At 41.3% G+C, this 42,637-nt stretch carries 36 protein-coding genes and 2 tRNA genes; 28 read left to right on the top strand and 10 right to left on the bottom strand.

All coding sequences use genetic code 11. From position 1 onward, the window contains the following. Positions 1-600: 600 nt before the first annotated feature. The 5 genes from CHX27_RS06535 (at position 601) to CHX27_RS06515 (ending at position 5,111) form a co-directional block, all read left to right on the top strand. Positions 601-798: a cold-shock protein gene (locus CHX27_RS06535; protein ID WP_094485958.1), complete on the top strand. Its 198-nt coding sequence runs from the start codon at positions 601-603 to the stop codon at positions 796-798. 67 nt (positions 799-865) lie between these two features. Beyond that, the gene (locus CHX27_RS06530; protein WP_094485957.1) at positions 866-2,002 is read left to right on the top strand and encodes an aminotransferase class I/II-fold pyridoxal phosphate-dependent enzyme; all 1,137 of its coding nucleotides are present in this window, start codon (positions 866-868) and stop codon (positions 2,000-2,002) included. A 66-nt stretch (positions 2,003-2,068) separates the two neighbouring features. Further along, positions 2,069-2,686, top strand: coding sequence for a dethiobiotin synthase (bioD, locus tag CHX27_RS06525; RefSeq protein WP_094485956.1), 618 nt, complete (start codon positions 2,069-2,071; stop codon positions 2,684-2,686). Continuing rightward, positions 2,683-3,960: an adenosylmethionine--8-amino-7-oxononanoate transaminase gene (gene bioA, locus CHX27_RS06520; RefSeq protein ID WP_094485955.1), complete on the top strand. Its 1,278-nt coding sequence runs from the start codon at positions 2,683-2,685 to the stop codon at positions 3,958-3,960. The genes bioD and bioA overlap by 4 nt, the downstream gene beginning before the upstream one ends. Further along, a complete protein-coding gene (locus CHX27_RS06515) occupies positions 3,960-5,111 on the top strand; it encodes a beta-ketoacyl synthase N-terminal-like domain-containing protein (protein WP_094485954.1) in 1,152 nt (383 codons plus the stop codon). The genes bioA and CHX27_RS06515 overlap by 1 nt, the downstream gene beginning before the upstream one ends. On the opposite strand, the gene CHX27_RS06510 is transcribed toward CHX27_RS06515, so the two are convergent. Beyond that, positions 5,108-5,572, bottom strand: a complete 465-nt coding sequence (locus tag CHX27_RS06510) for a regulatory protein RecX (protein WP_094485953.1) — start codon at positions 5,570-5,572, stop codon at positions 5,108-5,110. The genes CHX27_RS06515 and CHX27_RS06510 overlap by 4 nt on opposite strands. A 215-nt stretch (positions 5,573-5,787) precedes the next feature. Between CHX27_RS06510 and CHX27_RS06505 the strand changes: the two genes are divergently transcribed. After that, positions 5,788-13,152, top strand: a complete 7,365-nt coding sequence (locus CHX27_RS06505; protein ID WP_094485952.1) for a choice-of-anchor D domain-containing protein — start codon at positions 5,788-5,790, stop codon at positions 13,150-13,152. A 120-nt stretch (positions 13,153-13,272) separates the two neighbouring features. On the opposite strand, the gene CHX27_RS06500 is transcribed toward CHX27_RS06505, so the two are convergent. The 4 genes from CHX27_RS06500 to CHX27_RS06485 all read right to left on the bottom strand — a co-directional run bounded on the left by CHX27_RS06500 (position 13,273) and on the right by CHX27_RS06485 (position 17,254). Then, a complete protein-coding gene (locus CHX27_RS06500; RefSeq protein ID WP_094485951.1) occupies positions 13,273-14,169 on the bottom strand; it encodes a cupin-like domain-containing protein in 897 nt (298 codons plus the stop codon). An 82-nt stretch (positions 14,170-14,251) separates the two neighbouring features. Then, positions 14,252-15,343: a biotin synthase BioB gene (gene bioB / locus CHX27_RS06495; RefSeq protein ID WP_094485950.1), complete on the bottom strand. Its 1,092-nt coding sequence runs from the start codon at positions 15,341-15,343 to the stop codon at positions 14,252-14,254. 341 nt (positions 15,344-15,684) lie between these two features. Beyond that, a complete protein-coding gene (locus CHX27_RS06490; RefSeq protein ID WP_094485949.1) occupies positions 15,685-16,137 on the bottom strand; it encodes a hypothetical protein in 453 nt (150 codons plus the stop codon). Between the two features lie 178 nt (positions 16,138-16,315). Then, complete coding sequence (locus CHX27_RS06485) at positions 16,316-17,254, bottom strand: bifunctional riboflavin kinase/FAD synthetase (RefSeq protein WP_094485948.1); 939 nt, start codon at positions 17,252-17,254, stop codon at positions 16,316-16,318. 337 nt (positions 17,255-17,591) lie between these two features. On the opposite strand from CHX27_RS06485, the gene CHX27_RS15525 reads away from it, so the two are divergent. Further along, positions 17,592-17,753, top strand: coding sequence for a hypothetical protein (locus tag CHX27_RS15525; RefSeq protein WP_165764455.1), 162 nt, complete (start codon positions 17,592-17,594; stop codon positions 17,751-17,753). A gap of 78 nt (positions 17,754-17,831) precedes the next feature. After that, positions 17,832-19,802, top strand: coding sequence for a DNA primase (gene dnaG / locus CHX27_RS06480; RefSeq protein WP_094485947.1), 1,971 nt, complete (start codon positions 17,832-17,834; stop codon positions 19,800-19,802). A 289-nt stretch (positions 19,803-20,091) separates the two neighbouring features. On the opposite strand, the gene CHX27_RS06475 is transcribed toward dnaG, so the two are convergent. After that, a complete protein-coding gene (locus tag CHX27_RS06475; RefSeq protein WP_094485946.1) occupies positions 20,092-20,736 on the bottom strand; it encodes a LuxR C-terminal-related transcriptional regulator in 645 nt (214 codons plus the stop codon). Positions 20,737-20,778: 42 nt separating this feature from the next. Further along, positions 20,779-21,588 (bottom strand): NAD(+) synthase, encoded by an 810-nt coding sequence (gene nadE, locus CHX27_RS06470; RefSeq protein ID WP_094485945.1) that lies wholly within the window; start codon positions 21,586-21,588, stop codon positions 20,779-20,781. 94 nt (positions 21,589-21,682) lie between these two features. Here nadE and gldB point away from each other — a divergent pair, with 94 nt between their 5' ends. After that, positions 21,683-22,672 carry a gliding motility lipoprotein GldB gene (gldB, locus tag CHX27_RS06465; protein ID WP_094485944.1) on the top strand — a complete coding sequence of 330 codons (990 nt, stop codon included), beginning with the start codon at positions 21,683-21,685 and terminating at the stop codon, positions 22,670-22,672. Then, positions 22,665-23,006, top strand: coding sequence for a gliding motility protein GldC (gldC, locus tag CHX27_RS06460; protein WP_094485943.1), 342 nt, complete (start codon positions 22,665-22,667; stop codon positions 23,004-23,006). The genes gldB and gldC overlap by 8 nt, the downstream gene beginning before the upstream one ends. 15 nt (positions 23,007-23,021) lie before the next feature. Here gldC and CHX27_RS06455 read toward each other — a convergent pair whose 3' ends face one another. After that, positions 23,022-23,516, bottom strand: a complete 495-nt coding sequence (locus tag CHX27_RS06455) for a hypothetical protein (protein ID WP_094485942.1) — start codon at positions 23,514-23,516, stop codon at positions 23,022-23,024. 632 nt (positions 23,517-24,148) lie between these two features. On the opposite strand from CHX27_RS06455, the gene CHX27_RS15790 reads away from it, so the two are divergent. Then, the gene (locus tag CHX27_RS15790) at positions 24,149-24,298 is read left to right on the top strand and encodes a hypothetical protein (RefSeq protein ID WP_317048272.1); all 150 of its coding nucleotides are present in this window, start codon (positions 24,149-24,151) and stop codon (positions 24,296-24,298) included. 4 nt (positions 24,299-24,302) lie between these two features. On the opposite strand, the gene yihA is transcribed toward CHX27_RS15790, so the two are convergent. Together yihA and CHX27_RS06445 are read right to left on the bottom strand one after the other, a co-directional pair. Then, positions 24,303-24,923, bottom strand: coding sequence for a ribosome biogenesis GTP-binding protein YihA/YsxC (yihA, locus tag CHX27_RS06450; protein ID WP_094485941.1), 621 nt, complete (start codon positions 24,921-24,923; stop codon positions 24,303-24,305). Continuing rightward, a complete protein-coding gene (locus CHX27_RS06445; RefSeq protein ID WP_094485940.1) occupies positions 24,923-25,687 on the bottom strand; it encodes an alpha/beta fold hydrolase in 765 nt (254 codons plus the stop codon). The genes yihA and CHX27_RS06445 overlap by 1 nt, the downstream gene beginning before the upstream one ends. 233 nt (positions 25,688-25,920) lie before the next feature. Here CHX27_RS06445 and CHX27_RS06440 point away from each other — a divergent pair, with 233 nt between their 5' ends. The 17 genes from CHX27_RS06440 to CHX27_RS06360 all read left to right on the top strand — a co-directional run bounded on the left by CHX27_RS06440 (position 25,921) and on the right by CHX27_RS06360 (position 42,441). Then, on the top strand, positions 25,921-26,388 hold the full coding sequence (locus tag CHX27_RS06440; RefSeq protein WP_094485961.1) for a division/cell wall cluster transcriptional repressor MraZ: 468 nt from the start codon (positions 25,921-25,923) through the stop codon (positions 26,386-26,388). Beyond that, complete coding sequence (gene rsmH / locus CHX27_RS06435; protein ID WP_094485960.1) at positions 26,375-27,286, top strand: 16S rRNA (cytosine(1402)-N(4))-methyltransferase RsmH; 912 nt, start codon at positions 26,375-26,377, stop codon at positions 27,284-27,286. The genes CHX27_RS06440 and rsmH overlap by 14 nt, the downstream gene beginning before the upstream one ends. Beyond that, a complete protein-coding gene (locus CHX27_RS06430; RefSeq protein WP_094485939.1) occupies positions 27,283-27,630 on the top strand; it encodes an FtsL-like putative cell division protein in 348 nt (115 codons plus the stop codon). The genes rsmH and CHX27_RS06430 overlap by 4 nt, the downstream gene beginning before the upstream one ends. Further along, positions 27,621-29,618 (top strand): penicillin-binding protein, encoded by a 1,998-nt coding sequence (locus CHX27_RS06425; RefSeq protein ID WP_094485938.1) that lies wholly within the window; start codon positions 27,621-27,623, stop codon positions 29,616-29,618. Before CHX27_RS06430 ends, CHX27_RS06425 begins: the two co-directional genes overlap by 10 nt. Then, a complete protein-coding gene (locus CHX27_RS06420; RefSeq protein WP_094485937.1) occupies positions 29,615-31,078 on the top strand; it encodes a UDP-N-acetylmuramoyl-L-alanyl-D-glutamate--2,6-diaminopimelate ligase in 1,464 nt (487 codons plus the stop codon). The genes CHX27_RS06425 and CHX27_RS06420 overlap by 4 nt, the downstream gene beginning before the upstream one ends. Positions 31,079-31,081: 3 nt before the next feature. Beyond that, positions 31,082-32,308, top strand: coding sequence for a phospho-N-acetylmuramoyl-pentapeptide-transferase (gene mraY / locus CHX27_RS06415; protein WP_094485936.1), 1,227 nt, complete (start codon positions 31,082-31,084; stop codon positions 32,306-32,308). After that, positions 32,308-33,642: a UDP-N-acetylmuramoyl-L-alanine--D-glutamate ligase gene (murD, locus tag CHX27_RS06410; protein WP_094485935.1), complete on the top strand. Its 1,335-nt coding sequence runs from the start codon at positions 32,308-32,310 to the stop codon at positions 33,640-33,642. Before mraY ends, murD begins: the two co-directional genes overlap by 1 nt. 4 nt (positions 33,643-33,646) lie before the next feature. Further along, positions 33,647-34,954, top strand: coding sequence for an FtsW/RodA/SpoVE family cell cycle protein (locus tag CHX27_RS06405; protein WP_094485934.1), 1,308 nt, complete (start codon positions 33,647-33,649; stop codon positions 34,952-34,954). Beyond that, a complete protein-coding gene (murG, locus tag CHX27_RS06400) occupies positions 34,951-36,048 on the top strand; it encodes an undecaprenyldiphospho-muramoylpentapeptide beta-N-acetylglucosaminyltransferase (protein WP_094485933.1) in 1,098 nt (365 codons plus the stop codon). The genes CHX27_RS06405 and murG overlap by 4 nt, the downstream gene beginning before the upstream one ends. Then, the gene (murC, locus tag CHX27_RS06395; RefSeq protein WP_094485932.1) at positions 36,045-37,388 is read left to right on the top strand and encodes a UDP-N-acetylmuramate--L-alanine ligase; all 1,344 of its coding nucleotides are present in this window, start codon (positions 36,045-36,047) and stop codon (positions 37,386-37,388) included. Before murG ends, murC begins: the two co-directional genes overlap by 4 nt. Continuing rightward, complete coding sequence (locus CHX27_RS06390) at positions 37,375-38,109, top strand: cell division protein FtsQ/DivIB (RefSeq protein WP_094485931.1); 735 nt, start codon at positions 37,375-37,377, stop codon at positions 38,107-38,109. Before murC ends, CHX27_RS06390 begins: the two co-directional genes overlap by 14 nt. A 6-nt stretch (positions 38,110-38,115) precedes the next feature. After that, a complete protein-coding gene (gene ftsA / locus CHX27_RS06385) occupies positions 38,116-39,498 on the top strand; it encodes a cell division protein FtsA (RefSeq protein WP_094485930.1) in 1,383 nt (460 codons plus the stop codon). Positions 39,499-39,526: 28 nt separating this feature from the next. Continuing rightward, positions 39,527-41,512, top strand: a complete 1,986-nt coding sequence (ftsZ, locus tag CHX27_RS06380) for a cell division protein FtsZ (RefSeq protein ID WP_094485929.1) — start codon at positions 39,527-39,529, stop codon at positions 41,510-41,512. A gap of 115 nt (positions 41,513-41,627) precedes the next feature. Continuing rightward, positions 41,628-42,080 (top strand): GatB/YqeY domain-containing protein, encoded by a 453-nt coding sequence (locus tag CHX27_RS06375; RefSeq protein ID WP_094485928.1) that lies wholly within the window; start codon positions 41,628-41,630, stop codon positions 42,078-42,080. A gap of 35 nt (positions 42,081-42,115) precedes the next feature. Beyond that, positions 42,116-42,189, top strand: a tRNA-Arg gene (locus CHX27_RS06370). Between the two features lie 38 nt (positions 42,190-42,227). Further along, entirely contained in the window at positions 42,228-42,332 is a 105-nt protein-coding gene (locus CHX27_RS06365) for a GatB/YqeY domain-containing protein (protein ID WP_094485927.1), read from the top strand. A 35-nt stretch (positions 42,333-42,367) separates the two neighbouring features. Continuing rightward, positions 42,368-42,441 (top strand) — tRNA-Arg (locus tag CHX27_RS06360). Positions 42,442-42,637: the final 196 nt, after the last annotated feature.

Genomic DNA, 42,637 nt, shown 5'->3' with positions numbered 1-42,637 from the left:
AAGCTGGAAATTAATTTAATACAATTTTTGTCGTGTACTTAGAAAGATTACAAAACGTTCAATCTTTAACTGCTTTCTAAAATTGAACCTCCAACCATCGATTATGGAAGGAAGTTGTATCTCGATTGATCTTGCATTAAGAATCTTTGCATCCAAAAGCGCTTGATCGGTACTTCTGCGAATTTTTGTTTTTACTGAATCAAAAGACATTGTAAATGTAAGTAAAATTATACATATTGTATAATAAAAAATCTTGTTTTTCCTAAAAAAGCGTCACAGCTAGGAGACAATTTTTGGAATTAAATTGTTTTTTGACACAAAGCTCTTGAGAACTTTTGATTTTCACTTACGGAAAAACCGTATGTTTTTTGAGTAAACTGTATTTTCTGAATTCTTGAATTGGAACATTATCAAATTGCTTCGGTCAAAACCAATATAAAATACACAGTCGTAAAAGTGATAAACATTGATCTCTAAAAACGTTGAAATTCAATTCTAAAGGCGAAAAAATATCGTATTTTTTTACAAATTTTTAACAACTCTTTGCGTTTGCATACCAAATAAGGTTACCTTTGGCGCATAATCTCATATTTTTTTACAATGCGTACAGGTACAGTAAAGTTTTTTAACGAATCAAAAGGTTACGGATTCATTACCGATGAAGAAACAGGACAAGACATTTTTGTTCATGCAACAGGAATTTCAACTGATGGTCTTCAACAAGGTGATCGTGTATCTTACGAGGAAGAAGAAGGACGAAAAGGAAAAGTTGCAGCACAAGTAACTGCAGTTGACTAAACATAAAGTTTACGATTTTTAAAAACGCCTTCGGGCGTTTTTTTATTTTAGCTCAGATTTTAACTGTATGTCATTCCCTAAAAACGCTGCTAATAAACTTCGAAAGCGACAAGACGAAAACGCCTTTCGAACTCTTTCCCATACGCGTTTGCCGATTGATTTCTCCTCAAACGATTACCTCGGCTTTGCCAACAACCAACAACTTTTTACACGCAGTCTCGAGTTTCTTCAAAAAAATAAACTCGAGTTTTCGGGCAGTGGTGGCTCGCGCTTAATTTCGGGCAATCACCAATTGTATCAGTTGGCCGAAAAAGCTTGCTGTGCGTTTTTCGAAGCCGAAACGGCACTTATTTTTAATTCCGGATTCGACGCCAACGCCGGTCTTGTTTCAAGCTTGCCCGGGCGCAACGATCTTATTTTTTACGACGAATTGGTACATGCTTCGATTCGCGACGGCATCCAGCAATCGCTTGCAAAAGCATACAAATTCGAACACAATAACATCGATCAGCTCGAGCTGCTGCTTCAAAAACATCAGGCCGAATCTGTTTTCGTTATTACCGAAACCGTTTTCTCTATGGATGGCGATGTGCCCGATTTACAAAAATTGGTTTCTGTTTGCCAACAATACCAAGCCTTTTTAATTCTCGACGAAGCACATGCCGTTGGCGTCATGAAGTCGGGCAAAGGACTTGCTTGTCCGTCGGAACTAGCCGGACCCGTTTTTGCTCGAATTGTAACTTTCGGAAAAGCTTTTGGCTGCAACGGCGCTGCGGTTTTAGGCAGCGAGCAATTGCGCGATTTTCTCATTAATTTTGCGCGAAGTTTTATTTACACCACCGCACTTCCTCCGATTAATGTAGCGGCTATTGCAGCGTCGATTCAACTTTTTGAGGAAAATAGTAAGCCAATTCAAGAGTTGCAAAACCGAATTCGTTGTTTTCGAACTGCCATACAATTTCACGGAATCGAGTCGCAATTCGGCGAAAGCCAATCGGCCATACAAACCATGAACATTTCTGGCAATACTGCGGTTAAACACGCAGCTGCAACGGTACAGGAAGCCGGCTTTGACGTGAAAGCTATCTTGTCGCCTACCGTTCCCGCCGGACAAGAGCGTTTGCGGATTTGTTTACATGCGTTTAACAGCGAAAGCGAAATTCAGCAACTGGTTTCCCTACTTAAAGACATCAGTTTTATCTAAAAGAAATAGTAATTAACGCGACAATTCAGGATAGGCGACTTAAATTTGCGGCTTAATTAAACGCAGATGGAAATTTTTGTAACCGGAATCGGAACCGACGTTGGAAAAACCGTGGCCGCCGCCGCAATTACTGAAGCTTTGCAAGCCGATTACTGGAAACCGATACAATCAGGTGATTTTGACTTTGGCGATGCCGATCGAGTGAAATCGTACATTTCAAATTCAAAAACCGTTTTTCACGACAACGCTTATAAATTTCACACACCGGCGAGCCCGCATTTCGCAGCCGAGCAAGAAAATAGAACAATCGATATCACTCAAATTAAGCGTCCGAAAACCAAGAATAGTCTTGTCATCGAAGGCGCCGGTGGGATTTTAGTTCCTTTAAACGAGCAACATTTGGTGGTCGATTTAATTGCACCAACCGATTTAGTCGTTGTAGTTTCCCGACATTATTTAGGAAGTATCAATCACACCTTATTAACCGTTGAAAGTTTGCGTGCACGCGGAAAACGCATAGCCGGACTTGTTTTTAATGGTTCGAATCCAGCGTCGGAGTCGATTATTTTAGCAATGACGAATCTACCTGTTATCGGTCGGTTGGAAGAAGAACCGTATATCGACAGTCGAGTTATTTCCGCTTACGCAGAAGAATGGAGTGCGCAATTAAAGACCTTGGCATGAAAAGTTTAGCCGAAAGAGATGCGCAGTTGCTTTGGCATCCGTACACCCAACATCAAACAGCCGATCCGGCGATCGGAATTACGCACGGAAAAGGTTCGTATTTGTTTGACGAAAACGGGAAACGCTACATCGATGCTATTTCCAGTTGGTGGACTTGTCCGTTTGGGCACCGAAATAAAAAAGTAACAAAAGCCATCAGCAAACAGCTCCAAACCTTAGAGCACGTGCTTTTTGGCGGTTTTACACATCAGCCAGCCGTTGAATTAGCCGAAGTACTTACAGAGATTTTACCAGATAACCAGCGTAAGTTTTTCTTTTCGGATAATGGCTCCACGGCGGTGGAAATTGCTTTAAAGGCTGCTTTGCAATTTTATTTTAATAAAGTAGAAATCCGACCTACCATCATCGCCTTCGAAGATGCGTACCACGGCGATACTTTTGGTGCTATGGGCGCGAGCAGCATTTCGATTTTCTCGGAAGCATTTCAAAGTATGTTGATCGATGTGGTGCGAATTCCAGTTCCTGTAAAAGGGCAGGAGGAAGCCAGCGAAAAAGCTTTGAAAGAAATTATTGCGAACAAGAAGGCGGCCGCATTTATCTTCGAACCCTTGGTGCAAGGCGCAGCTGGTATGGTAATGTACGAGCCGGAGATTTTAACACGATTGATCGCGATTTGCAAAAATGCCGGTGTTTTTACGATTGCTGATGAGGTAATGACTGGTTTTTGTAAGACAGGAACGCTCTTTGCTAGTTCGCAATTGGGTGTAGCGCCCGATATGATTTGTTTGTCTAAAGCACTCACATCGGGAACGATTCCGCTGGCAGTTACATCATTTACAGACGAGATCTATAACGGATTTTTGAGTCCTGATAAAAGCAAGGCGCTGTTTCACGGACACACATTTACGGCGAATCCAACGGGTTGTGCCGCAGCTTTAGCGAGTATCAAGCAATTACGTAAGAAGAGTACGTTTAAAAAAGTACAGAAAATCAATGGCTTGCATTTGGCTTTCGCCGAAAGTTTACAACATTCCAAGAAAGTGCGGAACGTTCGAGTCAAAGGAGTGATTATCGCTATTGAATTGGCGGTTCCTCCGCAGGATTATTACTCGGATTTACGGAATCGGCTGTATCGCTTTTTTATTGAAAACGGCGTTTTACTGCGCCCAGTTGGGGGAACAATTTATATTTTACCGCCGTTTAACATTAAGCAAAAAGACTTGGAATACGTGTATTTGATGGTTGAACGAGCTTTAGATAAATTTGTAGATTGATGGAAAAAAAACCTTTTTTTGTCAATCATTTTTCTGCGATTTCGCCGTTGGGAATGGACGTTGATTCGCTATCCGATGCCTGGTTTGATGCGAACACAAGCTTGAAATTAGATACGGACTTGGGTGTGTTTTCCGGAAAACTAGATTCGGCTTGTAGTGAAGTGATTTCAGAAATAATAAAGTCGGAAAAGCGCTATAAACATTTAGATCGTTCGGCTTTGTTGGCAATTGCTGCCAGCCGACAATTGAGGTCTTTTGTAGATGTCAGAGACATTCCAGATACGGGAATTAATATCGCGTCGTCGCGAGGTGCAACTACTGTTTTTGAAGAGTCGTACAAACATTTTTTAAAAACGGGAGAGAGCAGTGCACAAACCTCGCCTTCAACCACTTTAGGGAATATTTCTTCTTGGGTCGCACAAGATTTAGGTTTTCCCGGAATTAATTTTTCACATTCGGTTACCTGTTCCAGTGGTTTACATGCGCTATTAAACGGTATGGCTTGGATTGGTTCTGGAATGAGCAAACAGTTTTTAGTGGGTGCTGCCGAAGCCCCATTAACAGCCTTTACTGTGGCACAAATGCAGGGTATGAATGTGTATTCGAATGAAGATTCAATTTTTCCGTGTCGCGCCATGGACATCTCAAAGCAAAGAAACACGATGGTTTTAGGCGAAGGCGCTGTTTCTTGTTTATTGAGTTCCGAAAAAACTTCGAATGATGCAGTTTGTGTGTCTGGCTATGGTTTTGCAGCCGAGCGATTGGAGAGTCCGACTTCATTAAGTAAATCGGGTTTTTGTTTGGTAGAGTCTATGGAAATGGCATTATGCGGTATCGAAAAGGAAAATATCGATGTCGTAATTACCCACGCGCCTGGAACCTTGCGTGGCGATGCGTCGGAATTGGCCGCTTTAGAAGCAGTTTTTGGAGAAAACAAGCCTTTTTTGGCAAACACAAAATGGAAAATAGGGCATACGTTTGGCGCCAGCGGTTTATTTAATTTGGTATTGGGCATGGAAATGCTTCGCAGGCAACAAGTGCCGTATCAACCCTTCTTAAATCAAGAGCTGCCCACGCAAGTACGTTCGGTATTACTGAATGCGGTTGGTTTTGGTGGAAATGCAGTAAGCGTGGTTTTATCTCGTGCTTAATTTCCTTTTTCTAGTTTGGTAACAAATTCGTAAACCAGATCGCTTTCATATCCGCGCCGCAATAGGTAGTCGCAACATTTTTTTCGTTTTTTGAGGACGTTTTTTTCAGTAGTCTGTTCAAATATCTTTGTGGCGGTTTTCTCGAAATTTTCCCTGTATTCTTGTTCTATTTCAGCTAGCGCCAGATTTATGACGGTGTGTGAAATGCCACGTTGTTTTAGTTCGGCGGAGATTTTATTTTTCCCCCAAGATTTTATTCGGCTTTTTCCCCGGGCAAAGGTTCGCGCAAAGCGTTCTTCGTTGAGGTAATTATCGGCGATGAGTTTTACAAGTATTTCATCTTGAACTTCGGCTGTGGCACCGAGTTCTCGGAGTTTTATTTTCACTTCAAAATGACAACGCTCCTGGTACGCGCAATACCGAGTAATTTTTTGCCATATTTCGCTCGTGATCGGATTCATTTCATGATGAATTTTTAGAGTAATGTCCTCATTTTATGGATTTTCCAACCGCGCATTTCGTCGGACTTTTAACCCTCTTTATCGATTAAATCGATTTCGCAATAATCAATTTAAAATCTGACGAATTTACTTCCTAATTTAAATTCCCTTTTTTTCTAGACAGCCTAAAAACAAAGCGAAAATAAATGATTTTGTATATAAATGCCCGTTGATTTATGATTTTGAAAAAATACGCCCCGATTTTTTTTATACTATTTTTCAGTTCTGTTTTTGGACAGAATATTGTTTGGAATTTTAATACTGCTGCTCCGAGTACCAACACTACCAGTAATTTAACGGTTGGAAATGTAACGCAGGGTAACGTAAACGGTGCAGTAACAATGTTATCCAATACTTCTGTTTCTTCGGGATATGCCGACGCATCAGGAGGAAACAATGCAGGAATAGCAGTACAAAACGGCGCTTTGAATACAGCAACTTCTAGTTATTTCGAGTTTGTTCTAACACCAGCTGCAGGCTTCACAGTTTCCTTGAATTCAATTTCATTTGGAATGCGTAGTACGGGTACAGGACCAGTTAACTTTGTAGTTCGATCAAGTAGTGACTCGTACGCAAGTAATCTAGCAAGCGGAACCGATTCGGCAAATTCAGCTTGGACATTGAAGTCGCCAACAACAACAACAGTAACGTCAGGTAATGGAACAGCAATAACCTTCAGAATTTACGGTTTTGGAGGAACGGGTGCAGAGGCAAATACCGCTCAGTGGAGAATCGACGACCTGCAACTAACAGTAACTGTAAATCAGGTTTTTGCACTTAATGGAAATATCGATGAAGCGGTTTGGGGGACGGCATTGGCAACATCTGCCGGAGGGCCAACACCTAGTTTTGGTGCATCTCACTCGATTAATGCGGTGTATTCCTATGGAGACGCAACGTATCTCTATTTCGCTATTGCCGGAAATGTACAAAGCGGAAATAGAATTTTATTGTTTATCGATTCGGCCACAGGTGGTTTCAACAATGGTTCATTCAACAGAACTAATGCGCCTTCAGGTGTAAATAATTGGAATTCAGGTACAACATTTGATGCGGGATTTAATGCCGACTATTGTGCGGTCATTGGTACGAACGGTTCGGGAACGTATTTTCTCGACTTGTTTACTTTGACCTCCGGAACAGGAAGTAACACCTTTATTGGTTCGGCAGGATCAGAATTTGGGATTAATGTAGACAACACTAGTCTAACCCGTGGATTTGAATTTCGAATACCGAAAACAGCACTAAATTATACAGCAAACCAAGAATTACAACTTTTTGCTGCTTACACCAGCGACGGTGGATTTTTATCGAATCAGTTTTTAACCCGCGCGAATTCTGGTGATGGAAGTTATGGATCAGGTTCCGTAGCTTTTGGTTCGGCAGCACCAAATCCGATCACGGTGCCTTACGTTTCACGTCAGACAGGTAACTGGGCCGACGCGGCTACTTGGCGATTGGGAACGGGTAATCCAACCAATGTGGGTATTTCCATCTTGAATAGTCATAACGTAACTGTAGCCGCTGCAGCTGGAAACATTAACGCATTGAACGTCAACACGGGAGGTACATTAACGATTGGTGGAACAAATACGCTTTCCTTCAACAACACCCAAACATTTACCAACGCTGGAACCACAACCTTTTCGGGCAGCGGTTTTATTACCATGGGTACCAACTCAACGCTGGCAAACAGCGGAACTTTAACAATGGGATCTGGTTCCCTCACGTTTGGAAACGCAGGTATTCTAAATCAAACAGGAACTTTCACGGCAGGCACTTCAACGGTAACTTTTAATGGTCAAGGTACCATTTCTGGAACTGTAGTAGCAAACAATATTACTGCCAACGGTCAGTTAACACTGAGCAACGCCGTTACTGTAAATGGCACATTACGTTTAAACTTAAATAGTTTTGTGGACGGTGCAAATTCTCCTACTTACGGAAGTGCATCGACTTTATTGTACAATCATGGCGGTGCATTTGCCATAAATCGCGGCAATGAATGGACGAGTGCAACCTCAGGCGCAGGTTTTCCAAATAATGTAACCTTATCAAACAACACCACTTTCAATATGAATTTGGGTACGAGTGCGTCTATAGGAGGCATCCTAACCGTTGATTCAGGAAGTATATTTAATTCCTTAGCAGGAACTTTAAATATTGCAGGAAGCGTTTTAAACAACGGTACTTTAAATACGGGAGCTGGCGGAGTTGTTTCTACCGGCACTGTTACCAACAACGGAAGCTTGGTGTTAAACGGAGATTTTACAACAGCTGCGAACTGGATTCAAGGAGCGTCGGCTACGCAAACCAATAATAGTCGTGCCGTGTTTTTCACAGGAACTGGGACATCTTTAATCACAAAGACAGGTGGTGGTACGGTTACCTTTGATTATTTGGTTTTGAATAAAACCGCAGGCAGTGTTCAACAAAGTACAGGAACCAATGTAATAGTGGGAGGTACAACTGGCGATGTACTGCAGTTAATTAATGCAAATACATACGATATTAATGGAAATTCCTTGACGATAAATGGTACGGGAACGGCCATAGGAATTTCAACAAACGCAACCGGACGTACAATTACTTCAACAGCAGCAAACGGCCAGTTGTTGATTAGCAACAGCAACAAAGCTGTAACGGGTACAGGCACTCTGATATTAGGTGCAAATGTTACCACTGTTCTAGCAACAGGTTTCGATTTTGGAGCTTCAAAAACGACAATAAACGGAAACCTACAATTAAATCCGGGTGGTTTTGTTAATAATACAAATGCTCCTATCTATACAAATACTTCTACTCTTATTTATAACAACAACTACAACGTGTTTGATGAATGGAGAGCAACGGGAACGACAGCTGGTTTGGGCGTACCTCAGAATGTAGTTATTAATTCGGGTTTTACCGTAAATATGCCAAATGCCGATAGAGGTTTAGCAGGTAACCTAACCGCTACGGCGGCGAATGCGGTTTTATCCATGAATGCAACTTCTGGGAATTTATTCGTTGGTGGGAATTTGAATTTTAATTCGGGAAACAGTTTTGTTGGAAACGGCCGTTCTGTAATTTTCCAAGGTTCTGCCAATCAAAATATCAACGTGGCCGCTGCGCCGGTACTTACGATTCCATCATTTACGATACAAAATGCTATTGCTGTAACCAGTAATGCTTCTCTAAATGTTTCTGCACCGACGGCAGGCGCTGCCATAACAATAACAAACGCAGGCGGAACTTTTACCTGGGGAGCCAATACATTAACTATTGGTACTTCTGGTGTTGCAAGTACGCTTGCCGGCGCGGGTTCTCTGGTTGGAAATGCCGCTGCAACACTTGTTTTACAAGGTTCAGGAAGTATTGGAACTTTGCGGTTTACAGAAACAACCCAGTTAGGGACTTTAACCATAAATAGAACGGCAGGAGCTGTTGCCGCTGTTTTGGGTAGCGCTTTGACGGTTAACACCGCTATGAATTTAACTGCTGGAATTCTTGATTTAAATACGAGCACGCTCACGTTAGGTGCAGCTGTAACTGCTGTTACCGGTGCTTCTTCTAATAACTTTATGATTACAGATGTATCAATAGGAGGAGCACTTCGCAAGAATTTCACTAACGGAACAGCCGTTTCGCGAAGTTTTACCTTTCCAATCGGAACTACTACAACACAATACACACCAGCATCATTTTCTTGTACAACCGGCGATTTTGCAACGGCAAATCTTACCATGTCGGTTGATAATGTTATCGATCCCAACAATGAATCAGATAGTTATATTACCCGTTACTGGCAAACTTCGGCTACTGGAATTACCAACGCTACCTTCGATTTTTCGGGAACTTATCTAGCTGGGGATGTTGTAGGTACACACACAAACATGTATTCGGGTAGATATATTGGCAGTACCGGCAATTGGATTATTGGCAATTTAGTTTGTAACCCAACTTGTACCAATACAGTATCGTTTACCGGATTAACCACTGCTGCGGGCGCGCTTTCAGGGACTACAAATACGTACACAGCAGGCGATATTTTCAGACGTGCGGAAATCAATGTATTGAATGCTTCTAATACATCAATAGCAACGGGGGCTACTTTTGCTTTCGGTTCTCAAAGTGCCGGAAACGCAGTGGACCAGACTTTTACCATCCAAAATTTAGGTTTGCAAACACTAAATCTATCGGCTGCAACGGTTACGGGAGCTGGTTTTAGCTTGTTCCTAAATTACAGCAGTACAGTTACCGGAGGCAGTTCAACGACCTTTACCATTCGATTGCTTGGAGATACTGTTGGATCTGTAAGTGGCTCTATAAGTATACCTAATAACGATATAACAGGCAGTGAAAATCCGTTTGTAATTAATTTTTCAGGAACCATAACTTGCTACCGAGCTACCAGTGAGAGTGCGGCAAAAGGTTCTTATGCTGCAGATGAAGTTTTAATTGATGGAAGAAGTTGGTTTTTGTCTGAAGCACTTATCGGAGATCAAACCAACGATTACAAAATTGGTACTAAATCGATTCGATTCCGCGCAGACGTAAATAGCGTTGCTGAAATGCTGGAAGATCAGTTGCTTGGAATTAATGCAGTTAGTTTTAATTACAGAAGATTTGGGACCGATGCCATTACGGCTACTTTTGTTGTTGAGTACAGCAAAGATTCGGGAAATTCTTGGATACAGTTAGGTGCGGCAATAACACCAACCGGTACTGTTCAAACGTTTAACCAAAGTTTACAACAGTCGGGTCCCGTACGTTTGCGCATCAAGTATAATTCGGGAACAACCAATCCCAACCATCAATTCAATATTGATGATCTAGAAATTTGCCCATTTAATCTTCCGGCAGAAATTGAGGTGTTTGGTAACCAAGCGAGTATTCAAGACGAATCAACTACTACAAGCTTACAAAATAATACAAAATTTAGTAATAGCTATTTTACGAGCGATGGTGTTATAACCAAAACATTTATCATTACAAACACGGGTACAGGAACATTAAGTTTGTCGCAACCTACTTTAACGGGAGCAAGTGAGTTTAGCATTTCAGCTTCACTCCCAGTAACCTCTTTAAACGCGGGACAAAGCACTAGCTTCTCCATCGCATTTTCAAGTACCACCGCAGGAGCAAAAATTGCTACAGTTTCAATTGTAAACAACGATAGCAATGAGAATCCGTTTAATTTCGATATTTCTGCTGATGCAAATAATTACAAACGGTGCGCGTTAACAGCCGTAACCACTATTGCACAGCAAACCTTTGAGACCTCACCGGCAAGTCCGGTTGTAAATTACACAGGCTCTGGTGGAACATTTGCTGTAACTGGTGGCACTGCATATGGCGATAACCGCATTACCACTACAAACAAATTCATTGGTGCTCAGAGCTATCAAGTAACTGGAGCCACGGCGGCCACAAACGTTTTGAGTTTTGATAATGTGGTCACAACGAATTATAAGAACATTAGCCTAACGTTTAATCTAGGTTTTTACGGAATAAGCAGCACACAAGGACTAGAAACGAGTGATGAGGTTCGGGTAGCTATAAGTACTGATGGAGGTACTACCTATGTTGACCAGATTTTAATTAGAGGAAACAACAATGCCTTGTTAGACATTAATACCTCGACAGTGGCAACTGGAACGAAAATTTATACTTTGGTTGGCAACCTAACTACTTTTGGGGCTCGTTCAAATTCAGTAAATGGATTGCCGCGAACGTATTCAATAACAAATATTGATGCGCCAACGAATCAAGTTCGCGTTCGATTTACAATCAAGACCAATACAAATAGTGGAAATGAAGTGATCGCTATTGATAATGTTGTAATTCAAGGACAACAAGAAAGTACGAAAACATGGATTGCAGGCGCCTGGGATACATCTGCGCCGAGCGATACAGATAAGATTATTATTGATGATGATTTTAATACGGGCGTTAGTGGAAGCTTGCAGGGCTGTGAATGTCAGATTAGTTCAGGACGAACGCTTACAATAGCTTCTAATACATATGCAGAAATTCAGAGTAATATTGTCAATAACGGGAACGCGATAATAATAGAAGATAGTGGTTCACTTATTCAGTACAATGATAACGCCGTTAATGTGGGCAATATTGAGATGACGAGAATTACATCTCCATATGAAGAATATGACTATGTGTACTGGTCGAGCCCAGTTACTTCAACTACATTTCAAGTGCCTTTTGATGGATGGCGATCAGACTATACTTTCGCATTCAATACAGCAGCATATGAAGATGTAAATGGGGATAGTTACGACGACAATGGCAATGCGTGGGTTAATGTTGCGTTTACCAGCCAAATGACTCCTGGGGTTGGATATGCTATTATGGCTCCAACCGATCTGGGAACCTATCCAACAACGGACGCAGTTGTTTTTTCAGGAAGTCCGAATAATGGACAAATTAGCTATACGCTGATGGAAAGTAATAATGTCGCGGATCTTTCGGATGATTACAATTTAGTCGGTAATCCCTACCCAAGTGCAATTTCAGCGGATTCCTTTATCAATGATAATTTAGCGAATTTCGAAGGCACCATTTATCTGTGGACGCATGTTGGAGATATTCAACCTAGTACAACCAATCCTGGTCCAGGTGGTTATAATTTTTCTTCGGATGATTATGCTATGTATAATTTAACAGGCGGAATAGGTGTTGGTACGGGTTCAGTTTCAGGTAGTACTACACCAAACGGATTCATTGCTGCAGGACAAGCCTTTTTTATTGAAGGTTCGAATGCTGGATCAATTGTTTTTCGAAATTCAATGCGTGGATTGGGATACAACAACCAGCAATTTTTTAGACCTGCCGAGTTGCCGCCAATGCCTTTAGGCGATTCCAATCAGGGAAAAATTTGGTTGAAACTGCATAATTCAGATGGTATGAGCTCACAACAATTAGTGGCTTTTTTACCTGGTGCCACAGACGATTTCGATAAAGGTTACGACGGGAAGTTTAATCCTGCAGGAGCGGCCTTGAATTTTTACTCTAGGATTAATTCAGAGTTCTATAGAATACAAGCTCTTGGAAACTTTACCGGCGATCATGTTGTTCCTTTAGGCTTTACCTCGGGAGTTTCAGGTCAAACGTACATTTCAATCGATCAATTTGAAGGTGTGTTTGTCGATGTTTCTATACCCATTTTACTATACGACGCTCTCTTAGATATACATCACGACTTACGTCTAGCACCGTACGGATTCATTGCAGAAATAGGAGCACAGAACAATAGATTTTATCTGAAATTTAATCAAGCTCCTCTGAGCATTTCTACTCCAGAACCTCACCAAGCTCAAGTCGATGTAGTTGCCACCAACAACCATTTACTTATAAAATCTGTACAAGATGTTATAAAAAACGTACAACTTTTTGACTTAAACGGACGGTTGTTATACGATATATACGATGTTGCTTCTGCTGAAGCTCAAATTGAAACTGCAAAATTTCAAACCAAGATTCTATTAGTAAAGATTGAATTAGAGTCTGGAATTGTTTCGACGCGAAAAGTAATAAAGCAGTAAGGTGTTTTTGTAACGGTTGAAACAATTAGATATCGGCTGCTTTGTAGTGTTTTTTTAAATTCTATTTTATTGACTTTCAATAAGTTAATTAACTAGTGAGCGAGGTTAACGGAGCTGTTTTTAAATAGTTTTCCCTTCTCGAATCAATTTTCTATGCGTATCCGTTAATGCACGCAAGTTTTTGTAATCAATCCATTTCTGACCTTGAACTTTGCGCATTAACGTATCGTAAAATCGCATGATGGTTACGTTGTACAAGGCTTTTGCCAAATGGTTTATTCCACGCGGAAATGCTCGCAAACTCATTGAAAAACCCGCCGTTTCGTATTTCATGTAATGCCAGTAACCTTCCGGCATATACAGCATTTCTCCGTGATTGAGTTCGCAAATATATCCCTCAGCATGCCTTAGCGCGGGGAATTTCTCAAAATCAGGATTATCAAAATCAATGTCTTCGCGCGAGATCAACGCATGCGGAACTTTATACAAGTATTTACTTTCAGACGGTGGGAAAATGATACATTTCTTTTTTCCATGAAAATGGAAGTGTAAAATATTGGCATAATCGATATCAAAATGCATAAAAACTTTTGCGCCAGCTCCACCAAAAAACAGCATTGGAAGTTGCTTCACTAAACGCAATCCGATATTTGGCCACTTAAAATCGTTTTGAAGTACCGGAACTTCTCTCATTAAGTTGTAAAGAAATATCCGGTAGTTAGTTGGTTTGGATTCCAGAAGCTGAATGTATTCCGACATTAACATGGTTGTGTGAGCTTCGTTGAAACCCTCCTCGTGAGACACCGGACGGTCGTCGTATAACGGGACCGTTTTAGAACCTGCCACGGAATTGATGTAGTTTAAACGCCACTTCTTGTATGCCGGCCAATCCTCTGTAAGTTTGGTCAAAACAACAGGTTTTTGGGCTTTGACGTAATTTTCGTAAAAGTCTCGCTTCGAAAGCGTCTCAAATCTTGGAATTTCTTTAAGTAAAATTCCGCGCGTAGTAACAGTCATCAATATAGTAACATACAAATCAGAACGACAAAAATAAAATCATCCTAATTTGTTCGAAGCAATTTTAACAAAAACTAAACGCTTACGCCTCCGATTTTCGTTTTGAAGCGGCTTCAATATTGCGCTCTATTTTATGCTCTGGTCGAGTCCATTTGGGTTTTTCTCCTAATGCAACGTATTCAGAGTCAGAAGCCTCAACTGTTTTAGGCTGACTTTTCTTTGCAAAAGGTTTCATCGGAATCAAACCTAATGCGTCGAACATTTTCATATCCTCGTTCACATCCGGATTTGGCGTTGTAAGTAACTTGTCGCCTGCAAAAATCGAGTTAGCTCCAGCGAAGAAACACAAAGCCTGACCTTCGCGCGACATTTCTGTTCGACCTGCCGACAAACGTACCTGTGTTAGTGGCATTACAATTCGTGTCGTAGCAACCATTCGAATCATTTCCCAAATTTCAACTGTCTTCTGATCTTCCAAAGGCGTTCCTTCCACAGCAACTAGTGCATTAATTGGTACCGATTCCGGTTGCGGATTTAAGCGCGCCAAAGCCAGTAACATTCCGGCTCGGTCGTCGACACTTTCTCCCATACCAATAATACCACCGCTACATACGGTTACATTGGTTTTGCGAACATTGTCGATTGTTGCCAAACGATCCTTAAAATCGCGTGTGGAAATAATTTCTTTATAGTATTCTTCCGAAGAATCTAAATTGTGATTGTATGCATATAAACCAGCTTCGGCTAATCGCAAGGCCTGATTTTCAGTAATCATACCCAAGGTGCAACAAACTTCCATGTCGAGCTTGTTGATGGTACGTACCATTTCCAAAACCTGATCGAACTCTGGTCCGTCTTTAACATTACGCCAAGCTGCGCCCATACAAACACGCGAAGAACCCGATGCTTTGGCGCGTAATGCCTGTGCTTTTACTTGGTTAACCGACATTAAATCGTTACCTTCGATATCGGTATGGTATCGTGCGGCCTGCGGACAATACCCACAATCTTCAGGACATCCGCCCGTTTTGATCGATAACAAGGTACTAACCTGAACTTTGTTGGGATCGTGAAATTCACGGTGAATGGTTGCCGCTTCGTACAGCAAATCCATCATCGGTTTGTTGTAAATCTCTAAAATCTCCTCTTTAGTCCAATCGTGTCTTAACTGCATAGCTCGGTAATATTAGCGTTCAAAAATACACAATACTTTTTACTAGAACGCAACTCCTTCGACGCTTAACAGCGCTGCGAAACGCGATTTTTAAACCAAATTGCTGTAAATGAAGCTCGGAGATACTATCGACTGCACCTATTTTAACGTGAATTCCAATAAATCGTTTGGTTTTCAATGTATAACGGATTCGTAATGAGTTGATTCCCTGCTTACATGTTTAGTTTGGTGATTAACCAAATAGTAGCGTTTCCAATTTTATAAGATTCACTTTTTTTGAAATAGTACAAATAAAAAAGCCGCAAACAAACGCTGCGGCTATTAAACTAAAGTAAGATGAATTAATCGACAATGTTGATGTTTTCTACTTTTCCTTTCCAATATTGCATCAAACAAAACGATACAATAAGTGAGGTTGCTACCGACTCAAACAACAAGCCCGTACAATAATTGTAAATGCTTGCTTTACCTCCGCCGAATAGAAATGCATCGGAAAGCGACTCTAAATAAACTTCGCCGCCTTTGAAATAGATGTAAGTTAATAACGCGCTCACACTTAAAATGGCTCCTACCATCGAAGTGGTAATTGCCGCCAGTAAATTGGTATTGTACCCGCGAACACCCGAAACTATATTTTCACGAAGGGTTTTGTTAACGCCGTAAATAACAATGAAGAGGTTTAAAACCCGCAGATAAAATTCTCGCGACAAGCCCAAAGCTTCCATCAACAAGAAGTAAATTCCTATTCCTAGGAAAATCAGAACACCATTTCCAATCACTCTTTTCGTATTCATATGCAACGATTTTTAGATTAGACGTTATTTTCCATCTAAAGGTAATTAAAATAAATCTTCCAAAAGATTGATTTTCTTTGTTTTAAGAGAATTTTAATTTTAAAGAAACGAAGATTTTGTTTTTAGGCGCTTTTGCGGAAGAATTAAAGTTGTTGTAAATGCTCCGATTTGCACCTTTTTAGTGGATGCCTTTTTCATTGAAAACCGCGAACGAATCGTCGGCGTCTTGTTCGAGCGCTTTTTTAAGTTGTTCTAAAGATTCAAATTTCGCTTCGGCACGGAGGTATCCTAAGCAATAGGTGGTAATGGTTTTGCCGTATAAGTCGCCCTCAAAATCGAAATAGTAGATTTCGATGGTTCGGGTTTGACCGCCCACAGTGGGGTTGGTACCTATCGACATCATTCCTTTCACCATTTGGCCATCGATTTCAGAAATGACAGCATAAATTCCTAAGCCGGGAACTAATTTGTGGAAGTCGGTTATTTCGATATTAGCTGTTGGATAGCCAATGGTACGACCCAGTTTTTTTCCGTGCACTACCGTTCCGGTAAAGTCGTACGGGCGCCCCAATAATTTCTCGGCTAGTGCAACCTGTCCGGAAAGCAGCGCTGTTCGAATTTCGGTTGAACTAATCGTAAGCGCATCGACGGTTTGTTGCGATAATTGCTCGACCTCGAAGCCGTATTGTGCGCCAAATCGCTGTAAATCGGAATAATCGGCCTGACGTTTAGCACCAAAACGATGGTCGTAACCCACGAGCATTTTCGAAACCTGCAGTTTATCAACAAGAAGTTGTTTCACATACGTTTCGGCATCGAGTTCAGAAAAAGCGGCGTCAAACGGCTGAACAATGAGGTAATCGATTCCCAAATCGGCAATAGCGGCTTGTTTTTCTTCGATAGTTTGCAGCAAATACATGGGTTCGTTGGGTTTTAGAACCATGCGCGGATGTGGATGAAACGTGAGAACAGCCGAAGCCAAACCCTGCGCTTCTGCCTCGGAAGCAATTTGCGATAAAATGGCCTGATGCCCGAGATGTACACCGTCGAAAGTGCCCACAGTTAGCAACAACGGTCGGGTACTCTGAAATTCAGCAATCGAAAAAAATGTTTGCACAGCTCTAAAATTACCGCAAAAGTAAAAGTTTAGAATTACATGAGCGACTTAAATATTTGTGAATGTCTGAATTGACTGATTTTGTGGATGATGTAAGCAAAAAGGCAGCTTTTTTGTTCGTTAATGATTTTATTTTAAGTGGGCGCTGCGCGGATGATGTGTCGTACTAATTGATAAAGCTCTAAAAAAGCGTCTGTTTTTTAACATACGTAATATTGCAATATTACCACGTATAATTATCTGAAAAATAGTTTTTTTAAACTAAAAAAACGAGATTTTAAAAAATAACTTTCCAAGTATTTTAAACAACGTATTTTCGGTAACGATACCCGCGGCCGTGATGGCAGTGGAAATGAAAGCGCAGCGGCTGCGCGTGACGGCGTTTTTTGCACAGCGACCAACGGAAGCTGCGCAAAAAGCTGCCGAAACCCAGGCCGCGCGATTTTATTGCAACGAACAGCGCGAAATGCCGCCCAAAGCATACAAAACGCTATTTTAAAAGCCTTGGCATTTTAAGATAAGTCATCGGGAAAATTTACCTCGCGCGAAACCTGCCGACTTTGTATCTTTAACGCCCATGATTTCGAAAGCAACCATAGATAAAGTTTACGATACCGCGCGCGTCGAGGAAGTAATTGGCGACTACGTGCAATTAAAGCGTGCGGGCAGTAATTTCAAGGGTTTGAGTCCGTTTTCTAACGAACGCTCGCCTTCGTTTATGGTTTCGCCGGTAAAGCAAATTTGGAAAGATTTCTCGTCGGGAAAAGGCGGAAATGTCGTTGCATTTTTGATGGAACACGAGCATTTTACCTATCCGGAAGCCATTCGGTATTTGGCAAAACGCTATAACATTGAGATTGAGGAAACGGTTGAAACCGAGGAAGAAAAAGCCTCGGCCGATGTGCGCGAGAGTTTGTATTTGGTTTCGGAATACGCTAAAAAGTATTTTGAAACGCAATTGCACGAAACCGAACAAGGTAAAGCCATTGGATTAACCTACTTTAAAGAGCGCGGTTTTACGACCGATACCATAAAAAAGTTTGCTTTAGGCTACCACCCCGACGGTTATTCGACCTTTAGTGAAGCTGCGAAGAAAGCAGGTTACAATCCGGATTTTCTGGTGGGAACCGGGCTGAGTATCGCGCGAGATAACGGCGAATTGATTGATCGCTTTCGCGGAAGAGTCATGTTTCCGATTTTAAGTATGTCGGGTCGGACGCTCGGTTTTGGAGGTCGGATTCTGACGAACGACAAAAAAGCGGCCAAATATTTGAATTCGCCAGAAAGCGAAATTTACTATAAGAGCAAGGTTTTATACGGCATTTTTTATGCGAAGCAAGCTATTGCCAAACAAGATTTGTGCTATTTGGTAGAAGGATATACCGACGTGATACAAATGCACCAAGCGGGAATTGAAAATGTGGTTTCGAGCAGCGGAACGGCACTTACTTCGGAACAAATTAGATTGATAAACCGACTCACCAAAAACATTACCGTTTTGTTTGACGGCGACGCAGCCGGATTGCGAGCAGCTTTGCGCGGCATTGATTTAATTTTGGAGGAAGGAATGAATGTGCGCGTTTGTTCGTTTCCCGACGGAGAAGATCCGGATAGCTTTGCAAGAAAGAATTCGAAGGAAGACATTGAAGCGTACTTTGCCGCAAATGCGAAAGATTTTATTCGGTTTAAGGCGTCGTTGCTTATGGCAGAAGCGAAAAACGATCCGATTAAGAAAGCTGATTTGATTCGCGATATTGTTCAGAGTATTTCTAAAATTCCCGACCGAATTCAGCGGGAAATTTATGTGCAGGAATGTGCGCAGATCATGGAAATTTCCGAACAGGTTTTGGTGAGTACACTGGCACAAATGCTGCAAAAAGACTTGAAGGAGAGTTTTAAAAAGCAGCAAAACCAAAATCAGCCGCTCGAAGTAGTAAAAGCCGAAAATACTAGCACATCGGATAAAGTTAGTGAACTTGAGATTTTGGAGAAGAAGATCATAGAATTGTTGCTGCTGTACGGAACAGAGGAAGCTACTTTCGAAGATTACATATTGGAAACGACGGAAAACGGCGAGGTAGTTGAAAAGCAAATTTTCACTCAGGCGAAAGTGTACGAGCGTATATTCTTGAGCTTGCAACAAGATGAGATTCAGTTTAGCTCACCTTTTTTTAACGCTATCTATGATGTTGTTTTAAGCAAATTAGTTTCTAATGAAAATTTGGATCCAAGTACATTGACATCAGAATTAGATAAGGAACAGAGTGAGTTTATTACAAGCATGATCTTCGGAGATGAAAAATACAAACTCTCAATGCGTTGGATTGAAAAAAATGTTTTCGTTCCTACGAAATTGGAGAAAATGCCTAAAGAAGTTGATGATACGATTTTAAGATTGAGGAAATTGCTTGTAAAGCAGGTGATTAATGATTTCTTGATACAGATAAAAGAGAGCAACAATATGGCGACCGAGGAAATGATTACAAATTGTATTCAATACAAGGAGTTGGAAATGTTCATTTCAAAGCAACTAAATCAAATTCACTAAAAGGCACCGGTAATTTTATAAACCTTTATCTAGGTATTAGCATGTTTTTGCAAATCAGAATCAAATTCTAAGATGGTTTTAAAGATATTTTTTAAAGACTAATTTTTGACGTTATTGTATCGGTAAAAGATGAATGCCGTGAAAAATTTTTAATGACAGACTTTCTATCGCGATCCTATCTTATTTTAATTAAAATATAGATTAGAGTACGTTTCTAAACCATCATACAAAGTTCTTTCTGGCTCGATGTTAGAAAGGCTAATGAAGTTTTAAATATTGAAAGGGGAGTTTAAAAAATCTCCAGTTTTTTTGCTTTGCCAACCAAATCAACCAAGTTGGTTACGTCTAGTTTGTTCAGCAAGCGCAATTTATAGGTACTGATGGTTTTTTCGTTCAAACTGAGAAGTTTCGAAATTTCATTGTTCTTTTTTCCTTGGCTGAGGTAGCGCAAAACTTCGACTTCGCGGGTAGACAATTTGCGGTAAATGCGTTCCGATTTGTTTTGCTTGGCTATGAGCGACAGTTTTTGAAGCAGTTTTTCGTTAAATCGGTGTTGACCGCCACGAGCTAAAAGTATGGCCGCGGCAAGGTCGTCTAAACTGCGCGACTTATTTAAAAACGCACTTACTCCTGCTTTAATGGCATTGGGCGTATAAATTTCTTCGGATAAATTGGTGAAAGCAATAAAACGCGTTTCGGGAAATTGCTTCACTAAAAGCTTAATTTCGTTGATACTTTTTAACGCATCGAGTTCTAAGTCGAAAACCAGCACATCGATATTTTTAACCGACAAAAGGGGTTCTACCTGGAGGAAATTGCTGATGTTATCAACGATTTGAATTTGGGGATGTTGCGAAAAATAGGCGTTTAAACCTTGGTGAACTACTGGATGATTATCGGCAATGGCAATTGAAATCGACGTGGCTTCGTTCATGGTTCAAGTGTCGTTTTATGTTTTTAAGAACATTCGCTTTTATTATTTTTTAAAGTGAGCAGGTATTTCACAAACCGGAATCGGGTTCATTTTGTGTTGATTAGCGTTGTTTAAACGTTTGTAAATGGCAAAAACAGTGGCTTGACGTTCAGTAAATGTGCTCGGATCGTGTGCTGATCCGGATGTTTCCATAGCCCATTCGAGCTCGTCGTAGCTGGCGCCAAGCTGATCTTCGTCGGTACGGCTGTCGCCAAACAATCCGTCGGTCGGAGCAGCTTCTAAAATTGAATTCGGAACGCCCAGCACGCGGCCCAAGGCGTAAACTTCTGATTTGTACAAGTCGGCAATCGGACTCACATCCACGCCGCCGTCGCCGTATTTGGTGTAAAATCCTACTCCAAAATCTTCGACTTTATTTCCGGTACCTGCCACTAAACTGTGGGTGAGTCCGGCGTAATAGTACAAGCTCGTCATGCGTAAACGCGCGCGGGTATTGGCAAGGCTGAGATCGACTGTAGCTTGATCATCGGTTTGGGTTACGGCCGATTTAAAACTTTCAAAAACCGGAGTTAAATCAACCAATTGTCGGGATACGTTTGGATATTTCTGAATAAGGGCATCAATGTGTTCAGCGGCGCGATTTACCTGCGATTCGTGCTGATGAATAGGCATTTCCAAGCAATAAACAGGCAAGCCAGTTCGTGCACAAAGTGTTGAGGTTACCGCCGAATCGATTCCGCCAGATACGCCCACAACAAATCCGTTAACTTTGGCGTTCTTGGCATAGTCGAGCAGCCATTTCGAAATGTAATCGGCAACAGCTGCCGCTTGAGGCGTAGAAATTTTTGACATCATCAGTTTCCTTTAGTTCGAAGCAAGTATCTTTGCACGTTTTTACGTACCGTGCTTCGCAAAAGTACACAAGGAAAATCACTGTATCCAATTTATGAAGGCATTGAAATACAAGTTTGTTATAATTTTAGCATTTGTTTGCAGCTCTTTGCTGTTTTTTTCCTGTTCGGAGAAAGCAAAAGTTGAAGAAGCTATTCAAGAACAGCCCGTTGCGCTACAACTCGTGCGTTTCGATAAGCAGTTTTTCGAAACGCCTGTCGCTAAACTTCCGGAATTAAAGAAAACATTTCCCGATTTTTTCCCAGCCGATGTTCCCGACAAAGAGTGGATTGAAAAAATGACTAATCCGCTGTGGCGCGAATTGTATGGCGAAGTACAGAAAACGTTTCCCGATTTTAAGGAAGAGTTGCAGGAAATTAAAGACGTTAAAGCGCGAATAAATTACTATTTCCCTGAAGAAAAATCCAAGAATCCGGAAGTAATCACGATGATTTACGAGATGGATCCTTCCACGAAAGTGTTGTACACCGATAAAGTTATTATCATATCTTTGGAGATGTATTTGGGGAGAAACCACAGATTTTACGAATTCCCAGAATACCAACGTGCTAATTTTGAAAAATCGCAGCTACTGCCCGATTTAGTGAGTGCGTTTGCTGCCACGAAAATACCCATCGACAAGAGCAAAACGTTTTTGTCGAAAATGATCGATGCCGGAAAAGAATTGTATCTGAAAGATTTATTGCTTCCCGAGACGGCCGACAGCACCAAAATTGGATATACCGATTTACAACTTAAGTTTTGCCAAGAAAACGAAGCCTACATTTGGAAGTTTTTTATTGAAGAAAAGCTGTTGTACGATACCGATCCAAAGTTGGGACCTCGTTTCATAAATCCTGCGCCCTTTTCAAAGTTTTATTTGGAAATCGACAATGAAACGCCAGGTAGAATTGGCACTTGGGTAGGTTGGCAAATTGTTCGCGCTTACGCGGAAAAGAATAAAGTGCCCGTTCAAAAATTATTGCTAATGGACGCCGACACTATTTTTAAAGAATCGAAATACAAACCCAAACAAGATGAGTAAGAAATCGGATATCGTATTAGAAATTGAGCTGGATGAAAACAACGTTCCTGAGAAATTAGCGTGGACAGCCAGCGACGGCGGCATCAATAACGAAGAAGCAAAAGCGTATTTACTTTCGGTTTGGGATTCGAATGCGAAAGAGACCCTACGTATTGATTTGTGGACCAAAGACATGCCTGTGGATGAGATGAAACAGTTAATTCACCAAACTTTAGTGGGCTTAACCGATACGTATTTGCGCGCCACAGCCGATGAATTAATGGCCGACACCATGAGGCAATTCACGGATTATTTTGCAGAGAAATTGAATTTGAAAAAAGCCCCTAATCAGTAATCCGGGGCTTTATTTTTATAGTTGACTCCATTCAATAGCACCTGGCGATGCTGAAATAATCTTGCTCTTTGAAATGAAGATCTTGAAAGGAAAATACCTTACAGATTTAGGAGTAAAAGGTAACTTGGTAGAATCTACACTATATAGTTGAAAAGGATAATTTTTATAAGTAGTGTGTTTTTTTACTACAGAAGGACTTTCAAAAGATATAAATATCAATTCCTGATTCTTAAATTTCGCTTTGTACTTAGCAAAAGAGTCTAATTCACTTAGGCAGCTAGAATTGCTTGTTTTGAAAAAATGAATATTGTAAAACTTTGTAGAATCAACATTAATTTTACTTGTAGCGCTGTCACGATCAATTAAAATAAATTGGTTGGAAGTTAAATTATATTTATTCGATAGTGTTTTAAATTCTTTGAATTTTTGAAGAATACCAAACAAGATGGTAAAAGCTACCAACACGAATACAACAATGCCTCCTATTATGAATATTTTTGACTTTTTCATTTAATTTAATATATCGTTGCTACCGCGACACAGCTAATTGCTAAGGAGTGATAACATCCTATTCCAACTCTGCCTCTGGGTCCTAATAAACCAAAGATAGTGGTTATCTCGTTAATTGCATTACAAATTGAATTGCAAGTCGGATCATCAGTGGAAACAGTAATAACACAATTCATGCACTCACCCCAACTACAAGCGATATTTTGTTCACTAGTGCATGCAGCAATTAGCCGAACTGAATCCGTGGTTATTACAGGGCAAAGATCATTTCGGATATAAACTCGGTCTTCAATTTCAGTTTCTAGGAATTTTTTCCATGAAACAATCTCAAGAACGTATATTTCCGCTTTAACAACTTCAGTAATTCATTATGCATTTGAACAAATGCATTAGGATTATGTAGCGCTGCTATTGCGCCATTTAAATGTGGGGCATATATTACTATTTTTAAATCCCTACATAACTTCCTCGATCGTAATTTGTAATGTAACATTTTTCGACAAAAGAACTATTAAATTTTTGTCACAGCAAACAAACGGCGTTGGATTGTTAATTTTTACCGCTATAAGAAGAGAAATGATTAGTCTTCTTAAAGATGAAATGGCTCTAGACATAAGTTTGGTAGTGCAACGATATTCCTTGAACAGTTTATCCACCAAATTTTAGTAGGCTTAACCGATACGTATTTGCGCGCCACAGCCGACGAATTAATGGCCTATACCATGAGGCAATTCACAGATTACTTTGCCGAGAAACAAAATTTGAAAGGCGGGGTAAATTAGTGTTTTACCAAAGAGGGTCTTCTTTAAAAAGATCTTGATTTAACTCATCTATGTACGCCAGAATTTCTTCCCTGCCGCGTCCGGTTTCCGATGAGGTTACAAAGTAGGGAGGAAGCTCTGCCCAATTTTCAGCAAGCATTGCCTTTTGGTAGTTTTTTACGGCTTGATCAACCTTGGTCACTCCAATTTTATCCGCTTTCGTAAAAATCATGATGAACGGAATTTGCGATTCGCCCAAATACGTAAAAAATTCTAAGTCGATTTTTTGTGGTTCTAAGCGAATGTCTATCAATACAAAAGCACAAACCAATTGTTCGCGCGTTTCGAAATAATCGGTTATGAATTTCTGAAACGTTGCCTTTACCTTCTTCGAAACTTTCGCATAACCATAGCCCGGTAAATCTACCAAAAACCAATTTTCATTGATTTTAAAGTGATTGATAAGCTGCGTTTTTCCCGGTTTAGCCGAAGTTTTTGCCAAGGATTTATTGCCCGTAAGCATGTTAATCAACGACGATTTTCCAACGTTCGAACGTCCGATGAAGGCATATTCGGGAATGCGTTCCGGCGGACATTTAGCAGCCTCCGAATTACTGATGACAAATTTTGCGCTCGTAATTTTCATTAGAAGTTATGCGACTTCAACCAATTGTACATCAGTTTATTAAATTCGTCTGGATGTTCCATCATTGCGGCGTGTCCGCATTTGTCAATCCAAAACAACTCAGAGTTTGGAAGTAGTTTATTGAATTCTTCTGCCACTTCAGGTGGAGTCACCTTATCGTTCTTGCCCCAAATAATGCAGGTGGGTAAATGCATCTTTGGTAAATCTTTTGCCATATTATGACGAATGGCGCTTTTCGCGATGGTAAGTGTTTTAATCAGTTTTATCCGATCGTTCGCAACATTATACACTTCGTCAACAATTTCAGGAGTAGCAATTTTTGGATCGTAAAAAACGTCTTCCGCTTTTTTCTGGATATAATCTCTGTCGCCTCGACGCGGATAACTGTCGCCCATAGCGTTTTCATACAAGCCTGAACTTCCGGTTATTACCAAGCCAGCCATTTTTTCAGGATACAATTTTGCATGATACAAGGCAATGTGTCCGCCAAGGGAATTTCCAAGCAAAATCACACGATCCAAACCTTTATACGTAATAAAATCTTTCACAAACTTTGCAAAAGCACGCACATTCGTTTTCAAAATATTCTGCGTGTACAAAGGCAATTCCGGAATTAAAACATGGTAACCCTGTTGCGGAAAAAACTCGGCAACACCATCAAAATTGCTCAATCCGCCCATTAACCCGTGTAAAATAATAATCGGACGGCCCGATCCGGCTTCGAAATATTTAAACTTCCCTTCTTTCTTAATCGCTTCTTGCATGAACAGTCGGTTATTGGTAGGCTTTTAATTCTGGCAAATATAAGCGATTTACAGGAACATCAATTTTCATTTATTCCCACCACAGTATTTCCCCGTAAACCTCAATAAATGCTCGTTTTTTTAAGAAACGAGATTGTTAAAATGACACAACTTATTAACAATGTGGGAAATTTTGGGAGTGAGTGGGAATTTATTATTTACTTTTGCTTGAACTGTTTTTTAAGGCTAAAGTGTTGACACCCATTATAGGTACATACGAATGTAAGATAGACGACAAAGGTCGGCTGCTCATTCCTTTGGCTTTAAAGAAGCAATTGGCCATCAACGATGGTTTTGTATTGAAACGATCAGTATTTCAACCCTGTCTGGAGCTGTATCCGATGGCTGAGTGGAATGCCATGATGTCAAAAGTCAATAAACTCAACCGTTTTGTGAAAAAGCACGACGATTTTATTCGTCGCTTTTCGGCTGGCGTACGCTTAACCGATATCGATGTAAACGGACGTTTGTTGATTCCCAAAGATTTACAAGGTATTGCTCAAGTCAAAAAAGACATAGTCTTATCGAGTGCAATCAAGATTATTGAGATTTGGGACAAAGACACGTACGAAAAAGTAATTGCAGATACCGCTGTGGATTTTGCGGATCTAGCCGAAGATGTGATGGGGAATTTGAACGATGGAAGTGATGGATTATCATAATGCCGTTTTACTCGAACAAACAGTTGCCGGGCTTGCTATTAAACCCGACGGCGTTTACGTGGACGTAACTTTCGGTGGCGGCGGACATTCGCGCGAAATATTAAAACACCTCGGGCCGAACGGAAAATTGTTCGCATTCGACCAAGATGAAGACGCTTGGGAAAACCGAATCGACGACGAACGTTTTATGCTAGTGCCACACAACTTCAGACATTTAAAACGATTTTTAAGATTTCATGGAATTACTGAAGTCGATGGAATTTTAGCCGATTTGGGTGTTTCGTCTCATCAGTTCGACGTAGCCGAACGCGGATTCTCAACTCGTTTCGACGCCCCGCTCGATATGCGTATGAGCAAAAGCAACTCAAAATCGGCGTATACCGTAATCAACGAGTACGAAGAGAAAGCACTAAAACATATTTTGTTGGAATACGGCGAGTTAAAATCGGCTCCGGTCATGGCACGAACCATCGTACACCACCGAAACCCAAATCCGATTGCCACTACCGAGCGCTTAAAAGAAGTGCTACGCCCGTTTTATCCAGCACATAAAAGCCATAAAATCTTAGCTCAAGTATATCAAGCCATTCGAATTGAGGTGAATGAAGAAATCGATGTGCTTCGAGAAATGCTCGAACAAGCCGTTGATGTGTTGAAGCCTGGCGGACGCTTATCGGTGATATCGTATCATTCCTTGGAAGATCGTCTGGTAAAACGACTCATCAAAAACGGTCAGTTTGAAGGCGAACCCGAACGCGATTTCTTTGGAAACTTTCAAGTGCCGCTAAAAGCAATCGGAAAGCTAATTGTTCCCGATCAAGCCGAATTAGAAGCCAATAGTCGTTCGCGCAGCGCCAAACTTCGAATTGCAGAAAAAGTTCAAATCGCAAAAAAATGAAAGGGAGTGTTTACAATATCATCAAGGCGCGCTTTCTAGTCAATGAACACGCGACTCGAAATTGGGTATTTATTACCTACCTGATTGTTTTGGCTATGATTATGATTTGGAATACCAATCGTTACGAACAAAAAATCATCCGAATCGCCGAATTGAGTTCCGAAGTGAAAGAACTGCGTTCGGAGTTTGTAGATCGGAAATCGCAATTGATGAAACTCAAAATGGAATCGACTGTATCACAAAAGATGGAACAACGCGCCATCTTTCCTTCATCGGTTCCGCCAGTAAAAATAAAAGTCTTAAAACCAACCGAAAAAAAGTGGTTTGAAAAACTATGGGAGTAGAACCTAAAAATAATAATTACAGATTGTACGCTGTGATCGCAGGAATGCTGATCGCCGCGATTTGTATTGTTATTAAACTCACCAACATTCAGTGGGTTGAAGGAAACTACTACCGAAAAATCGCTAAAGAGAAAAGTGTAAAAACTTTTGTTATTCCTGCAAATAAAGGAAACGTTTATTCTTCCGACGGTAGTTTGCTCGCTACTTCGGTTCCGAATTATACCATTCGATTCGATGCGATGGCGCCTTCCAAAGCCGATTTCGACAAGGAGATCGGACCATTGGCTGCGGCGCTTTCCAAAAAGTTCCGAAAGCCAAAATCCGAATATCTGGCAAAGTTTCTGAAAGCACGGCGTACGGAAAATCGCTATTTGCTTGTTGAAAAAGGACTTTCGTATACCGATTATATGGAAGTGAAAAGTTTTCCGCTCTTCAATAAAGGAACTTATAAAGGCGGAATGATCGTTGATCAAAAGACTGTTCGCGAACATCCCATCGGTAAAATAGCCGAACGAACCATTGGTTACGAGCGTGTCGACGGCGACGGTCAGGCGAGAAATGCCGGCATTGAAGGGGCGTTTTCACGTTATTTAAACGGGAAAGACGGTAAGGTTCTCAAACAAAAAATCGCAAAAGGACAATGGAAACCCATTCGCGATAACAACGAAATTGAACCACAAGATGGCTACGACGTTATCTCCACAATCGACGTTTACATTCAAGATATTGCACATCACGCCCTTTTAAAACAGCTCGAACATTATAGTGCCGATCACGGTTGTGTGGTCGTTATGGAAACTAAAACCGGCGATGTAAAAGCGATTTCAAATTTAGGACGCGATTCGCAAGGAAATTATTACGAGAAATTAAATTATGCCGTTGGCGAGTCGCACGAACCGGGATCGACCTTTAAATTACTGGATTTGATTGCCTTACTTGAAGATGAAAAAGCCGATACGAGTTCGGTATACGACAGTAACGGAGGTGTGATTTCGTATCGTGGAAAATTGGTAAAAGATTCGAAAAAAGGCGGTTATGGTAAAATTTCGCTAGCACGTGGTTTCGAGGTGTCCTCAAATACCGTTTTGGTTCAAGCCGTTTACAAGGCATATAAATCCGACCCAAAGCAGTTTGTTGACCGTATTTACGATTATAAATTACATAAACCATTGGGTTTACCCTTTGCGGGAGAAGGCAGACCGGTAATTCGCACGCCCGACGATCCGAAATGGTCGGCAATTTCACTTCCGTGGATGGCATTTGGTTATGGAGTTGCTGTAACGCCGCTTCAAACACTAACGCTGTACAACGCCGTGGCCAACAATGGCGAAATGGTTAAACCACAATTTGTGAAAGAAATTCGTGAGTGGAACCGCGTGATTAAAAAATTCGATAAAGAAATTATTCATCCGAAAATTTGCTCTGATAAAACCATCGACAAATTACATGCAGTGCTAGAAAACGTAGTAAAACGCGGAACGGCAAGCAGCTTGTATTCGAAAGATTTTTCCATGGCAGGAAAAACGGGAACCGCTCAAGTAGATTACAACAAAGGAGAAGGAAACCTGTATTACACCTCTTCGTTTGTGGGTTACTTCCCAGCCGATAATCCAAAATACTCCTGCATTGTTGTCGTACACAAGCCTAATGTGGCGAAAGGCTATTACGGTGCCGACGTTGCTGGCCCAGTTTTTAAACGAATTGCCCAAAAGATTTTCACCGATTCGCCAACGATGAACAAAATCAAAGGATTGCAAGGAAAATCTAAAAAAGTCGAGCAAGCCTACGAAACGTATATCGCAAAAAGTGCCGACGATCTCAAGCGCATTCCTAACGTAAAAGGTATGCCCGGTATGGATGCAGCGGCACTTTTAGAAAATTTAAAATTGAAAGTTCGCGTTCGCGGAATCGGAAAAGTGAAAAAACAATCGATTCCACCAGGCGAACCTCTAAAGAAGAACGAAACTATAATATTGGAATTGTCGTGAAAGTATTGAAAGACCTCTTATATAAAGTTAGATTGGAGTCGGTTATCGGAACAACAAGTGTTCCGGTTCAATCGCTTACTTTCGATTCGCGACAAGCACAAGCCGACTCGCTTTTCTTTGCCGTTTCTGGAACGAAAACCGATGGGCACAACTTTATCGACCAAGTAATTGCCAACGGTTGCCGCGCAATTGTGTGTGAACGAGCTCCCGAAAATATACAGCCCAACGTTTGTTATGCTGTGGTAGGAAGTACAACTGAAGCCATGGCGCAGGTAGCGGCAAATTTTTACGATAATCCGTCGCAACAACTCAAATTAGTTGGTGTTACCGGAACCAATGGCAAAACTACCGTTGCTACGCTCTTGCATCAGTTGTTTCAGCGTGCAGGTTATAAAACAGGTTTGTTATCTACGGTTAAAATTGTGGTCGATTCGCAAGAATTTCCAGCTACGCATACAACTCCAGATTCTATTTCGATAAATAATTATCTACGTCAGATGGTAGATGCGGGCGTCGACTACTGTTTTATGGAAGTGAGTTCGCACGGGATCCACCAAAATCGAACCAAAGGTTTGCGATTTGCAGGAGCTATTTTTACCAATTTGTCGCACGATCACCTCGATTATCACAAAACTTTCAGCGAATACCGCGATGTAAAAAAGAAATTCTTTGATGAATTAGACCGCGATGCTTTTGCCTTAGTGAATATTGATGATAAGAACGGAAACATCATGTTTCAAAACACCGTTGCCGCTCAGCGTACGTATGCACTAAAAACCTTCGCCGATTTCCGAGCACAAATTCTTGAAAATCAGATTGGCGGACTACTCTTAAAAGTAAATAGCAAAGAGGTTTGGGTGAAACTAATCGGGTCGTTTAACGCCTATAACATTCTTGCCATTTACGGAACTGCTGTGCTGCTTGGCATGCCCGACGATGATGCACTCCGATATCTTTCTGAATTGGAAAGCGTTTCCGGTAGGTTTCAGTATTTCATTACCGAACAGAAAATCACTGTAATTGTAGATTACGCACACACACCCGATGCCCTAGAAAATGTATTGAATACAATTAATGGGATTCGAACAGGCAACGAGAATTTGATTACGGTAGTAGGTTGTGGTGGCGATCGCGATGCTACCAAGCGTCCAGTTATGGGAAATATCGCTACAAAATTGAGTAATCAGACCATTTTTACTTCTGATAATCCACGCACTGAAAATCCGGATTTGATTTTAGCCGAGATCGAAGCGGGTGTGGAACCACAGAATTTCAAAAAGTACGTAACTATTTCCGATCGCAAAAGTGCCATTAAGACGGCTGTCGCGCAATCAAATCCGGGCGATATTATACTCATCGCAGGAAAAGGACACGAAACCTACCAAGAAATTAACGGCGTAAAATACGATTTCGATGATTTGGAAATCGCTAAAACATTAACCAACCAACTAAACAAATAAGTTATGCTGTACTACTTATTCGATTACCTAAACAATAACTTCAATGTTCCAGGAGCAGGAGTTTTTCAATACATAACGTTTCGTTCAGCCTTGGCGGTTTTGTTGTCGTTGGCCATATCAACCATTTTTGGAAAGCGAATTATCAATTTCCTTAAACATCAGCAAGTTGGTGAAACCGTGCGCGAACTCGGTTTAGCCGGACAAAATGAGAAAGCCGGTACACCAACTATGGGCGGATTAATTATCATCATAGCAACCTTGATTCCGGTTTTTCTGCTGGCAAAACTCGACAACATTTATGTTATATTACTAATAGTTACAACCTTATGGATGGGAACTATCGGGTTTATAGACGATTATATTAAAATCTTCAAGAAAGATAAGCAAGGTTTAAAAGGCATTTTTAAAGTTATAGGTCAAGTAGGCTTAGGTTTGATTGTAGGTACTGTTTTGTATTTACATCCGGGTGTTACCGTTCGAAAAAATCAGCAAGTTAAATACAATTTTGCTTCGGAATCGGCACAGATTTTACCCAAACCTGTAGAAGAAAAATCGACTGCCACAACGATTCCCTTCTTTAAAAATAACGAATTAGATTATGCCGAAGTCTTGTCGTTCCTAGGCGATGGCTACGAGAATTACGCCTGGTTAATTTTTATTCCGGTTGTTATTTTCATCATTACCGCAGTGTCAAACGGCGCTAATTTAACCGACGGAATCGATGGCTTAGCAGCAGGAACCAGTGCCATTTCGGTGATTGCCTTAGGCATATTTACGTTTGTTTCGGGAAACATCATTTTTTCGAGTTATCTGAACATCATGTACATTCCCAATTCGGGAGAAATGACAGTTTACATAGCTTCTTTCGTTGGGGCATTGGTAGGTTTTCTTTGGTATAATTCCTATCCCGCCTCGGTTTTCATGGGCGATACCGGAAGTTTAACCATTGGTGGAATCATCGCAGTATTAGCCATTTCCGTACGCAAGGAACTTTTGATTCCGCTTTTGTGCGGAATTTTCTTAGTCGAGAACTTCTCAGTGGTTCTTCAAGTGAGTTATTTCAAATACACCAAGAAGAAATTTGGCGAAGGCCGACGTATTTTCTTGATGTCGCCACTCCATCATCATTACCAGAAAAAAGGCTATCACGAAAGTAAAATTGTAACCCGTTTTTGGATTGTTGGGATTTTACTAGCGATTTTATCCATTGTTACGCTGAAACTCAGATAATGAAAAAGTTAGTTATTCTTGGCGGAGGCGAAAGCGGTGTCGGAACTGCTATTTTAGGAAAGAAACAAGGTTTTGATGTTTTTCTTTCCGATGGCGGCGCCGTGAAACCGCATTACCAAGAAATCTTGAACCTTAACGGGATTCGTTGGGAACAGCAACAACATACGGAAGCTGAAATCCTTAGTGCGCATGTGGTTATGAAAAGTCCGGGTATTCCCGATAAAGCGTCAATTGTTCAGAAAATCCGCGAAAGCAAAATACCGGTGGTTTCCGAAATAGAGTTTGCCATTCCGTACACAAACGCGACTATAATTGCCATAACGGGTTCAAACGGCAAAACTACAACCACACTTTTAACTTATCATTTGTTGAAAAACGGAGGTTTACACGTGGGCTTGGGCGGAAACATCGGTAAGAGTTTCGCTTGGCAAGTAGCCGAGCAAGATTTCGACTGTTACGTGTTGGAAGTGAGTAGTTTTCAGTTGGATGACAGCTACACGTTCAAACCACACATCGCAATCATTACCAATTTGTCGCCAGATCATTTAGATCGGTACAATTATCAGTACGAATCGTACATCGCTTCCAAGTTTAGAATAACAATGAATCAAAGCGAAAACGACTATCTGATTTACGATGCCGACGATGAAACGCTGGTGCAGTTTCTCTCAAAAATCGACACTAAAGCAACTAAAATACCTTTTTCTATAACCAAACCACTGCCTGTTGGAGGTACATTAAACGAGAATACTATGAAACTTAAACTCAACGACGACAATTTTTCTATAGACACCGCGCACCTAGCCCTTGAAGGCAAACACAATGTTAAGAATGCCATGGCAGCTACTTCTGTGGCTATGCTTATGAAGATTAGAAAGGAAACGATTCGTGAGAGTTTGTCGAATTTTCAAGGTGTGGAACATCGATTGGAGAAAGTACTTAAAATTCAAAATGTTCAATACATCAACGATAGTAAAGCCACTAACGTCAATGCAACCTTCTTTGCTTTAGACAGCATGACAACGCCAACCGTATGGATTGTAGGTGGTGTAGATAAAGGAAACGATTATACGGAACTAATGGCACTGGTACGCGAAAAGGTAAAAGCTATTATTTGTTTAGGTGTTGATAATCGCAAAATTATCGATGCATTTGGTAATGTTGTGGATGTTATGGTAGAAGTTGGTTCCATGCAAGATGCCGTTAGAACAGCTCAAAGAATAGCAGAGAAAGGCGATACCGTTTTGCTTTCGCCTGCTTGCGCGAGTTTCGACTTGTTTGAAAACTATGAAGATCGTGGACGTCAGTTTAAACTAGCGGTTCAAAACCTATAATACTATGTTTAAGTTTATACAGCGTTTAAAAGGAGATAAAGGCATTTGGTCGTTCGTGGCCTTACTTGCCCTATTTTCGTTTATGCCTGTATTTAGTGCCAGTAGTAATCTGGCCTACATGAACCACGGTACCGGCAACACGCTCGGATACCTTGTAAAACACGCGGTACATATTGGGTTCGGATTTTGGATACTGTATCAAGTGCAGAAAATTCAGGTGAATCGCTTTAAAGCAATCGCAATTTTGCTGCTTCCCTTCAGTTGGTTACTAATTGCGGCAACCTATTTTATTGGTGTCGAACAAGGTTCAGCTACACGTTGGCTTCGCATACCCGGAACTTCCATAACCTTTCAGCCATCAACCGCTGCATTTGTAATGTTAATGATGTTTGTGGCTTTTTACCTTTCGCGAAAGCGAGAAGAACCGCTCACTTTCAAAAGCACACTCATTAATTTATGGTTACCCGTTGGCGTCACGCTTATGCTGATTCTACCGAACAACTTTTCCACGGCGGCTTTAATCTTTGCGATGGTGCTCATGTTGGCATTTACCGCGAATTACCCGCTGAAGTATTTGTTTGGTGTTGTTGGAATTGGAGTAACGGCTTTTGCGCTATTTATCGCCGTCGGGAAGTTTGTCAATAAAACACAGCCTGAAGTTAAAACCGGATTGTTTCACCGTGTGGCAACCTGGGAAAAGCGTTTCGAATCGTTTGTAAATGAAGACGAAAAAACCGATGCGCAAAACGACGATTATCAAATAGAAAAAGCCAAAACGGCCATTGCAACAGGAGGTTTATACGGTCTCGGACCAGGGAAAAGTGTACAAAAGAACTTCCTTCCGCAGTCATCATCCGATTTTATCTTTGCGATTATTGTAGAAGAATACGGTTTGCTGGGCGGACTCGCCGTGTTGTCTCTGTACATGTTGCTGTTTTTACGATTCATCATTACGGCACATAAAGCAAAATCAACTTACGGGAAGTTACTTATTATTGGTCTCGGATTTCCCGTCATATTCCAAGCGCTCATCAATATGGGAGTTGCTGTACAATTATTGCCGGTAACTGGACAAACCTTACCCTTGGTTTCCAGCGGAGGTAGTTCGATTTGGATGACCTTTTTTGCCATCGGCGTGATACTCAGTGCAACGAAAAAAGAAGAGGAATTTGCAGAAGAACAAGCCGAACGCGATGCTCGTGAAGCAGCATTACAAAAACTAATCGACAAACAACTTGAGGAAGAACGCCAGCTTGCTGAAGCTGAAGCGCTAAACGGAGTGGTATCAGAAACTAAAGCCGTTCAATCATGACAAAAGGACAAAACCATAAACTTAAAGTAATTGTTAGTGGCGGCGGAACGGGCGGCCATATTTTCCCAGCAATTGCTATTGCCGATGAGATTCGTCGCAGAAATCCGGATGCCGATATCCTTTTTGTGGGCGCACGAGATAAAATGGAAATGCAAAAAGTCCCGCAAGCCGGATATCCGATAAAGGGCTTGTGGATTGCCGGAATTCAACGCAAACTAACGGTCGACAACCTATTGTTTCCCATAAAATTATTGAAATCGTTGATTGACAGCTATCGTATTGTTAAGTCATTCAAACCAGATGTTTGTATTGGAACCGGAGGCTTTGCCAGCGGACCGTTATTGCGAGCAGCAGCTTTTGCCGGAATTCCAACAGTTTTACAAGAACAGAATTCATATCCAGGAATTACCAATAAGTGGTTGGCGAAATACGCAGCCGTCATTTGTGTAGCCTACGACAAGCTAGAACGATTCTTTCCGAAAGATAAGATTCGGCTTACCGGAAATCCAATACGGCAGTCGCTCGCTGCAGCTTCCGAAAACACAAGTCCGAAGATCTTTGATAACAACCAACCTACCTTACTGGTTTTAGGCGGAAGTTTAGGTGCCTATGCCGTGAATAAACTGGTAGAAAAACAACTACCACTCTTCAAAAGTCTCGGAATTAACGTATACTGGCAATGTGGTAAAAATTATGAGAGTACATACACTAAATATAACTCCGACGGAATCATAGTTTCGGCTTTTATCGAGTCTATGGAAACAGCCTACAACAATGCCGACATCATTATTTCTCGTGCAGGAGCTTCGTCTGTTTCCGAGCTTTGTTTGGTAGGAAAACCGGTAATCTTTATTCCTAGTCCGAATGTTGCCGAAGATCATCAAACTAAAAATGCACAGTCGTTAGTTGGTAAAAATGCAGCACTGATGCTCCGCGAAAGCGAACTCGAAACAGCATTCGAAAGTACATTCTCCAATTTGTTCCGCGACAACGATTTGCAAAAGCAGTTATCAGAAAATATTAAGCAGTTGGCAAAGCCACGAGCTACCCAAGATATCGTCGATTTAATTTTTGAAATCCTGCCAAAGAGATGAAGTTAGAACATATAAAATACATCTATTTCCTCGGGATTGGCGGCATCGGCATGTCGGCTTTAGCAAAATATTTTCACCGTTTGGGAAAACAAGTTTCGGGCTATGACAAAACGCCTTCGGCCATAACAGCCGGTTTACAAGAACTCGGAATTGCTATTTGCTTTTCAGAAGATGTAAGGATCGTTCAGGATTTTAATCCCGATGAAACCTTAGTCGTGCTAACGCCCGCTGTTCCGAAAGATCATGCGCAATGGAACTACTTCCTGACGCATAAGTATCAGATCATGAAACGCGCCGAAGTTTTGGGCTTGATAACGCAAGACACCTTTTGTTTTGCTGTAGCTGGAACACACGGTAAAACCACAACTTCCGCTATTTTGGGTCATATTTTATACACAGCAAAGACTGATGTTACGGCTTTTGTTGGTGGAATTGTTGAGCAATACGGCAGTAATTTAATTGGAACGGGAACGACTGTTACTGTTGTGGAAGCCGATGAGTTTGATCGTTCTTTTTTAAAACTCTCGCCTGATTTGCTTTGTGTAACTTCTGTAGATGCCGATCATCTGGATATTTACGGAACTGCGGAAAATATAGCCGAAGGATTTAATCAGTTTGCTGAAAAAGTAGCTGCTGATAAACGATTTGTTGCCAAAGGCATTCCCATTGCAGGACATACCATATCGAGCACCGAAAGCGCCGATGTGTCCGCAACAAATATTCGAATCGAAAATGGAAACTACGTTTTTGATGTTCGGTATTTTGAAGAGGAAATTCGCGATTTAGAATTTGGACTTCCCGGCCGCCACAACCTTAGCAACGCTTTAACCGCTTTGGCTATGGCAAAAGCCTACGGAATTGCTAATGCCGATATCAAACTAGCGTTGAAGAGCTTCCGCGGAATTGAACGCCGATTTTCACAAGTGTATAAATCAGACGAACGTGTTTACATCGACGATTACGCACATCATCCAACTGAAATTGCAGCCGTGCATCAGGCTTTGCGCGAATTGTATCCAAACGATCGTATTTTGGCCATTTTTCAACCGCATTTGTTCAGCCGGACGCAAGATTTTGGAGCCGATTTCGCGAAGGCGTTAAGTGCGTTTGATGAAGTTGCGTTATTGGAAATTTATCCTGCGAGAGAGTTGCCTATTGCTGGAATAACCAGCTCGTGGTTGCTTTCGCAGATGGAAAACAAACAGGCAGTGTTGATCGAAAAATCGGCGATTTTGGAAACAATACGCCAGTCAAAAGCACGGATTGTTTTAACGATTGGTGCAGGCGATATCGGTGTTTTGGTAAGTGATATAAAAAAGATGTTACATGGAAGCGAGTAAAAAGAGAAATCTGCTATACAACATCCGATTATTTGCCATGCTTTTGGTACTGATTGCTTTGTACGCTTTCTCGGTAAACCGCAATAAAAGCCGACAAATTGCAAAGACTTTGGTTTTTTTCGAACCGACAAAAGATCAGTTTATTAGCAAAACGACGGTTAATAAATTGTTAATAGAAAATATTAGAGAGGCAGGAAGCCACACAAAAGAAAATTTAGATTTGAATCAATTGGAGCACACGCTTAACGCGAATCCAATGATCAAAAAATCAGAAGTTTCGCTGGGAATCGACGGCGTTTTACGAGCTAAAGTTGAGCAACGCGCACCCGTGGCACGTTGGGTAAACGATGGTATGATTTTTTATATTGACGATGCAGGGACAAAAATGCCGCTTTCTGAACTGACTTCGGCGCGTGTTCCGCTTGTTACAGGAGCAATTACCAAAGAAAACACAAAAGACATTTGTGAAGTCTTGAAGTACATTAACGATGATTCTTTTTTAAAGAAAGACATCATCGGAGTAAAAATTGCCCCAAATGGTTCTTTACTGATGTTGAGCCGGAGTTATGATTTTAAAATCGACTTTGGTGAGCCAAAGCACATACATAGAAAGTTCTGCAATTACAAAGCTTTCTATTTTAAAGCAGAAGCCGACAAGAGTTTAGAAAAATACAAGCTCGTTAATTTGAGATTTACAAAACAAGTAGTGTGCACAAAATAAATAGTTATGAGTAACGAAAAAATAGCGGTTGGTTTAGATATCGGTACAACCAAGATTGTAGCCATGATTGGCAAGCGCAATATGTACGGAAAGCTTGAGATTCTCGGAGTAGGGAAGTCGAAAAGTTTGGGCGTTGCACGTGGTGTAGTAAATAACATTACCCAAACCATTCAATCTATTCAACAAGCTGTTGCCGAAGCTGAAAGTGTATCTGGCTACAAAATCAAAGATGTAGTGGTTGGTATTGCGGGTCAGCACATTCGTTCTTTACAACACAGCGATTACATTAGTCGCCCGAATCCAGAAGAAGTAATTGGCGATCAGGACATCGAACAATTAATTGCACAGGTTCACAAACTAGCAATGTTGCCCGGCGAAGAAATTATTCACGTACTGCCACAAGATTTTAAAATCGATGGTGAAGCCAACATCAAAGAGCCAGTCGGTATGTCGGGTGGTCGTGTGGAATCAAATTTTCACGTGGTTGTAGGTCAGGCGGCAAGCATTCGAAACGTAGGCAGATGCATCCAAAGCAGCGGAATTCAGTTGTCTGGATTAACTCTCGAGCCTTTAGCTTCGGCTGATGCAGTTTTAAGTCAGGAAGAGAAGGAAGCCGGTGTTGCGTTAATCGACATTGGTGGTGGAACTACCGATTTGGCTATTTTCAAAGACGGAATCATTCGCCATACAGCTGTTATTCCTTTCGGAGGAAATGTAATAACCGATGATATAAAAGAAGGATGTTCAATCATCGAAAAGCAGGCAGAATTACTAAAAGTAAAATTTGGTTCGGCTTGGCCTGGAGAAAATAAAGACAACGAAATTGTTTCGATTCCTGGATTGAGAAATCGCGAACCTAAAGAAATATCGTTGAAAAACTTGTCGAAGATCATCAATGCGCGTGTTGTTGAAATTATCGAGCAAGTTTTCGCAGAAATTAAAGCCTACGGGCATGAGAGTCCACGTAAGAAACTCATCGCCGGTATCGTTTTAACGGGTGGTGGTGCGCAACTCAAGCACATCAAGCAATTGGTGGAATACATCACGGGTATGGATACGCGTATCGGTTATCCGAACGAGCATTTAGCAGGCGATTCAGACGAGGAAATATCTTCGCCACTTTACGCTACTGCTGTAGGTTTGGTTATGAATTCCATTCGCAACCAAACACAATCAGCTGTGAAGTTTGCCCCGGAAGTTGTTTCAACGCCAAAGCCAGAGCCTGTTGTTGAGACAGAACCTGTTGCAGTTGCTCCAGCCGAGACAGTTGCTATTGAAGAAACACCGATGGAACCGAAGTCGGCCAATTCAACAGAAGGCAAAATGAAAAAGTCGTTTTTCGACAGATATGTAGAGAAAATCAAGGATTTCCTTGAGAATGCAGAATAATAATTTAGATCAGTAAAATACCCATAATATGGAAAGCAACTCAGATTTTGGAAGTATCGCGTTTGATTTACCAAAAAATCAATCAAACGTAATTAAAGTTATCGGCGTAGGCGGCGGCGGAAGCAATGCCATCAACCACATGTTTAGACAGGGCATCAAAGGCGTCGATTTTATTGTGTGTAACACTGATTCGCAAGCTTTACAAAATAGCCCGGTGCCCAACAAAATTCAGTTAGGCGTAACATTAACAGAAGGTTTAGGCGCAGGAGCAAATCCGGAAATCGGACAGCAAGCGGCTATAGAAAGCGTTAACGAAATCGAGAAAATGCTCGACAGCAACACCAAAATGGTTTTCATTACTGCCGGTATGGGTGGCGGTACAGGAACCGGTGCTGCTCCAGTAATTGCAAAATTGTCTAAAGAACGCGATATCCTTACTGTGGGAATTGTAACCATTCCGTTTCAGTTTGAAGGTAAAGTTCGTCACGAACAAGCACTTGCGGGTGTAGAACGTTTGCGCAAGCAGGTAGATTCGCTTATCGTAATCAACAACAATAAACTGCGCGAAGTTTACGGAAATCTTGGTTTTAAAGCCGGATTTTCCAAAGCAGATGAAGTTTTAGCAACCGCTTCAAGAGGTATTGCAGAAGTAATTACGCACCACTATACACAAAACATCGACTTAAAAGATGCGAAAACGGTTTTGTCGAATAGCGGAACAGCGATCATGGGTTCGGCTACAACTAGTGGCGAAAACCGTGCGAAAGAAGCCATCATTAACGCTTTGGATTCTCCTTTGCTAAACGACAATAAAATTACGGGTGCAAAAAACGTTTTGTTGCTTATCGTTTCGGGTACCGACGAGATTACCATGGATGAAATCGGTGAAATTAACGAGCACATCCAAGCAGAAGCAGGTGGAAATGCCAACATCATTATGGGTGTGGGCGACGATGAGAAATTAGGCGAAGCTATTTCTGTAACCATTATTGCTACAGGTTTTAATGCCGATCAACAAAGTGAAATCGTGAATACCGCTCCAAATCGGATTATTCACACTTTAGAAGACGAGCAAAAACTAACACAGCAATTAACACCAGGTTACGTTTTGCCAACGCCTGTGATTGAAACTCCTGTTGTTGCTGAATCGAAAGTCGTTTTTAATTTAGATGACGAGTTGGTTGAAGAACCGATTAAAGATGTAACTGCTGCAGTGGAGTTTACACCCGAGATTGTAACGCCAGCTGCTCCAGTAGTAGAAACACCACAGTCGGATTTACTAATAGCTACGACAGAGTTTATCCGAAATATCGATGTAACATTCGAAATTGTTTCTCCATTAGCCGAGCAGGATTTCTTCTTTACACCCACGCAAGTTGTAACAGAAAAACCTGTTGCAAGCGTTGAAAAAGAGCAGATCTCTTTGTCGTTTGACTTACCGTTAACGCAGCCAGAAAAAACGGAAGCGCCTACCTTACTTTTTGATTTACCTCAGGAAACAAAAGAAATTAAAGTGGTAGAAGCTTTAGAAGTAGTCCCTGTAACAGATGTTACTTCAAACGGAGTGATTGTACATTCGTTGGAAGAGTATATGGAATTTGAGAATAGCCTGCTTCAGAGTCAGCCACAAGCTAAAGTAGAAGAGCAAATTCCGGCAGAATTAAACATTACTTTAAAACAAGTAGAAACTCCTGCAGCGTCTATTCAAACGCCAACTGTTACGAGCCATTCAGCACCTGTTGATATCAATCCGACCGACATGAGTTTGGAGGAAGTGAATCGACTGAAAGCGGAAGAACGTCGTAGAAAATTGAAAGAGTTTAATTACAAGTTTCACAGCAATAGTGCGCGTATTGACGAATTAGAGCGTGAGCCGGCATACAAAAGATCAGGTATTGACTTAACGCAAGGACCAAATACGAACAGCGCGTCGCGTACTTCGTTGGGAATTGATAGCAATAACGATATACAGCTGCGTTCAAACAATTCGTTTTTACACGACAATGTAGATTAAGTACGTTTATAATTATTAATAGCGAACCCGGAGGAAACTTCGGGTTTTTTTATGGATTTTCAGGTTTTAAAACGCGCGTTAGTTTGCGTACCTTTGCACTTCAAATTTAGAAATCATGAGTTTAGCGGCACAAATTACAGAAGAGTTAAAAACAGCCATGAAAGCTAAAGATACGGTTGCTTTAGAGGCTTTACGTGCTATCAAATCGGCTTTGTTATTGGCCCAAACCGAATCGGGTGCAAAAGAGGATTTGGATCCGTCTGAAGAGATAAAATTGTTGCAGCGTTTGGTTAAGCAACGTAAAGACAGTGCTAGTATTTACACCGAGCAGGGACGTGCTGATTTGGCAGCGCCTGAATTAGAGCAAATAAAAGTGATTGAGCGATTTTTGCCGCAGCAATTAACTGAAGAAGATGTGGATGCGCGCGTGAAAGCCATTTTAGATGAAAACGGACTTACAGGTATGGCAAATATGGGTAAAGCGATGGGATTAGTTACGGCAGCTTTATCGGGTCAGGCCGACGGTAAATTAGTTTCAAGTCTTGTTAAAAAACACTTGGGTGCGTAGTTCTTTTTTATAGTTTTGCACTCCTTACATAAGGCGGCCTCGTAGTTCAACTGGATAGAATATCAGATTTCGGCTCTGAGGGTTGGGGGTTCGAATCCCTCCGAGGTCACGAATAAATCAAAAACACGCTAAAATCCGACGGNAGGTATGGCAAATATGGGTAAAGCGATGGGATTAGTTACGGCAGCTTTATCGGGTCAGGCCGACGGTAAATTAGTTTCAAGTCTTGTTAAAAAACACTTGGGTGCGTAGTTCTTTTTTATAGTTTTGCACTCCTTACATAAGGCGGCCTCGTAGTTCAACTGGATAGAATATCAGATTTCGGCTCTGAGGGTTGGGGGTTCGAATCCCTCCGAGGTCACGAATAAATCAAAAACACGCTAAAATCCGACGGGCTTTGCTCAGGCGGATTTTAGCGTGTTTTTGATTTTCAGCGCGGAGCGCTCAGGGATGTCGCGAGGCACGAGCGCAATCCCTGATTCGTGTTGATACGTTTTTACGATTCGTGTCGAGCTTTGCTCAGGCGGATTTTAGCGTGTTTTTGATTTTCAGCGCGG

This window comes from Flavobacterium aurantiibacter (assembly GCF_002251775.1).
Taxonomy (GTDB): Bacteria; Bacteroidota; Bacteroidia; order Flavobacteriales; family Flavobacteriaceae; genus Flavobacterium; species Flavobacterium aurantiibacter.
The sequence above is the reverse complement of the archived record's forward strand: the minus strand, read 5'-3'. Positions and strand labels throughout refer to the sequence as shown.

Coding starts and splice junctions, on each gene's coding strand:
- ftsA (WP_094485930.1), top strand. CDS start 38,116: ATGAGTAACGAAAAAATAGCGGTTGGTTTAGATATCGGTACAACCAAG.
- CHX27_RS06430 (WP_094485939.1), top strand. CDS start 27,283: ATGAAAGGGAGTGTTTACAATATCATCAAGGCGCGCTTTCTAGTCAAT.
- yihA (WP_094485941.1), bottom strand. CDS start 24,923: ATGAAAATTACGAGCGCAAAATTTGTCATCAGTAATTCGGAGGCTGCT.
- bioD (WP_094485956.1), top strand. CDS start 2,069: ATGGAAATTTTTGTAACCGGAATCGGAACCGACGTTGGAAAAACCGTG.
- CHX27_RS06365 (WP_094485927.1), top strand. CDS start 42,228: ATGGCAAATATGGGTAAAGCGATGGGATTAGTTACGGCAGCTTTATCG.
- ftsZ (WP_094485929.1), top strand. CDS start 39,527: ATGGAAAGCAACTCAGATTTTGGAAGTATCGCGTTTGATTTACCAAAA.
- CHX27_RS06510 (WP_094485953.1), bottom strand. CDS start 5,572: ATGAATCCGATCACGAGCGAAATATGGCAAAAAATTACTCGGTATTGC.
- CHX27_RS06405 (WP_094485934.1), top strand. CDS start 33,647: ATGTTTAAGTTTATACAGCGTTTAAAAGGAGATAAAGGCATTTGGTCG.
- CHX27_RS06375 (WP_094485928.1), top strand. CDS start 41,628: ATGAGTTTAGCGGCACAAATTACAGAAGAGTTAAAAACAGCCATGAAA.
- murG (WP_094485933.1), top strand. CDS start 34,951: ATGACAAAAGGACAAAACCATAAACTTAAAGTAATTGTTAGTGGCGGC.
- murC (WP_094485932.1), top strand. CDS start 36,045: ATGAAGTTAGAACATATAAAATACATCTATTTCCTCGGGATTGGCGGC.
- CHX27_RS06500 (WP_094485951.1), bottom strand. CDS start 14,169: ATGACTGTTACTACGCGCGGAATTTTACTTAAAGAAATTCCAAGATTT.
- CHX27_RS06425 (WP_094485938.1), top strand. CDS start 27,621: ATGGGAGTAGAACCTAAAAATAATAATTACAGATTGTACGCTGTGATC.
- CHX27_RS06455 (WP_094485942.1), bottom strand. CDS start 23,516: ATGAAAAAGTCAAAAATATTCATAATAGGAGGCATTGTTGTATTCGTG.
- CHX27_RS06390 (WP_094485931.1), top strand. CDS start 37,375: ATGGAAGCGAGTAAAAAGAGAAATCTGCTATACAACATCCGATTATTT.
- CHX27_RS06445 (WP_094485940.1), bottom strand. CDS start 25,687: ATGCAAGAAGCGATTAAGAAAGAAGGGAAGTTTAAATATTTCGAAGCC.
- gldC (WP_094485943.1), top strand. CDS start 22,665: ATGAGTAAGAAATCGGATATCGTATTAGAAATTGAGCTGGATGAAAAC.
- CHX27_RS06475 (WP_094485946.1), bottom strand. CDS start 20,736: ATGAACGAAGCCACGTCGATTTCAATTGCCATTGCCGATAATCATCCA.
- gldB (WP_094485944.1), top strand. CDS start 21,683: ATGAAGGCATTGAAATACAAGTTTGTTATAATTTTAGCATTTGTTTGC.
- bioA (WP_094485955.1), top strand. CDS start 2,683: ATGAAAAGTTTAGCCGAAAGAGATGCGCAGTTGCTTTGGCATCCGTAC.
- CHX27_RS06505 (WP_094485952.1), top strand. CDS start 5,788: ATGATTTTGAAAAAATACGCCCCGATTTTTTTTATACTATTTTTCAGT.
- dnaG (WP_094485947.1), top strand. CDS start 17,832: ATGATTTCGAAAGCAACCATAGATAAAGTTTACGATACCGCGCGCGTC.
- CHX27_RS06490 (WP_094485949.1), bottom strand. CDS start 16,137: ATGAATACGAAAAGAGTGATTGGAAATGGTGTTCTGATTTTCCTAGGA.
- bioB (WP_094485950.1), bottom strand. CDS start 15,343: ATGCAGTTAAGACACGATTGGACTAAAGAGGAGATTTTAGAGATTTAC.
- nadE (WP_094485945.1), bottom strand. CDS start 21,588: ATGTCAAAAATTTCTACGCCTCAAGCGGCAGCTGTTGCCGATTACATT.
- CHX27_RS06535 (WP_094485958.1), top strand. CDS start 601: ATGCGTACAGGTACAGTAAAGTTTTTTAACGAATCAAAAGGTTACGGA.
- rsmH (WP_094485960.1), top strand. CDS start 26,375: ATGGATTATCATAATGCCGTTTTACTCGAACAAACAGTTGCCGGGCTT.
- CHX27_RS06515 (WP_094485954.1), top strand. CDS start 3,960: ATGGAAAAAAAACCTTTTTTTGTCAATCATTTTTCTGCGATTTCGCCG.
- murD (WP_094485935.1), top strand. CDS start 32,308: ATGAAAAAGTTAGTTATTCTTGGCGGAGGCGAAAGCGGTGTCGGAACT.
- CHX27_RS06530 (WP_094485957.1), top strand. CDS start 866: ATGTCATTCCCTAAAAACGCTGCTAATAAACTTCGAAAGCGACAAGAC.
- mraY (WP_094485936.1), top strand. CDS start 31,082: ATGCTGTACTACTTATTCGATTACCTAAACAATAACTTCAATGTTCCA.